Origin of the sequence: Dactylosporangium sp. CA-139066 (assembly GCF_050936175.1) — a bacterium.
Classification (GTDB): Bacteria; Actinomycetota; Actinomycetes; order Mycobacteriales; family Micromonosporaceae; genus Dactylosporangium.
The window spans coordinates 7,142,973-7,199,888 of the sequence record NZ_JBNJNH010000001.1 but is presented as its reverse complement, the minus strand read 5'-3'; the positions used below and the strand labels follow the sequence as shown (position 1 = coordinate 7,199,888).

The window sequence follows — 56,916 nt, the reverse complement described above, 5'->3', positions numbered from 1 at the left end:
GCGGCGAGCTGGCGGGCGGCGACCGAATACGCGACGCCGGTCTGCGCCGCGTGTGCGCGCACCGCGCGGCGCCTGGCCCGGTCGCGGGCGCTGCGGGATCGCTGCCGCGGCCTTCCCGCAGCTCCGGCCGGCGTGTCGCCGGCCGGGGGCGCCTCGGCGCCGGTCGTACCGGTTCCGGCATCGCAATCCGCCCGATCGGGCGCACCGCCGTCGAGGTCGGGGAGGTCGGCAGGGTCGGAAATGCGGCCACGGTCAGACAGGCCGGCCGGGTCGGGGAGATCGGCAGGGTCGGAAATGCGGCCAGGATCAGACAGGCCGGCTGGGTCGGGGAGATCGGCAGGGTCGCTGTGGCCGGCAGGGTCGGAAACGCCTCCACGGTCAGCGAGTGCGGCTGGGTCGGAGAGGCTGGCAGGGTCACTGAGGCCGGCCGGGTCGGAAACGCGGCCACGGTCAGCGAGATCGGCTGGGTCGGAGAGATCGGCCGAGTCGGGTGGGCCGGTCGGTGTGTCAGCGGACGGGCCGGCGACGGACGAGTCCGGCGGCGGGGGTGTGGGGTCCTGCGGTTCTTCGGCCATCATGAGTCCTCCGGCGTCGACCCACGCTCGCACCGATCGGACGGCGAATACCTCCGCCGGGCAGGATGGAACGCAGCCCGGTCCGGTGCGCTGAGTCGGAGCCTCTTGGCCTCAGGCCCGGTCGGCGTGGGCGGCCGGGTAAGGCTCGGGCAGGCGCACTGCCCACCAACAGAATACCGCCCCACCCGGCCCGCCGCCTGCCCCCAAACTTGCTCGATCAGAGCGCGACGAACGACCGCACCGCCAGGGCCGAGCCGACCAGGAGGACCAGCGCGGCCGTACCCGTCGGGGCGAAGCGGGTCAGGCGCGGCAGGCGCCAGCGGGTCGGCCAGCGGTCGCGCAGGCGGATGAGGAGCAGGCCCGCGGCGGTCAGGACGGCGGCCATCCCCGCGCCGTACGCGAGGACCAGCAGCACGCCGAACCAGGTGCGGCCCAGGCCGATCGCACCGAGGAGGACGACCAGCGCCGACGGGCTCGGGACGAGGCCGCCCGCCACGCCCATGCCGATCAGGGCCAGGCGACTCGGGCGCCCCTCACCATGCGAGTGCGCATGACCCTCCCCGCCGTGTGAGTGCGAATGACCCTCCCCGTGCGAATGCGAATGGCCGTGCCCACCAGCCGAAGCCGGAGCCGGAGCCGAAGCCGAAGCCGAAGCCGGAGCCGGAGCCGAAGCCGAAGCCGGAGCCGGAGCTGGAGCCGAGTGCGAGTGTGAGTGCGAATGGGTGGGGTGACGGCGGCGGAGCATGGCCACGCCCACGGCCGCCACCAGCAGGCCGCTCACCACGCCCAGCCAGCCCAGGACCGTCTCGCCCGCCAGGCCCGCGGCCGTGGTCAGGAGCAGGCCCAGGATCAGGACGCCGCCGGTGTGGGTCAGGGTCACCGTCGCGCCCACCGCCAGGGCGTCCCGCGGGCGGCCCTGGCGGCCGGCCAGGTACGCGGCCATCACCGTCTTGCCGTGGCCGGGCAGCGCGGCGTGGGCGCCGCCGAGGAGGGCGGCCAGGAGTACCGCCAAGAAGCCCACCCACGGCGTGAGCGATCGGTCGCCGACCCACCCGCGCAGCCGGGTTTCGGCCCGGGACAGGAAACCGGGGAGCGCCGAGGCGGGGGCGGCGGCGTCCGTGGGCCGGGTGGCGCCGCCGGGGGCCAGGGAAAGGTGGGCGGTGCGGACGTCCGGCGGGGAGCTCAGCAGGTCGTCGGGGTAGCGGCGCAGACCGTCCGTGCGGCTCGCGGTGGGCAGCGGGGAGGACTCCAGGTGTACGCCATCGGCCGTCGCCGTCAGCTCACGCCAGCCGACGCGGTCGTCGCGGTAGTGGTTGGCGACGTCGGCCGTGGTGGCCGTGAACGGGGCCGAGAGTGAGCAGCTCAGGCGGCTGGTGCGCAGGCCCGCGGCGCCGTCGGAGTACGTCAGGAAAGGCGACGACACCGTCCACGCGACCGGGGTGGCGCCGGCGCGCAGCGTGAACGCGGCGGCGAACACCGCGCACTCGCGGGCGGCGTCCAGGCCGGGCTGCTGCAGGGTGGGCAGCTCGGCGTAGTCGACGGTCGCCGTGACGTCGACGCGGGACGGGGTGAAGGACAGCTCGGCGAGCTGGTTGACGGAGAAGTTGCCGAGCGGGTGGGCGTGCGCGGTGCCCGGGACGAGGAAGACCGCGAGCAGCGGGAACAGCAGCAGCACGAGGATGCGGGGCATGTCAGGGCTCCAGCGTGGCCAGGGCGCGCTGGGCGGCCGGCGCGTCGATGGGGGAGAAGTGGGGGTTGAGCGACAGCGCGAGCTGCAGCTGCAGGCGCGCGGTGACGCGGTCGCCGCCGGCCAGGGCGATCATGCCGTGGTGGTACGCCACCGCCGGGTCCAGCTGGCCCAGGGCCTCGGCCTTCTGGATGTACGGCAGCGCCTCCGCGGGGCGTCCCGCGGCGTTGAGGCTCCACGCGACCATGTCGGCGACCTCGGCGAACTGGCGGCGGCCCCACTCGCGCTGCGCGAGGTCGGCGGCCTGCGCCGGGCGGCCCGCGGCCAGGGCGAGGGCCGCGGCGCCGAGGTCGTCGGTGCCGCCGTTGGCCGTGAACAGGTTGTGCGACGCCTCGGCGAGGCGCAGCGCCGGCGCGGGGTCGCGGCCCGCGGCAGTGAGCATCCGGGCCTGCTCGACGAGGGCGTCGACGGTCGGGGTGCGGGCCACGACCTTCTCGAGGTCGGCCAGCGCCGCGTCGAGACGGCCGTCGGCGGCGTCGAGGCGGGACCTGAGCTGCCACAGGCCGGCCGCGGCGTCGTCGGCGGCGAGGCCCAGCGCCACCTCGGCCGAGGCGGTGGCCAGGTCGCCGGCCATCCACGCCAGGGCGGCCAGGTGCTGGTGGCAGAACGCGACGTCGGCGGGCTCCGTCGCCGCCGCGAGGGCCTTGCGCATGAGGTCGATCGCCTCGGTACGCCGGCCGTGCTGCTCGAGGTCGTACGACGCCCGGGTGTACGAGGCGAGCCCGGGCCGCAGGTCGAGCATGTGCTGTACCGCATCCGTGGCCTCGGCGGCGTGTCCCAGCTGCGTCTCGGCGTCGGCGAGCACGCCGTAGGCGGTGTCGGAGTACGCGTCGGCGGCCAGGGCCTGCTGCGCGTAGCCCTTCGCGCCCGCGAAGTCGTGCCGGGCGTTGGCCAGGGCGCCGAGGCCGGCGAGGCCGAGCGCGTTGCCGGGGCGGACCTGCAGCGACTTCCGCAGCGCGCCCTCGGCCTTGGGGTAGTACGACGGGTCGGCGACGGCGCGGGCCTGCTCCACGTACGCCGCGCCGAGCGCCGCCCACGCGGTCCAGTCGCCCGGCACCCGGCGCAGGCGCTCCTGGTAGGCGGCGATCGCCGCGGGGAGCTTGGCGGCCGGCGGCGCCGTTGCGGCGCTTTCGGACCGAGCCGAAGCCGAGGATGTGGTACCGCTGGTGCGCCCGACGACCGCGCCGAGCGTGAAGAGCAGCGCGGCCGCCAGTACCACCGTCAGGATCATCCGAACTCGCACTGCTTCCTCCAGGGTGGGCCGGGGCGGGCGGGTCCGCCCGCCCCGGTGGGTCGGCCAGGGGTCAGGACAACGGCGTGCGGCGGCGGCGCCACCAGCCGACGAAGAGGGTCGCGCCGAGCCCGGCGGCGAGGGCCGAGGCTCCGACGGTGACGGCGGTCATGCCCGTGCCGGACTCGAACGCCGAGGGCTTGGTCTGCGGGTTCTGGGCGGCCGCGGCCGAGGGCGAGGGGCCCGCGGCGACGTCCTTGCCGGCCGCCGAGACGTTGGGCAGCGCGAGGTACGGGAACTCGCCCGAGAACGCGTTGTCGTTCGCGTCGACCTTGTCGCCGGCGGCGAGCGCGTCGACGAGCTTGCCGGTCTGCGCCGCGCCCTCGACGGCCTGCAGAGAGATGTCCACGACGTCGTCGGTGAGCCGGCGGCCGTTCGGGAAGCCCTGCAGGTCGCCGCCGAGCACGCCGAGCCGGCTCGGCTGCGCGGTCACCGGGACGCCGAGGTTCAGCCGCAGCATCTCGGACGGGCGGAAGCTCGCCGGGCTGGCGTCGGCGTTGTTGAGCTGCGAGTTCAGGTCCGCCTTGATCGGGCCGTCGCCCTTGGTGGTGATGCCGGTCAGGAAGATCTCGGTGAGGTCGTTGCGGGGCGCGGCCGGCGCGGGCACCTTGTAGATCCCCTCGATGAGCTTCGGCAGCTCGGGGTCGGTGACGCGCTGGACGACGGCGGGGATGCCGGCGTCCTGGTCCGGGCCGATGGCGTTGAACGCGTCCTTGAGGCCGGCCGGCACGACGACCTCGTTGACCAGCGGGTTGCCCAGGCGCGAGACCTGCACGCGCTCGGCGCTGCGGATGTCCGCCGAGCCGTTCGACGGGCCGGTCAGCCGGGTCTTCGCCCGCTCGGTCGTCGTCCAGACGCCGATGACCGGGTTGCGCTTCGGGTCGCCCTTGAGCGCCACGTCGGTGAACGGCACCTGCAGGGCGATGGTGTTGACGTTGTAGCCGGCGAGGGTGTCCCGGCCGACCTCGCTCAGGTCCCCGCCGTACAGCAGGTCGAACACCCGCAGGTCGAGGAAGAACGGGTCGTCGGCCTGGCCGGCGTACACGTTCCAGCCGCCCGGCAGGCGCTTGTTCGCGTCGGCGCGCAGCTTCGCGTAGTCGGGCATCGTCGCCGCGCCGACCCGCGACGGGGCGACCGGCGCGCCGGTGATCCGGGTCTTGAACGGCTCGCCGTGGAACGACGACTCGAGGGTGTACGTCTGGCGGAACAGCAGGTTCTCGTCGTCGAGCGAGGTGACCGGGCCGTTGGCGTAGAGGAACGTGTTGCCGCCGCGCTTGTCGACGTTGGTGAACGTCCAGCGGAACACCGCGTCCGGCTTCGCGTCGCCGTCGCTGTCGACGTTGATGGTGTACACGGCGTCGGTGGCGAACGGGTAGAAGTTCGGGCCGCCGTTGGGCTCCTCGAACGGCTGCCAGTTGGCGATGAACGTGACGTAGCCCGGGCGCTCCGGGCTGACGAACGCGTACAGGTCGGTGTTGTCGGCCGCCGGGTCGGCGGCGATGAGCGGCGCCTCCCGGTGGCTCGACGCGGCCGAGAGCGCCGGGCCGAGGCCGGTCAGCGCGACGCCGGCGGCCAGCACCGTGGCGGCGCCGGCCCGCAGGGCGGTTGCGAGTCGCATCAGCGTGGTCCTCCCACATCCGGGGCGGTCCGGGCTGTCGAACCGCCTGCGGGAGGACTTCGGAGCTGTCGGCGCCGATGCTGGGTCGCTGTGAGATTGCCGTCAGCGACCAATCCGGCCCGCGACCCGGGCCGAATCAAAGGGTTTCAGTGCTTGACGCCGGCTGCGCCGTACCCGTGCGAGACCTGGTCCTCGCCCGGGCCGGGCCGCCAGTCGCCGATCCACACCAGGCCCGGCTCCAGCAGTTCGTAGCCGTCGAACAGGCGCAGGATCGCATCGCGCGGGCGCGGGACGATGGGGGCGTTCGTCCTGCGGTACACCTGCTGCCCCTGCTGCACCGCAGCGGCGTCGACGCCGTCGAGGGTCAGGTGGGACACCACGAGATGGCTGCCCGGCGCCGTCGCGTCGCGCAGGCGGGCGATGAGGCCCCACGGGTCGGCCTCGTCGGGGATGAAGTGCAGGATCGACACGAGCAGGATCGCGACCGGCTCGGCGAGGTCCAGGTGCCCGGCCACGTGCGGGTCGGCCAGCAGCGCCTCGGGCTCGCGCAGGTCGGCCAGGGCCACCGACACCCGCTCGTCGTCCTCGACCAGCGTGCGCGCCTGCGCCACGGCGACTGGGTCGTTGTCGACGTACACCACCCGCCCGTCCGTGTGCTCGTGCACGTTGCCCTGGGTCGGCAGGCCGGCCCCGATGTCCAGGAACTGCCGGACGCCGGCCTCGCCCAGGTGGCGCACCACCCGCTGCATGAACCGCCGGTTGGTCCGGGCCGCCGCCGGCGTGTCGGGGAAGATGGCCAGGATCTTCTCGGCGGCCTCCCGGTCGGCGGCGAAGTTGTGGTAGCCACCGAGGTAGTAGTCGTACATCCGGGCGACGTTCGGGACCGTGGCATCGATCGTCATGGCGGTCACCCTATTGCCACGCAGGTGCGGATGGCGCCCCACGACTGTTGCTCTGCGACAAGTAGTTGTAAGGTGGGGAGCGTCCCACCCCGCACGGGTGATTGCTACCCCCTGTGCGGCCGGGCCCGTCCAGACAGCGGCGGCTCCCCGGAGCGTGGTGACGCCGGAGGTCTGCGCCGGCGCTCAAGACACGGGCGCCCATGGCGGTCTACGACCGGTTCCGACGCATTGCGCCCTGCCCAATCGCAGGGATTCCCCCACGGGCACCACCGAAACCCGGTGGATTCGTCGCGGCACCGGTCATGCGGTACCAAATGGAAAGGCTGAACCCTGCCATGAGTATGCAGAGCATCGAAAACACTCCGCAGCACGCCAGCACCTCGCAGCACGCCGCCACCACGCGTGGCACCCGCGAAAGCGACGCGCAGGCCAAGGCGCTGCTGTCACTTATGGCGGACCTTCCGGCCGGCACCGACCGCGATCGCGTCCGGGCGCGACTGATCGAGCTGTACATCCCGCTGGCCGAGTACCTCGCGCGCCGCTTCCGCAACCGCGGCGAGCAGCTCGAGGACCTGATCCAGGTCGCGAACCTGGGCCTCATCAAGTCCGTCGACGGGTTCGACCCGACCCGCGGCGCCGCGTTCACCAGCTACGCGATCCCGATGGTCGTGGGCGAGCTCAAGCGGCACTTCCGCGACAAGGGCTGGGACGTGCGCGTGCCCCGCCGGCTGCAGGAGCTGCGCCTGGAGATCAGCAAGGTCTCCGGCGACCTGGCCCAGGACCTGGGCCGCTCCCCGACGGTGGCCGACCTCGCCGCCCGCCTCGACGTCTCGGAGGAGGAGATCATCGAGGGCCTGGACTGCGGCCAGGCGTACCGCGCGCTGTCCCTCGACGCCCCCGTCGGCGACGGCGACGGGGGCGCCAACGGCCTCGGCGACCTGCTGGGCGACTACGACCCCGACATGCGCAACGTGGAGAACCGCGAGGCGCTGCGCCCGCTGCTGGCCAAGCTTCCGGACCGCGAGCAGAAGATCATCGCGATGCGCTTCCACGGCAACCTGACCCAGTCGCAGATCGCCGCCGAGCTGGGCATCTCCCAGATGCACGTGTCGCGACTGCTGGCCGGCGCCCTGCGCAACCTGCGCGAGCAGCTCACCCGCGAGGACTGACTCGCCCCGCGCGCCTTCCCCGCGAACCGGGGCTCCTTCCGTACCTTGATTCGCGGGGGTGGGCAAAATGGGCAAGTTGAGCAAATCACGCGAGTTGCGCTGGGTCCTGCGGCCGCTGCGCGGCGAGCTGGCCGAGCATGACGGCAAGGAGATCTACGCGTTCGGCGACACCGATCAGGCCGGGCGGGTGGAGGTCACACTGACGGACGGGACTCGGGTTCGGGTCCGCCGTACGGAACTGATGCCCTGCTGAGGTCCGCCGCTGTTTTTCGCTCCGCGATCACACGACGACGTCCGTTCTGTCGCGGCCGTCCGCCGTCGTGATCGCGGAGCGAAACCGTAGGCTGTGAGGGCGCGGCGACGGACGGTAATACGGGGCCGCGGAATTTGGTGGCCACTGATACGGTGGTGGAAACCGGAACGCCGCCGCCGCGAGTCTCGTCGTAGCTCGCCGGGCACGACGGCAGCCCCGGTCTCGGAGTGCCAACACGTCTTCCGCCCGGCCGATACGCCCACACGCGCGCGTGTGTGACCACGGCTCGGCTCCTGCCACGCCGCGCCACGGCCCGGCGCTGGTCAGCTCAGTCCGTTTCAGTTCAGGTCAGGTCAGTTCAGTTCAGCGATAGAAATTTGCCCTCAAACTCAGGGGACGGAAGCCTGCCCCGAAGCTCAGCGATGAAACACCTGCCGATACGTCGTGGGCGTCACGCTCGTCTGCCGTGCGAAGTGGATGCGCAGATTGGCCGGCGTCCCAAACCCCGTCCGATGCGCGATCCGCTCAATCGACTCGTCCGTCGTCTCCAGCAACTCCTGGGCCAGCCGCACGCGCTGCCCCACCAGCCACTGCAGCGGGCTCGTCCCGACGCTCTCCCGGAACCGCCGCGCGAACGTGCGCGGGCTGAGCCGGGCCTCGCGCGCCAGGTCGGCCACCGTCAGCGGCTGGTCGAGGCGGCGGCGGGCCCACTCCAGCGCGCCGCCGAGCGCGTCCGGGGTGCGCGGGCGCGGGGGAGGGGCGGCGAACTGCGACTGGCCGCCGTCGCGGTGCGGTGGCACCACCATCCGGCGGGCCACCTCGTTCGCGACCGCGGCGCCGTGGTCGAGGCGGACCAGGTGCAGGCACAGGTCGATCGCGGCGCCCGTGCCGGCCGACGTGAAGAGCGGGCCGTCCTCGGTGTACAGGACGTCGGGGTCGAAGGTCACGCGCGGGAAGCGCTGGGCGAAGTCGAAGGCGTTCATCCAGTGCGTCGTCGCGCGGCGGCCGTCGAGCAGGCCCGCGGCGGCCAGCACGTAGGCGCCGGTGCAGATCGCGACGATCCGCTTGCCGCGCTCGTGCGCCGCCCGGACCACCTCGACCAGCTCCGGCGGGGGATCGACCTGGCGGGCGCGGGAGAACGCCGGCAGGATCAGCGTGTCGGCCTCCACGAGCGACGGCCACGAGAACGGCGCGTCGACGCTCAGGCCGGCCCGGGCCGGGTGGCGGCCGGGGGTCGCGGCGGCGAAGCGCAGCTCGTACCACGGTGACGCCAGGTCCGAGCGGTCGATGCCGAAGACCTCGCACGGGACCGCCAGCTCGAAGACCGGCATGTCGTCGGTGACCGCCAGCCCCACCACATGACCCATGGCAGAAATCTAGCGCACAACGGCATTCCTGCCACTCGTCCGCGGGGCCGACCCCGGCGAGGATCAAGTGCGTGATGACCGTTTCGCAAGGGGCGGCGCTCTCCATCGGGGCCGTGCTCGGCACCGGGGTGATCGCGCTGCCCGCGCTCGCCGCGCAGACCGCCGGGCCCGCCTCGTTGATCGCCTGGGGGGCGCTCGTCGTCCTGTCCGTGCCGCTGGCCGCGACCTTCGCGGCGCTCGGGGCGCGTTATCCCGATTCGGGCGGAGTTGCCACCTATGTCCGCAACGCGTTCGGGCGGCGGGCCGCGGCCGTGGTCGGGTGGTCGTTCTACTTCGCGGTGCCCGTGGGGGCGCCGGCCGCGGCGCTGTTCGGCGGGGCGTACGTCTCGGCGGCCCTCGGCGGCGGGACCCGCACGACGCTGCTCACGGCGGGGGCGCTCATGCTGGCCGTCACCGGCGGCAACCTCGGGGGCGTGCGGGTCTCCGGCCGGCTGCAGCTCGGGCTCGCCGGGCTGCTCATCGCGCTGCTGCTGACGGCGACGATCACCGCGCTGCCGCACGCGCACACGGCGAACCTGCACCCGTTCGCGCCGCACGGGTGGTGGGCGATCGGGCCGGCCGCGGCGGTGCTCGTCTGGGGGTTCGCCGGGTGGGAGGCGGTCACGTCCCTGGCCGCCGACTTCCGGCGGCCGAAGCAGGACCTGCCCCGCGCCACCGGGATCGCGCTGGTCGTGGTCGCGGTGCTGTACCTCGGCATCGCCGCCGCCAGCGTCCTCGTCATCGGGCCGGCCATGCCGGGCACCGACGCGCCGCTGGCCGAGCTGCTCGCGATCGGCGTCGGGGGGCAGGTGCGCACCATCGCGGCCGGCGCGGCGCTGCTGCTCACGCTCGGCACCATGAACGCGTACTACGCCGGAGCGGCCAAGCTCGGGGCCGCGCTCGGGCGCGACGGGGCGCTGCCGGCCTGGTTCGGCCGCGGGGCCGCGCCCGGATCGGTGCCCCGCCGAAGCCTCGTCGTCGTCGCGCTGCTCGGCGCCGCCTCGCTCGCGGTGGTCGCCGCGACCGGGACCGGCACCCGCGCCCTTGTGCTGCTCACGAGCGGGTGTTTCGTCCTGGTGTACCTCATGGGCTCCGCCGCCGCGATCAAGCTCCTGCCCCGGCGCACCCTCGCCCGGTGGTGCGCGATCCTCGCGTTCGCCTCGTCGGTCGGGTTGATGGTCGTCACCGGCTGGTACGTCCTCGGCACCCTGGTCATCGCGGCCGGCGCGCTGCTCTACACGAGACGGGCGAGGGGCCCGGAAAAATCTCCAGAGATTTCCGGCCGGGCTGTCGATTCGGTCGCCGCCTGATTGACGTAGGAGTGGAAGTGACACCTACGCAGTCATGAGGAGCCCGCGATGGCCCAGTACCTGATCCTGATCTACGAGGACGAGACCGGCTACGAGAACCCGGACCCGGCCGTGTTCCAGCAGGCGATGGACGCCCACAACCGCTTCGCCGAGCAGGTCGCGGCGGCCGGCGGCACGATCCTGGGCGGCAACGCGCTGCAGCCCACGCCCACCGCGACGTCGATCCGCGGCGACGTGGTCACCGACGGGCCGTTCGTGGAGACCAAGGAGGTCCTCGGCGGCTACTACCTCGTCGAGGCCAAGGACCTCGACCAGGCCCTCGAGTTCGGCAAGCTGTGCCCGGCCCCGTTCGGCGGCGTCGAGGTCCGGCCCGTGATGGTCTTTGAGTAACGACAACGACGCCGTCCGGTCGGCAATCGCCGACGCGCACCGCCGCGAGTGGGCCCGCGTGCTCGCCGCGACGGTGCGCGTCGCGCGCGACCTGGACCTCGCCGAGGAGTGCGTGCAGGACGCGTACGTCTCGGCGATGGACGCCTGGCTGCGCCAGGGCGTGCCCGACAACCCCGGCGCCTGGCTGACCACGGCGGCCCAGCGGTGCGCCCTGAACGCCCACCGCCGCGCCGCGACGCTGCGTTCGAAGCTCCCGCTCCTGGTCATCCCCGAAGCGTCCGAGGAGTCGGACATCCCGGACGACCGCCTGCGGCTCGTCTTCACCTGCTGCCATCCGGCCCTGGCCCGCGAGGCCCAGTTGGCCCTGACGCTCAGGCTGGTCTGCGGCCTGACCACGGCCGAGATCGCCAAGGCGTTCCTGGTCAGCGAGCCCACGATGGCGGCGCGGGTGACGAGGGCGAAGAAGAAGATCGCCGCCGCCCGGATCCCGTACCGCGTGCCGGAGCACCGGGAGCTGCCGGAGCGCCTCGACGCCGTCCTGACCGTCGTCCACCTCGTCTTCACCACCGGCCACGCCGCCCCGACGGGCGACACCCTGCTGCGCCACGACCTCGTCGAGCGCGCCCTCGACCTGGCCGAAACCCTGTGCGCGCTGATGCCCGACGAGCGCGAGGCGCTCGGCCTGCGCGCCCTCCTGCTGCTGCACGACGCCAGGCGCGCGACCCGCGTCGACGCGACCGGCCGGCTTCTGCTGCTCGAGGAGCAGGACCGCACGCAATGGGACGCCGGACGCATCGCCGACGGCCTGCGCCTGGTGCGGGCCGCGCTGCGCGGCGGGCGGCCGGGCCGCTTCGCGCTGCAGGCGACGATCGCCGCGATCTACACGGAGGCCCCGTCCTACGCGCAGACCGACTGGAAGCAGCTGCGCGCGGTGTACGACCTGCTGCTGCGCGCCTGGCCGTCCCCGGTGGTGGCGCTGAACCGGGCCGTGGTGGTGGCGATGCTGGACGGCCCGGCCGCCGGCCTGGCCCTCATCGACGAGCTCGCCGCGGATGCGCGCCTGGCCGACTACCACTACCTGCCGGCCGCCCGCGCCGACCTGCTGCGCCGCCTCGGCCGGCCCGACGAGGCGCGGGCCGCCTACGACGCCGCGATCGCCCGGTGCGACAACGCGGTCGAGCGGGCGTTCCTGCAGCAGCGGCGCAACGCGGACGGGCCGGCACCCCACTCCCCGAGGTGACCGGCCCGCCCGCCGCGCCGAGCCGGCCCGTGGCAGTACCGGGTCGGCGCTGGTGAAACCGGCCTACTTCGCCGGTTCGATCTCGTGCCGGCCGGGCTTGATGAGCGACGCGAGGGCGCCGATCACGGCCATCGCGATCGCCATCCAGAACACGATGACAAGGCCGTCGTGGAACGGGCCGGACACCAGGTGCGGGAAGAACTCGCGTCCGGTGAGCGTGGCCGAGTTCCCCGGCGGGAGCTGGCTCAGCAGCTGGGGGCCCAGGAGCGATTGGATGGGGTTGTACCCCAGGAACGCCGCGAACAGCGTGCCCACCGGCGGCAGGCCGGCGATCTGGTTCGCGGCGGCCGGCGGCACGCCCTGCGTCGTGAGGCCGGTGCTGAGCGAGTCCGGCAGCGAGCTGGACAGGCCGGCGATCATGAGCGAGAAGAACACGCCGATGGACAGCACCATGCCGGCGTTCTGGAACGTGGCCCGCATGCCGGACGCCGCGCCGCGCAGGTGGGCCGGGACGCTCGACATGATCAAGGAGGTGTTCGGGGCGGCGAACAGGCCGCCGCCGAGGCCGTTGAAGAACACCAGCGCGGCGAACGCCCAGTAGGCGAAGTCGGTCGGCAGGATCAGCAGGCCCGCGAAGGACAGCGCCATGACGAGCAGGCCGACGGCGGCGAACAGCCGCGGGCCGTACTTGTCGGACAGGTGCCCGGCGATCGGGCCGGCGGCGAGGAAGCCGACGGTCAGCGGCAGCAGGTAGATGCCGGCCCACAGGGGCGTGGACTCGTACGAGTACCCGTGCAGGGGCAGCCAGATGCCCTGCAGCCAGATGATGAGCATGAACTGCAGGCCGCCGCGGGCGATCGAGGCGAGCAGGCCGGCGACGTTGCCCGAGGCGAACGCGCGGATCTTGAACAGGCCGAGCGGGAACATCGGCTCGCTGACGCGCCGCTCGATCCAGGCGAACACGGCGAGGATGACCACGCCGCCGATCAGGCCGGCGAGCACCCACGGGTTGGTCCAGCCCTGGCTGTGGCCGCCGTAGGGCTGGATGCCGTACGTGATGCCGGCCAGCAGCGCGGTGAGACCGGCCGCGAACGTGAGGTTGCCCCACCAGTCGATCCGGCCGGGCCGGCGCAGGCCGGTGTCGTGCAGGCTGCGGTACGCCCACAGCGTCCCGATGATGCCGATGGGCACGTTGACCCAGAAGATGGCGCGCCAGTTCCACTCGGCGAGCAGGCCGCCGAGCACCAGGCCGATGAACGAGCCCGCGATGCCGGCGACGATGTTCACGCCCAGGGCCATGCCGCGCTGGGCGGCCGGGAAGGCGTCGGTGAGGATCGCGGCGGAGTTGGCCATGAGCATGGCGCCGCCGACCGCCTGCAGCACCCGCCAGCCGATGAGCCACATCGCGCCCCCGCCGCCGTCGAACGGGTCCAGCGACAGGGCGATCGAGGTGACGGTGAACAGGGCGAAGCCGAGGTTGTAGATGCGCACCCGGCCGAACATGTCGCCCAGCCGCCCCAGGGTCACCACCAGCACGGCGCTGACCAGCATGTACCCCATGAGCATCCACAGCAGGTAGGACACGTTGCCGGGGCTGAGCGGGTTGAGGTGGATGCCGTTGAAGATGGCCGGCAGGGAGATCAGCACGATCGAGGAGTTGATCGTGGCGATGAGCATGCCGAGGGTGGTGTTCGACAGGGCCACCCACTTGTAGTGCGGGTGGTCGGAGCCGCCGGACAGCGCCCCCCGGAACCCGGACTTCTGGGATGCGTCGAGAGTGTGAGTCACTTGGCGAGCCTCTCCAGCGCCGGCAGCGCGGCCGCGATCAGCGCCTCGTCTTCTTCGGACAGGTCCGCGAGGAGGGTGGCGAGGTGCTCGGCGCGCACGGCTCGGCGCCGTTCGAGCAGCTCGATCCCGGCCTGGGTGACCTTGACCAGCACGACCCGGCCGTCGGTGGGATCGGCGGCCCGGTCGGCCAGCCCCTCCCGCTCCAGGCGCTGAACCAGCTGGGTCATCGCGGGCTGGGTGACGCCCTCCGCGGTGGCGAGCTCGGTGAGCCGCCGGGGTCCTTCACGCTCAAGTCGCCGCAGCGTCGAGGCGGCCGTGAGGCTGATGTCGTTCGGCGGGTTGCCCTGCCGCAGCAGGCTGAAGACCCGCTCGACGGCGACCGTCAGGCGCGCAGGGTCGAGTGCGGTATGGGCAGCGGGCATACTCCAATTTATATCACTGGCTTATAGAAGCCGCTTATGCACTGCGACCTAGTTCACCCGGCCTTGACAAAGATCGGCGCCGGTCGATGCGTCCCGCACGCATCGACCGACGCCGTGTTTCCGGGGCGGTATCTCAGAAACAGCCCGGCTGGTCGACGATGGTGAGGCCGTCGACGAGGTTGCCGTAGCCGTCATCGGTCGACGCGCTGTCCACCGCGGTGAGGGTGACCCGGGTCGAGGTCTGGCCGGGGCCGGTCTGGTACCAGCCGTAGAGCCGCTTCCAGTGCGCGTCGTCGGAGGAGTTGGCGTAGGCGAACGCCGAGCCGACCCCGTTGACCTGGCCGTCGTTCTTCGGGGTGCGCCCGAAGTGGATCTGCGTGGCGTCGACGTCCCTGCCCGCGGAGCTGTCCCGGGCCCGGATCCAGAACGACCAGTAGATCTTGCTGTTGGGCCTGGTCCTGATGTCCTGGTAGATCGAGTTGCCCTGGCCGGTCGCGTTGAGCTCGGCGAACTGCGTGCCGAAGCGGGCCGGGACGCCCATGTTCGAGCCCCAGATCTCGATCTTGCCCGCCGGGTCGTCGGTCTTCCAGCCCGGCACGTCCTGCTGGTCGAACTGCATGTAGTCGTCGTGCCGGCCGAGCTTCGGCGACTCGAAGCCGCCGTCGACCGTCATCTCCCGGCACCTCGGCGCCGCGCCGTGCCGGTTGTTCTTGGCCTTCTTGGCGCTCGGCGCGGCGAACGTGGCGTTGCCCCCGCCGCTGCCGTCGCCGGGCCGGTGGCCCGCCTCGGCGGCGTGCGCGGGCGCCCCGGCGAGCGTGGCCAGCATCGTCGCCGCGCCCGCGCCGTACATGAGCTTCGCCAGCACCCGGTTGTGCTTCAGCATGGTGATCCCCCGTTGTCCGCCACGGCAGCGCTGCCGTGGCACCTCCGAGGGGCAGCCAAACATGCGGGCCGACACGGTTCCCGACAGACGCGAGAAAATCCGCATTTCGGGCAAACTTCCTGGTCCGTTCGTCGGTCTACGCCGACTGGCGCGCCGCGCGCCGGCGGTTGACGAGCCGGGCGATCGGCTCGGCGGCCCGGGCCGCGACCGGCCCGGCGATCGCCAGGATCAGCACGTACGCGGCGGCGAGCGGGCCGAGCTTCTCGTTGGCGCCGGCGGCGACGGCGAGCCCGGCGATGACGATGTTGAACTCACCGCGCGGCAGCAGCGCCGCGCCGGCCCGGACCCGCCCGGTGAGCGCGACCCCGGCCCGGCGCGCGGCGATCCAGCCGGTGGCGAGCTTCGACACGACGCCGCACAGGGCCAGCAGCGCGGCGACGCCGAGCACCGGCGGCAGCGCCCGCGGGTCGGTCTGCAGGCCGAAGAAGACGAAGAACACGGCCGCGAACAGGTCCCGCAGCGGCGTGAGCAGCTGCCGCGCGGTGTGCGCGAGCGGGCCGGACAGCGCGATGCCGACGAGGAACGCGCCGACCGCGGCCGAGACCTGCAGCAGCTCGGCGGCGCCGGCCACCAGCACGGTCAGGCCGAGGACCTTGAGCAGCAGCACCTCGTCACTCTCGCTGGCCACGAACCGCTCGACGACGTTGCCGAAGCGCAGCGCGACCAGCAGCACGAAGCTGATCGTCGCGGCGCCCACGGCCAGGGTCGCGGTGCCGCCGAGCCAGCCCACGCCGGCCAGCAGCGCCGTCAGGATCGGCAGGTACAGCGCCATCATCAGGTCCTCGAAGACCAGCAGCGACAGCACGGCCGGCGTCTCGCGGTTGCCGAGCCAGCCGAGGTCGCCGAGCACCTTGGCGGTGATGCCGGAGGAGGTCACGTAGGTGACGCCGCCGAGCGCGACGGCGGCCACGACGCCCCAGTCGAGGATGAGCGCGGCGGCCACCCCGGGCGCGGCGTTGAGCACGAGGTCGGCGAGGCCGGCCGGGGCCGAGGAGCGCAGGGTGCCGACGAGCTCCGGCGCGGTGTACTCCAGCCCGAGCGTGAACAGCAGCAGGATGACGCCGATGCGGGCGCCCGCCGAGATGAACTCGGTGCTGGTGGTCAGCGGCAGCACGCCGCCGGCGCCGAAGGCGAGCCCGGCGACGAGGTACAGCGGGATGGGGGAGACCGAGAAGCGCAGGGACAACGCCCCGAGCAGCCCGAGGGCGAGGATGACGGCGCCGAGCTCGACGAGGATGGTGTCGTGGTGCACCGGCCCGCCTATCCGTCGCCGAGCAGGGCCGCGACGCCGCCGACGCCGGCCGCGGTGCCCACCACCACGATCAGGTCCCGCGCCCGCAGCCCGAAGCCGGGCCGCGGGCTCGCGACGACCTCGTTGCCCCGCACCACGGCGACGATCGAGGCGCCGGTGCGGGTCCGGGCGCGCGTCTCGCCGAGGGTCCGGCCGTCGTACGGCGACCCGGGCTCGATCACCAGCTGCTCGGTGACGAGGCCGGCGACCTGCCGCTGCATCTCGGCGAGCTGCTCGACGATGCGGGCAGTGCCGAGGTACTCGGCGATCGCGTTGGCCTCGTCGGCCGACAGCGCCACCGACACCACGCTGGTGTCGGGGTCCTCCGTGTCGTAGACGACGAGATCGCGCCGGCCGTTGCGGTGCGACACGATGCCGATGCGCCGCCCCCGGCCCGTGGTGACCACGTGACTGGTGCCGATCCCGGGCAGATCGATGCGCTCGACGTCCATGGCCCATGGTATCGAGTACTTGATCTAGGAGGTTCGCCAGTTTTACGAAGATTGTTCCGTCGGTTTACGTCAACACGACGGTGGACAGGTCCCGGGTGGCGCGCAGGACGCAGGCGGCGACGTCCTCGGCGTGGTCGTCGGTGAGCCGGGACAGCGGCACGCCGACGCTGATCGCGTCGGTCACCGGCCGCCCGCGCACCAGCACCGGGGCGGCGATGCAGCCCACGCCCGGCACGAGCTCGCCGCGCTCGTAGGCCCAGCCCCGCGCCCGGCAGTCGGCCAGGGCGGCGTAGATCTCGGTGCGGTCGACCGCGGACTCGATGGTGTGGGCCTGGATGCCCTGCTCGAGCAGCACGTCGACCTCGGCCCGGGTCCGCCAGGCGACGACGGCGCGGCCGCTGGCCGCCGACAGGGCGGGGAAGCGCCGGCCGATCATCGGCCCGGCCAGGTCGTGCGAGGCCTCGCGGCCGGCCAGGCACACGATCGAGGCGCCGTCGAGACGGACCAGGCGCACCGACTCGTCGAGCTGGTCACGCAGCCGGGACAGGATCGGCCCGGCCAGCCGCGCGGTGCGGTCGCCGGACAGGTAGGCGCTGCCGGGGCGCAGGGCGCCGACCCCGATCGTGTAGAAGCGCCCGTCGGCGTCGGCCTCCACCCAGCCGCGGGCGACGAGGTGGTCGAGCCGCCCGCGCAGCACGGCCTCGGGCAGCCCGATCTGGCGCACGAGGGCGTCGAGCGTCATCCGGTCCGGGGCGGCGGCGAGCCGCTCCAGCAGATCCAGCGTGGGGCTCTCATTGGCCATTCGGCATGCGTCTCCCGCTGGCCGCGGCATCAAACATCGGGCTCGGCCTTCGTGTCGCGTCGTGATCCATTGTCTGGGATCGTTCCACTCTAACCCCGCCGTGCCCGGATGGCGCCGCCCGGTTTCACGAGCGGGAAGGGCAGCGTCTCGCGGATCGTCCGGCCGGTCAGCAGCATCACGAGCCGGTCGACGCCGAGGCCGAGGCCGCCGCTGGGCGGCATCGCAAACTCGAACGCATCGAGGAAGTCCTCGTCGAGCTCCATCGCCTCCGGGTCGCCGGCCGCGGCCCGCAGCGACTGCGCGGTCAGCCGGGCCCGCAGCTCCACCGGGTCGACCAGCTCGGTGTACGCCGTGCCGAGCTCCATCCCGAACGCGACCAGGTCCCAGCGCTCGGCCAGCCGCGGGTCGCAGCGGTGGGCCCGGGTGAGCGGCGAGACGTCGACTGGGAAGTCGGTGTAGAACGTCGGCCGGACCGTGGCCCCCTCGACCAGGTGCTCGTAGAGCTCGAGGACGAGCTGGCCGTGCGTCCACGCCTCCAGCCACGGCACGTGCCGCTTGTCGGCGAGCTCGCGCAGCTCGGCGATGCTCGACGCCGGGGTGACCTCGGCGCCGGCGGCGTCGGAGACCGCCGTGTAGACGGGCACCACGGGCCACTCGTCGCGCAGGTCGACCACGTCGTCGCCGCGGCGCAGCACGGCGCCGTCCTCGCCGGCCGCGGCCAGGATCAGCTCCCGGGCCAGGGCGCGCATGGTGGTGTAATCGCCGTACGCCTCATAGGCCTCGAGCATCGTGAACTCGGGGTTGTGGGTGGCGTCGACGCCCTCGTTGCGGAAGTTGCGCCCGATCTCGAAGACCCGCTCGACGCCGCCCACGGCCAGGCGCTTGAGGTAAAGCTCCGGCGCGATGCGCAGGTAGAGCCGCATGTCGTAGGCGTTGCTGTGGGTGACGAACGGCCGGGCGTTGGCGCCGCCGTGCACCGGCTGCAGCACCGGGGTCTCCACCTCGACGTACCCGCGCCCGTGCAGCGCCCGGCGCAGCGCGAACGTCACCGCCGAGCGGGTGCGCACCATGTCGCGGGCCGGCTGGTTGACGATGAGGTCGACGTGGCGGCGGCGCACCAGGGCCTCCGGGTCGGCCAGGCCGCGGTGCTTGTCCGGCAGCGGCTGCAGGCACTTCGCGGTCAGCGTCCAGTCCTCGGCGAACACCGACAGCTCGCCGCGGCGGGTGGTGCCGACCTCGCCGGTGACGCCGACGTGGTCGCCCAGGTCGACGGTGGCCGCGAAGTCCGGCCGCCCGGCGATCACGACCTGCAGGTCGCCGGTCCAGTCCCGCAGCGTGGCGAAGCACAGGGCGCCGTGGTCGCGCAGGCGCACCACCCGGCCGGCGACCGACACCGTCTCGCCCGTGCGCGCATCGGCGGCCAGGCCCTCGTGGGCGGCCCGCACGGCGGCGAGGGCGTGGGTGCGGCCGAACCCGGGCGGGTAGGGCTCCACCCCGGCGGCCCGCAGCGCGTCGAGCTTGGCGATGCGCACCCGCACCTGCTCGGGGCGGCGCCGGGTGTCGGGGCCCGCGGCCGGCGCCGGCTCCTCGGTGACGATCAGCTCGCGGCGGTCCTCGGTGCGCGGCGGGGCGCCCCGGCGCAGCAGGGTGCGCAGCCGCGGTACCACCACGAAACCCTCGGCGGCGCCCGAGGCCAGCCCGACCTTGGGCAGGTCCCGCACGTCCTCGAAGCACAGGAACCGGGGCAGCCACTGCGGGTTGTACTTCACGTTCGAGCGGTACAGCGACTCGAGCTGGAACCAGCGCGACGCCACCAGCAGCAGCGCCCGCCACAGCCGCAGCACCGGCCCGGCGCCGATGCGGGCGCCCTCTTCGAACACGGCCCGGAACACGGCGAAGTTCAGCGACACCCGGTGCACGCCGATGCGCGGCGCCTCCCGCATGAGGGTCGCCACCATGTACTCGATCAGACCGTTGTCCGACTCCCGGTCGCGGCGCATGAGGTCCAGCGACAGCCCGCCCGTGCCCCACGGCGTGAACGACAGCAGCGCCACCGCCCGCCCGTCGCGGTCGTGGGCCTCGACGAGCACGCACCGGCCGTCGTTGGGGTCGCCGAGGCGGCCCAGCGCCATCGAGAAGCCGCGCTCGGTCTCCGTGTCGCGCCACCGGGTGGCCAGCTCGATGATCCGGGCCATCTCGTCGGCGCCGATCTCGGCGTGCCGGCGGATGCGCACCGTGTACCCGGCCCGCTCGACCCGGTGCACCGCCTGGCGCACCTGTCGCAGGTGGGGCGACTCGAGGTCGAAGTCGCGCACGTTGAGGATCGCCTCGTCGCCGAGCTCGATGACCCGCAGGCCGGCCCGCGCGAACGCCGTCGCGCCCTCCTCGCTGGCGCCCATGACGGCCGGCGTCCAGGCGTACTCCCGCGCCTCCCGCAGCCACGCCTCGATCGCCGGCGGCCAGGAGTCGGGGTCGCCGAGCGGGTCGCCGCTGGCCAGCGACACGCCGAACACCACGCGGTAGGTGACCGCCGCCCGGCCCGACGGCGACAGGATCACCTCCTTGTCGCGGCGGGTGGCGAAGTACCCCAGCGAGTCCCGCTCGCCGTGCTCGGCCAGCAGCCGGCGGACCGCCCGCTCCTGCTCCACGTCGAGCGCGGCGATCATCCGCTGGGAACGCAGCAGGACGAAGAGCGCGGAGAACAGCGCGATCGCGCCGAACGTGCCGAGCACGAGGTTGACCCAGCCCGGGGCCCGCCCGTGCCGGTCCACGTCGAACGCGAAGGCCCCGCCGAGCACGATCCGGCCGCTGTACTCCAGCCGCTGCAGCCCCGGCCCGATCGAGCCCGGGAACAGCTCGAGCAGGCCCCAGCCGATGAGGGTGAAGGAGATGATCAGCGCGCCGAGCGTGGCGACGGCCTTGGGCAGGCTGGCCCGCTGCACCCGGGCCCGGAACTCGCCGCGGGCGAGCCACAGCGCGCCGGCCAGCACCGCCGTCACCGCCAGGTTGATCGCCGCCGCGGCCACGCCGTGGAAGGGCAGGTGCAGGTCGTGCGCCTCGCGGCCGCGCTCGCCGAGGTCGGAGAGCACGAAGAGGTCGTACAGCCCCTGCGCCCCGAAGATGACCGCGAGCATCCAGAACGCGATGTGCTTGCGGTTGTGCACGCCGGCGGCGAGGGTCAGCAGGAACGCGGCGTAGCCGACGTTGGGCGGCGCCGGCACGATCAGCGCGTCGATGCTGGCCCGCATCGGGTGCACCCGCGCGCCGAGCGCCGCGCTGACCGCGGCGACGGCGCACAGCACCGCCACGACCAGGAGTCCGGCGGCGAACCAGTCCGGAATTCGCGCTCGCTTCACCGGGACATCATGCCCCGGCCGGTCAGCTGTTCTGCTGAATGTACCGCTGTGGGTCCTTGTCGCGGAATGTGAGACCCTGTCCGCTCGGGTGCTCGCCGTAGAACGTCAGCCACTGTTCCCCAAGGCTCATACGCAGTTCGGTGCCGGCATGCCTGCGGAAGTCGGGAAGCACCTCGTCCTCCTCCTCGGTCAGGTGCTCGCTGTTCTCCCGCCGCGCTTCCCAGACCGCCTTCCACCACTCGTCCGACCCGGCCTCGTGCCGCCGGGCGGCGTCGATCGCGTCGCGGATCTTGTTGTGGTCGCGGATCGCGTCGTCGGTCTCCTCCTCGGCCTCGTCGGTGTGCTGGCGCAGCAGGTGCGGGTACAGGATCCGCTCCTCCGCCTCGGCGTGGATCTCCAGGTGCAGCGCGAGGGCGTCCCACACGGCGGTGAGCTGCTCCTTGCCCTCGGCGTCGTCGAGCCGGGCGAACCCGCGCCGGAAGGCGGCGTGGTCGTCCAGGATGAGCGCGGTGATGTCGTCCATGCCGCTGAACATCACCCTTTTGCGGCGGCGTCAAACCCCAGCGCCGCCTCGACCGCCGCGCACACCGTCTCCACGACGACGACCCGCGCGGTCGGCTTGTCGTCGGCGGCGACGACGTGCCAGGGCGCGGCCGGGTGGTCGGTGCGGGCCAGCATCTCCTCGACCGCCCGCTTGTACTGCGGCCGCTTCTCCCGGTTGCGCCAGTCCTCGTCGGTGAGCTTCCACGAGCGCAGCGGATCCCCGGCCCGGTCGTTGAACCGCCGCAGCTGCTCCTTGCTGGAGATGTGCAGCCAGAACTTCACCAGGATCATGCCCTCGGCGGTGAGCGTGCGCTCGAACTCGACGATCTCGTCGTACGCCCGCGTCCACTGCTCGTCGGTGGCGAAGCCCTCGACGCGTTCGACGAGGACGCGGCCGTACCAGGACCGGTCCAGGACCGTCATCCCGCCCCAGCCGGGCAGCACGGGCCAGAACCGCCACAGGAAGTGGTGCCGCTTCTCGTCGTACGTCGGGGCGGCGAACTGCGACACCCGCACGTGCCGCGGATCGAGGTGGTCGACGAGCCGCTTGATCGACCCGCCCTTGCCCGAGGCGTCCCACCCTTCGAACACCACGCACAGCGGCGGCCCGAGCTGGTTGCCGCCTTTCTTCGTCTCCGGCGGTATCTGCCCGCCCAGCGTCAGCCGCAGCCGCAGCAGGCGCTCCTGGGCGGCGGTGAGCCGCTCGAGCGCTGCGTCCTTCGGCAGGGTGGCCTTCAGGTCGACATGTGACAGCCGCTTCATGTCGTCATCCTTCCCCAGTACCTCCCGCAGCGCGATTTTTCGCAGGCCGTGACGCTTCTTTCAGGGCGTGACGAGCGCAACTGAGACCAGGCTGAGCGTTGCGACCGATTCGCTACCAACGAGTGGGAATCTGATTTCGTGAGCTCCCGACGCAAGACGGTTCTGCGCGTCGCCGGTCTGCTCGTGGTGCTCGTCGTCGCCGCGGTCACGCTCGGCGACAAGCTGCCGTCCCCGTCCCAGACGTGGCAGACCCTGCAGTCGGCCCAGCCCTGGTGGCTGGCCCTGGCCGCCGCCGCCGAGATGACGTCCCTGCGCCACTTCGCCCTGCAGCAGCGCCGCCTGCTGGCCGGCTTCGGCGTGCGCATGTCGGTACCGCGGGCCATGGCGGTCACGTTCACCCGCTCGGCCATTTCCTTCAGCCTTCCGGCCGGCTCGGCCGTCTCCGCCGGTTTCGCGTTCCGCCAGTTCCGTACCGCGGGCGCCAGCCGCCGCACGGCCGGCGCGGTGGCGGTCCTGTCGGGCGCGCTCTCCGCGGTGGCGCTGGTCCTGATGTACGGCGCCGTCGTCCTGATCCCGCGCGGCGGCGCCACGGGCAACACCGACACGCTGGTCCTCGTGCTGTCGATGCTGGTCATCGGCGGCCTCGTCTTCGCCGTCGACTACTTCCTCGCCCCGCGCCGCCCCGGCCGCCCCGTCATCGACGAGGCCCCCGAGCCGCCCCCGGTCGAGGGCGGCTGGTGGACCCGCACGGTGGCCGCCACCCATCGCACCTGGTCCGACCTGCGCCGCCTCCCGCGCCGCTCCTGGGTCCTGTCGCTCATCCACGCCACCGTCAACTGGGGCCTGGACCTTGCCTGCCTGGCCGCCACAGCCGCGGCCTTCGGCATCGACGTCAGCCTGGTGCGCCTGGCCACGGTGTACCTGACCGTGCAGCTCGTCCGCCAGATCCCGCTGAGCCCCGGCGGCATCGGCGTGGTCGAGGTGGCCCTGCTGGCCGGCCTGGTCTCGGCCGGCGCCGCCCACGACCCGGCCGCGGCCGCGATGCTGGTCTACCGCCTGCTGTCCTGCTGGATGATCATCCCGCTCGGCCTGCTGGCGTATGCGGTGCTGCGCCGCGGCAAGACCCCCGACTCGACGGCACCGGTCAAGCCGCCCGCTCTGGCCACCCGCCGCTAGGCTTTTTGCGCGACAAGTCGGGCGCTGGCGCGCCACGACTTGTCGGATTTATACCTCGTCAGGCGATACATCGGACACCACCGCGCCGTGGGCGGTTTGCGCCTATGGTGCTGCTCTCAGTGCCATTTCCCGGGTGGCGGTATTGGACCCGGGCGAGATTGGTACTGGGGCGGCCATATGAACGGCCGGAGGCGACCGCGGCCGCCGTGCGCGCGGCGGTCGACGCCCTGGTCCGGACCCGGCCGATGCGGCGACGTCGCGCGGCTGCCGGCGCGCGCCGCCCCGGGCGGCCACCGTGGACCCGGCGTTGCGGACGGGAATCTCACAGAGATCTTTCAAAGCTCACAGCATCCTGTTAGATTCGCGGCGTGGTGGTACACGATCGGCTTGATCTGACGCTTCGGCTTGTCCGGGGGAGCGGGCGGCTCACGCTCGGCGAGCTGGCCGAGCGGCTCGGGGTGTCCGAGATGACCGTGCGGCGGGACCTCGACCAGTTGCAGGAGCAGGGGCTCGTGCGGCGGGTGCGCGGCGGGGCCGTGGCGCTCGACGTGCCGGCCGAGCGGGCCGGGTTCGACGTGCGGGACCGGTGGCTGGCCGGGGTCAAGAGCCGGATCGGGCGCGCCGCCGCGGGGCTGGTCGAGCCGGGGTCGACCGTGCTGCTCGACGCCGGGACCACCACCGCCGAGCTCGCCGGGCATCTCGTCGAGCGGGCGCCGCTCACCGTCGCGGTGCTCAGCCTGCAGGCGGCCGCGCGCCTGGCCGACCAGGACGGGATCCGGCTGCTCGTCATCGGCGGGCAGTCGCGGGCGGGGGAGCGCAGCCTCGTCGGGCCGCTCGCTCTCGCCGCGCTCGAGCAGCTGCGGTTCGACACGTTCGTGATGTCGATCGGGGCGGTACATCACGAACTCGGCTGGTCGGAGTTCGACCTCGACGACGCGGCGGTCAAGCGAGCCGGGCTCAAACGGGCCGGGCGCACCATCGTCGTCGCGGACTCGACCAAGCTCGGAGTGCAGGCCTTCGCCCGGGTCGGGCCGCTCGACGCCGTCGACACGCTCGTAACCGACACCGGGCCTGAAAGCGCCGGAACCGACAGTGCCGCGGCCGAGACGCTTGAAGCGTTGCGGCGAGCGGGCGTCCATATAGAAGGAGTAGCTGGATGATGATTCTCGTGGCCGGGCCGTACCGGTCGGGCACCGGCGACGACCCCGCGAAGCTGCGGGCCAACGTCGACGCCATGAACGACGCCGCCGTGGTGCTCTTCCGGGCCGGGCACCTGCCGGTGACCGGGGAGGCGCTCGCGCTGCCGCTGATCGAGCGGGCCGGGTCGGGCGCGGTCGGCGATCCGGTGTTCGACGAGATCTTCCACCCGATCTCGTCGCGGCTGCTCGAGCGGTGCGACGCGGTACTGCGCATCGGCGGGGCGTCCGCGGGGGCCGACGAGATGGTGGCGCAGGCGCGGGCCGGGGGCAAGGTGGTGTACACCGGCATCAACGAGATCCCGGCGGCGTGACCGGCATCGTGCCGGCCCGGCCGGAGGACGCGGACGCGGTCCGGGCGCTCGTCCGGGCCGCGTACGCCCACTACGTCCCCCGCATCGGCCGCGAGCCGGCGCCGATGACCGCCGACTACGCCGCGCTGATCGCCGCCGGGCACGTGTGGGTCACGGACGGGGCGCTCGTCGGCGTCATCGTGCTCATCCCGCAGGCCGGGCACCTGCAGGTCGACAACGTGGCCGTCGACCCGGCCGCGCGGGGGACCGGGGTCGGCGCCGCCCTCCTGGCGTTCGCCGAGGAGCGCGCCCGGGCGCTGGGCCGGCCGCAGCTGCGCCTGTACACCAACGCGGCCATGCACGAGAACCTGGCCTACTACCCCCGGCGCGGTTACACCGAGACCCACCGTGCGACCGAGTCGGGCTTCCACCGGGTGTACTTCCAAAAGCAGACGCCCCCGCGGTAGTACCGCGGGGGCGCCGACGAGGAACCCTCAGTGCATGACCACCGGGGCCGGCGCACCGGCCTCGGCGTCGTCGCCGAGGTGCGACTCCTCCCGCTTGCGCGGCAGGAACGCGATCGGGATGAACGTGGCCAGCACCAGGATGAAGCCCACCCAGTACGTGGCGGCGAACGAGTCCGCGAGGAAGCCCAGGCCGCGCTGGACCACGTCCGGCCTGGTGATCTGGGCCAGGAGGTCCGGGCCGAGCTTCTGCAGGAACAGGTCGCGGACCATGCCCGGGCGCGAGGCGTGCACGGCGTCGACGATGGTCACCGGCAGGTTGGGCAGCACGGTCGGGGCGTCGTCCTGCTTGCTGGTCAGGATGACCGACATGACCGCGCCGCCGATGGAGCCGCCGATCTGCTGCAGGATGTTCACCAGCGTCGAACCGCGGGCCACCTCGTGGTGGGTCAGTGTCTTGAGCGCCGAGGTCATGATCGGCATCATCGTGCCGCCCATGCCGAGGCCCATGACGAACAGCGAGCCGCACAGCAGCAGGTACGACGTGTCCGCGCCGACCTGGGTGAACGAGAAGAAGCCGATCGCGATGAGGGCCATCGCGAACGGCACCGTCCGCCCGACCGGGATCTTGTCGGCCAGCATGCCGGCGATCGGCATGGTGATCATGGCGCCGATGCCCTGCGGCGCCATGAGCAGGCCGGCGTGCAGCGTCGACTGGCCGCGCACGTCCAGGAAGTAGCTCGGGAACAGCAGGCCCGCGCCCATGAACGCGATGACGAACACGAACAGCGAGACCGTCGCGACCGTCAGGCGCCGGTTGCGGAACAGCCGCAGGTCCAGCAGCGGGTGCTTCGGCTTGAACGAGTAGAACACGAAGCTGATCACCAGCACGGCGCCGATCACCATCGGCAGCCACACCTTGGTGGCGGTGATCGTCTTGGCCTCGGGCAGCGACGACACGCCGAACAGGAACGAGGCCAGGCCCGGCGAGAGCATCAGCATGCCGAGGAAGTCGAACGTCTCCGACGGCTCGGTGTGGTCCTTCGGCAGCGCGAACGCCGCGTACACCAGCGCGATCGCGCCGATCGGCAGGTTGATCAGGAAGATCCAGTGCCAGCTCGCCACGTCGATGAGCCAGCCGCCCAGGATCGGGCCGCCGATCGGGCCGAGCAGCATCGGGATGCCCAGCACGGCCATGAGCCGGCCGATGCGCTGCGGTCCGGCCGCGCGCGTCATGATCGTCATGCCGAGCGGCATGAGCATGCCGCCGCCGAGGCCCTGCAGCACGCGGTACCCGATGAGCTGGTTGATCGAGTCCGCCGTCGCGCACAGGCCCGAGCCGACGGTGAACAGGAACAGCGCCATCATGTACAGCCGCTTGGTGCCGAAGCGGTCCGCCGCCCAGCCCGAGAGCGGGATGACGGTGGCCAGTGCCAGCGTGTAGCCGGTCATCGTCCACGCGACCTTGGCGTAGGTCGTGTCGAACTCGCGGATGAACGTCGGCAGGGCCACGCTCACGACGGTCACGTCGAGGATCGACATGATGGCGCCGAGGACGATCACGCCCGCGATCTTGAGTACCTGAGCGTCGAGCTTCGTCGACGCCCCGCCCCCGCCTGACGAGGCGACGGCAGCTTCCTGTTGGACCACGTGCTCCCCCCAACGAACAACGGTCACGTACAAGTGATCGGTTTCAGCCCCACAGCGTACGCGGGCCGTGTTGCCAGCTGCGAACGAGATAACGGCCCTTACTCCCGTATCGGTCACGGAGGTACCGGCGGCTGGGTTTCGGCAGCGTACGGTGCCTGCCTCGCCCAGCGTTATCCACTGGCGCCGCCCGCGACGAGGTGCTGCTGGTCATGCCGGCCATGGCCTCGGCCCGCCCACGCGGTGTTCCTGGCCGCCGGCACAATGCGCACGTCGCGAACCGCGCAACTCTCCGGGCCGCCGAGTGACTAAGGGCACGCTAAGCTTTTCGGATGAACGACGTGGAGGCCGGACCGGTTCGGCGCAATACGCGGCAGCGCGACGCCGTGATGACGCTGCTCGGTGAGGTCGACGGTTTCTTCAGCGCGCAGGAACTGCACGTCATGCTGCGCGAGCGCGGGGCCAACGTGGGGCTGACCACGGTGTACCGCACCCTGCAACTGCTCGCCGAGACCAACGAGATCGACGTCATGCAGGTGCCCGGCAGCGACACGCGCTACCGCCGGTGCAGCGACAGGCATCACCATCATCTCGTTTGCCGCGGCTGCGGGCGCACCGTCGAGGTCCTTGGCCCGGCCGTCGAGCGCTGGGCGGACCGCATCGGCGAGGAGCACGGCTTCACGGACGTGAGCCACACCCTGGAGATCTTCGGCACCTGCGGCAACTGCAAGTAGCCCGCCCGTAGCCACTGGTCCTTGGTGCGACAAGTCGGGCGCTCCGCGCCACGACTTGTCGGATTTATCTCCCGACAGGCGATAAATCCGGACGAAGTTGCGGTGCGCCGCGGCTCGTCGACAGATCCAGCCCAATGGCGCTGCCCGGGCCGCCTCACGTTTTCGCCCACGTCGCATTCGCGATCGGTGAACTCGTCGCCGGCGCGCCGGGGCCCGCCGGCGCAGAGGAGGCGCCGTGCGGAGGTCGGCGGGCGCAGGGGGCGCCGTGCGGAGGTCGGCGGGCGCGATTGACGTGCGGAGGCCGGGCGCGCGGGGAGGTGACGTGCGGAGGTCCGCGCGTGGGATGGTCGGCGCGTGGGGCAAGGGCAGCGCGGGAGGTGACGTGCGGAGGCCAGGCGCGCGGGGAGGCGGCGTGCGGAGGTCCGCGCGGGGGAGGGCGGCGCGCGGGGGAAGGGCGGAGGCCGACGGGCGTGGGGAGGCTGGTGCGGAGCGGCGGCGCGCCGAGCGGTGGCGGCGCGCCGAGCGGTGACGGCGCGCCGAGCGGTGACGGCGCGCCGAGCGGTGACGGCGCGCCGAGCGGTGGCGGCGCGCCGAGCGGTGGCGGCGCGCCGAGCGGTGACGGCGCGCCGCAACCGGCGCGGGGACTTACAGGAGCTCGCGCAGGGCCTCCACCAGCAGCCACACGCCGAAGACGACGAACAGCGTGGCGGCGCCCCACTTGATGGCCTTCTCCGGCAGGTGACGGCCCAGCTGGCGGCCGACGAGGATGGCCAGGGCGTCCGCGGCGACCATGCCGACCGTCGAGCCGATCCAGGTGCCCAGCCAGCCGTGCTGGGTCGCCAGGGTGATGGTCGCGAGCATCGTCTTGTCGCCGAGCTCGGCCAGGAAGAACGAGACGCCGACGGCGACGATCGCGGAGCGGGTGGTGCGCTCGGCCTTGCCGCGTTCCTCGTCGGTCAGGGTGTCGCCGCGCAGCGTCCAGGCGCCGAAGGCGAAGAAGGCGATCGCCGCGACGAGCGAGATCCAGCCGGTCGGCAGGGCGGCGCCGAGGCCGTAGCCGACGGCGACGGAGACCAGGTGCACGACGGCGGTGGCGATGGTGATGCCGATGAGGACCGGCATCATGCGGAACCGCGTGGCGAACGTCAGCGCCATCAGCTGCGACTTGTCGCCGAGCTCGGCGACGAAAATGACCCCGAAGCTGATGGCCAGGGCGGCGAGGAACGCGCTCAAGTGGAAACCCTTCCCGGGACAGGCCGGGAGGTGAGGGCTGGACGACCTCGACCCGGCCGTCCAGCTCAACGAACACAGCTGACAGCGAGGCCGAAAGTCTCGTCCGCTCCCCGGAGGAAGCCGCGCGGCCGGGCACCCGAAACGCAGGCGCCAGTATGTCGACCGGGCAGTTGAGGACTACTCCCCTTCGTGCGAGTACACCTTAACCGATCATCCCGGCGGCCACGACGTGAGCCGCGGCACGCCGGGAGACGAGCCGCGGGCTACTTGCGCTTCTCGGGCTTCGTGATGCGGTCGGTGCCGACCCGCTCGCGCAGCACCTCGGGGACGACGACCGAGCCGTCGGCCTGCTGGTACTGCTCGAGGATCGCCGGGAAGATGCGGCTGGTCGCGAGGGCCGAGCCGTTGAGCGTGTGCACGAACCTGTTGGTCTTCGACCCGGGCACGCGGTAGCGGATGCCGGCGCGGCGGGCCTGGTAGTCGCCGGCCCAGGAGACCGACGAGACCTCCTTGTACTTGCCGGTGCTGGGCATCCACACCTCGATGTCGATGGTCTTGCGCATCGAGGCGCTCGCGTCGCCGGCGGCCAGCAGCGAGCGGCGGAAGTGCAGGCCGAGCCCGTCGACGAGGCTCTCGGCGTAGTCGACCATCTCCTCGAGGGTCTTCTCGCCGTCCTCCTGGGTGGTGAACTGGAAGATCTCCACCTTGTTGAACTGGTGGCCGCGCACGGTGCCGCGCTCGTCGGAGTGCGAACCGGCCTTCTCGCTGCGGTAGCAGGGGGTGTACGCGTACGCCTTGTGCGGCAGGTCGGCCGGGTCGAAGATCTCGTTCTGGTAGGCGCCCAGGATCGCCGTCTCCGAGGTCGGCAGCAGGAAGCGGCCGCGCTCGTCCTCGTCCACGGCGATGTGGAACACGTCGTCGTAGAACTTCGGGAACTGCCCGGCGGCGTAGCCGGCCGAGTCGAGCAGCAGGTGCGGCGGCAGCATGAACTGGTAGCCGGCCGCGAAGTGCCGGTCGATGAACCAGTTGACGAGCGCCCACTCCAGGCGCGCGCCCCAGCCGGTGTAGATCCAGAAGCCGGAGCCGCCGAGCTTCACGCCGCGCTCGAAGTCGACCAGGCCGAGGTCGCTGGCGAGCTGCACGTGGTCGCGCACGGTCTCGATCTTCGGCGCCTCGCCGAAGACCTTGACGACCTGGTTGGCCTCCTTGCCGCCGGCCACGACGTCGTCGCTGGGCAGGTTGGGCAGCTCGCTCATCGCGGTGTCGAGCGCCTGCTGCGTCTCGTTGAGGCGGTCCTCGAGCTCCTGCAGCGCGGCCTTGGCGTCGCGGGTGGTCGGCTCGACGGCCTGGCCGGCCGCCTTGGCCGCGGCGAACGCGCGCGCCTCCTCCTTGCGCCGGGCCCGCTCGGCGTCGATCTCGCCGATGAGCTCGCGGCGGCGCCGGTCGAGGTCGGCGATCGCACTGAGCGCGCTGGACACCTCGGACGGGTCGAGCCTCTTGGACAGGGCGGCCTCCACGGAGGCCCGGTCCTTACGAATCAACTCGATGTCGAGCATGCTGCCGCGCACCTTCGCCTTGAGATTGGGGTGGAAACCCGGACTCTCAGGATGCTACCGGGCGGGTCGCGGCCATTTTCTCCACGGCGCCGATCACCAGGTCGATGCCGAAGTCGAAGTACCGGTCGGCGTCGGGCAGGGTGCGGTACGTGTCGGCGAGGCGGACCATCTGCGGGTAGCGCTCGGCCGGCAGGCTCTCGAGCTGGATGCGCTCCTTGCGCAGCCAGTCCTCGACCTGGTCGGGCGGGACCGTGGCCGGGCAGCCGGGCTGGGCGGCGACCAGGCCGATGGCGGCGTGCAGCAGGTAGGTGGCGACCCAGTAACCCTCCTCGAGGGTGAACCCGGCCCGCTCGAGCAGCCCGAGCGCGTCGTCGGTGGCCCGGGTGAAGCTTTCGACGCCCTTCTTGTCCACCGCGTGGAGCAGGTCGGGCAGGCAGGGGTGCCGGCGCATGGCCCGCACCAGGGCCACGACCATCGCGCGCAGCTGGCTGGGCCACGGGTCGTCCGCGGTGCGGTCGGCCCGCACCTCGGCCATCACGTGGTCGGTGAGGCCGAGCAGCAGCTCGTCCTTGTTCTTGAAGTGCCAGTACAGCGCCATCGGCGTCACGCCGAGGTCCTGCGCGAGGCGGCGGATGGTGATCGCCTCCAGGCCCTCCTCGTCACCGATGCGCAGGGCGCGCTCGGCGACGGCGGTCCGGGTGAGGCGATCGGCTGAGGTTTTCGGCGGCACTTGACAACTGTACAACGTATGGGTAGTCCTATACAACGTACATGTACGACGTACATGGACGCCGTATAGGGGGAGCTCCTGACATGAGAAATCGCTGGCTGGCCCTGGTCGCCGTGGCCCTGGGCACCTTCATGACCTACCTCGACAACAACGTCGTCAACGTGGCCCTGCCGTCGATCCAGCGCGAGCTGCACCTGAGCATCTCGGGGCTGGAGTGGATCGCGAGCGCGTACATCCTGGTCTTCGCCGGCCTGCTGCTCGTCGGCGGCCGCCTCGCCGACGTGGTCGGCATGCGCACGATGTTCTTCGCCGGCCTGGGCATCTTCACCGCCGCCTCGGTGGCCGCGGGCCTCGCCGGCAGCCAGGAGCTGCTCATCGGGGCCCGCGCGGTGCAGGGCATCGGCGCCGCGCTGCTCACCCCGACGGCCCTGGCGCTGCTCACCGAGCTGTTCCCGGACCCGAAGGAGCGCGGGGCGGCGGTGGGCATCTGGGGCGGCGTGGGCGCCCTCGCCCTGGCCATCGGCCCGCTGACCGGCGGGTACCTGAGCCAGCACGTCTCCTGGGGCTGGATCTTCCTCATCAACGCCCCGATCGGCCTGGCCACCGCGGTCCTCGGCGCGATCACGCTGCCCGCACGGCCAGACAGGCATACGCAGGGCAGCGCGAACCGCAGCCTCGACCTGCCGGGCCTGGCCACCAGCGCCGTGGCGCTCTTCGCGCTGACCTACGCGCTCATCGAGGGCGAGTCGCGCGGCTGGACCTCCGGCGTCATCCTCGGCTCGTTCGCGCTGGCGGCGCTGGCCGCGGCGGGGTTCGTGCTGGTCGAGACCCGCACCGAGCACCCGATGGTCGACCTGGCCTTCTTCCGGCTGCGGGTGTTCAGCGGCGGCCTGGCGACGATGGGACTGTGGGCGTTCGGCGTGTTCGGCATCTACTTCTTCACGGCGATCTTCCTGCAGAACGTGCTCGGCTTCTCCCCGACGGAGGCCGGCTCCGCGTTCGTGCCGATGGCCCTCGTCATGGCGGTCATGGCCACCCTTGCGCCGCGGCTGGAGGCCCGCTTCGGGGCCGGCCGCACGGTCGCGGCCGGCATGGCCCTGATGGGCGTCGCGGTCGGCCTGCTGGCCACCGTCGGTGAGGGCTCCGGCTACACCGACCTGCTGCCCTGGTTCGTGATGTTCGGCGTCGGCGGCGGCCTGCTCGTCCCGCTCAACAACGTGGTCCTGAGCGCCCTGCCGCAGGCCCGGGCCGGCATCGCCTCCGGCATGCTCAACGTCTCCCGCGAGGTGTTCGGCCTGCTCGGCATCACGATCCTCGGCGCGATCCTGTCCAACCGGCAGAACGCGGCGAGCGGCGAGCCGCTGCACCGCTTCCTGGCCGGCTACCAGTTCTCGCTGGTCGTCGCCGCGGGCCTGGTCGTGGTCGGGGTGCCGATCGCGCTGGTGGCGCTGCGGCGGATCACGGCCCCGCAGGAGCCGGCGGCCGAGACGACTGCGGCCGGGCAGCTGCAGCCGGCATAGGGCACGGCGGGGGAGCGTCCACGGCGCAGTGCGACAACGGACGCTCCTCCGCCTTCGCCGGCTTCGGATTCCTGATCGTCAGCGCCGCCAGGACGCCCGCGGCCGCGCACAGGGCGGCGCAGATGAGCACCGCGCGGTGGAAGCCGGCCGAGAGCAGAGCCGGGTTGTCGTACGCCGCCGTGGTGATCCCCGCCGCGGCCGGCAGCACGGCGACGGCGATGAGCCCGGCCGCCCGGGCCACGTCGTTGTTCACGGCCGAGGCCATCCCGGCGTGGCTGGCCGGGGCCGAGGACAGCGCGGTCGAGGTGAGCGGGGCGACGGTGACGCTCAGCCCGAGGCCGAGGACGACCACGGCCGGCAGCACCTGGGTCAGGTAGTCGCCGCCGGCGTCGATGCGGGTGTACAGCGCCATGCCCACCCCGGCGATGACCGGCCCGGCGCTCATCTGCAGCCGCGGCCCGATCCGCGCGGCGAGGGCCCCGGAGCGCGAGGACAGCAGCAGCATGATGACGGTGACGGGCAGCAGGGAGACGCCGGCCTGCAGCGGCGAGTACCGGGCGACCTGCTGCAGCTGGATCGGCAGCAGGAACAGCGCCCCGCCCAGCGCCCCGTAGATGATGAACGTGACGACGTTGGTGGCGCTGAACTGCGCCGAGCGGAACACGCCGAGCGGCAGCATCGGGTGCGCGATGCGGGTCTGGCGCCACAGGAACAGGGCGATGAGCGCGGCGCCGCCGACCAGGGCGGCGATGACCGCCGCGCTGCCCCAGCCCAGGGCCTGGCCCTCGATGAGGCCGTACGTGACGCCGACCAGCCCGGCCGTCACCAGCGCACCCGAGAACAGGTCGACCCGGCCGCCCGCCTCCTCGTCGCGGGACTCGGGGACGTGGCGCCAGGTGAGGTACACCACCGCCGCCGCGATCGGCACGTTGATGGCGAAGATGAGCCGCCACGACGAGGCGCCCAGCCCGACGAGCCACCCGCCGACGAACGGCCCCACGGCGGTGGCCACGCCGCCGAGCCCGGACCAGGCGCCGATGGCCTTGCTGCGGTCGTCCGGCCGGAACGAGGCCTGCAGGATGGCGAGGCTGCCCGGGGTGAGCAGCGCCGCCCCGACCCCCTGCAGGGCCCGGGCGACGACGAGGACCCCGGCGCTCGGCGCGATCCCGCACAACACCGAGGCGACGGCGAACCAGACCACGCCGATGCTGAACACGCGGCGCCGGCCGTAGCGGTCGCCGAGCGCGCCGGCGAGCAGCAGCAGCCCGGCCAGGCTCAGCGTGTAGGCCGTGACGACCCACTGCAGCACCTGCAGCCCGGTGTCGAACGAGCGGCCGATGGCCGGCAGGGCGATGTTGACGACCGTCGCGTCGATCGAGGCGATGCCCGAGCCGAGGATGGTGGCCGTGAGCACCCACCGCCCGGTGGCACTGGCATAGGAGAGCCGGTCCTCCGCGGTCGTCATTCGGTCAACCTATCCCTTCCGGCGCAGCCCCTTCACGCGCACCTTGAAGGCCATCGACGGGCCGGGGGTCGGCGCGGTCTTCGTCTTGAGCACGTAGCCGGGCGACTCCAGCTCCAGGTCGAGGCGGTGGAACAGCCGCGCCATCGACAGGGCCATCTGCGCGTCGGCGAAGCTCTTGCCGAGGCAGGTGTGCGGGCCGCGGCCGTAGGGCGAGTAGGCGCCGGGCTTGAGGTGCTCCGAGCGGGGCTTCTCGTAGCGGGTCAGGTCGAACTTCTCCGGCTCGGCGAAGTACTCCTCCATGAAATGCGGGACGCAGGTGCCGATGTACACCATCTCGCCCGCCCGGACCGTGTGCCCGGCGAACTCGAAGTCCTTGGCCGCGGTGCGGATCAGGGTCACCGCCACGGGGTACAGCCGCATGGTCTCCATCAGCGCGTAGCGCGTCGCCGGCAGCCTGCGCACGTCGTCCTCGGTGACGGGCGCGCCGCTGCCGAACAGCGCGTCGGCCTCGGCCCGGATCTGCGCGAGGACCTCGGGGTGCTTGAGCACGGCATAGACGAACGCGGCGGTGGTGTTGGCGACGGTGTCCAGGCCGGCGACGTAGGGCCCGGTGAGCGTCAGCGTGAGGTCCTCGGCCGGGATGACGCCGGGCCGCTCGAGGTGGGCGGCCATGATGTCCTCGACGAGGTTGCGCTCCTCCGGCGGGGTCTGCCCGGCGCGCGCCCGCAGGTCGGCCGCCATCCGGTCGCCGAGCTCGAAGACCCGGGCCTTGGCCTTCTTGTACTTCGGGTGCTGCAACAGGATCCGCGGCCGCTGGCGGGTGACGAGGACGTTGAGCACGTACAGGGTCAGCAGGCGGATGTCCGGCACGTACTCCCGCGGCGCCGTGCCCGTGAGCAGCTCGCCGAGCTGCTCGGTCACGAGGTACTGCATCCCCTGCACGACCGGCACCGCGGACCCCGGCCTCCAGTCCCGCTCCAGCACCCGGTCGGTGATCTCCAGCAGCTCCGGCACGCGGCCCTTGATCGCGTCGCGGGAGTAGCCGCGGCGCATCAGCTCGCGCAGCTCCTTGTGGCTCTCGCCGTCCTCGCCGGTCAGGGTGCGGGTGGAGCCGTACTCGTCGACCATGCCCTGCCAGAACTCCTTGGAGCGCAGGCATTCGCGGCCCTCGCGGGAGTTCATGAACTCGGCGGCGTCGGCGCCGGCGATGACGGTGTAGGTCCTGCCGAGCAGCTTCATCCGGAACACCGGGCCGTGCTCGCGGTAGGCGCGCACCAGGAACGCCGCCGGGTCCCTGCCCATCTCCAGCGCGCTGCCGAACAGCGGGATGCCGCGCACCGTGGGAGTGAGCTTGGCCGGCGCCGATTCCGTCACAGTCATGCGTCAGTCCCCTACCCGCGGTGCCCCCGCGATCACGCGAATGGATCTCGCGATGGAGGGTATCGAAAAAGATCGGTTCCGCCGACCCCCTGGGATCATCGCCGCGACTTTTGCTACGGTCGGGTCGCGGGTCGAGAGGCGCTGCGACGGATGCTCATCCGCCACGCTCGGGCCGTCCATCGAGTGGCAACGAAGGGCGCCTCCATCCGGAGGGCGAACGATGCGCGCGCAAGACCTCGCCGAGTTCGTGGCCGGCCTGCCGAAGGCCGAACTGCACGTTCATCACGTGGGCTCGGCGACGCCGGAGACCGTGGCCCGCCTGGCCGAGCGCCACGCCGGCAGCACGCCGGTCCCGGCCGACCCGCAGCGGCTGGCCGAGTACTTCACCTTCACCGACTTCGCGCACTTCATCGACGTGTACCTCACGGTCGTCGACCTGATCCGCGACGCCGAGGACGTGGCGACGCTGACGTACGACATCGGCGCCGGACTGGCCGCCCAGCAGGTCCGCTACGCCGAGCTGACCCTGACGCCGTACTCGTCGATCATCCGCGGCATCCCCGCCGAGGCCTACTGCGAGGCCGTCGAGGACGCCCGCGCCCGGGTCGCCCGAGACCACGGCACCGAGCTGCGCTGGTGCTTCGACATCCCGGGCGAGGCCGGCGTGACGTCGGCCGACGTCACCCTGGAGACGGCGCTGAAGCTGCGCCCCGAGGGCCTCGTCAGCTTCGGCCTCGGCGGCCCCGAGCAGGGCGTGCCGCGCCCGCAGTTCGCCCCGCACTTCGCCGCGGCCCGCGCCGCCGGCCTGCGCAGCGTCCCGCACGCCGGCGAGTCGACCGGCCCGGAGACGATCTGGGACTCGCTGCGCCACCTCGGCGCCGAGCGCATCGGGCACGGCATCGCCGCCGCCCGCGACCCGGAGCTGATGGCGTACCTGCGCGACAACGACATCGCGCTCGAGGTGTGCCCGACGTCCAACGCGTGCACCCGCTCGGTGCCGTCGCTGGCCGAGCACCCGCTGCCGGCCCTGGTCGCCGCCGGGGTGCCGGTGACGATCAACTCCGACGACCCGCCGATGTTCTCCACGACGCTCAACCAGGAGTACGTCGTCGCCGCCGGCCTGCTCGGCCTGGACCGCGCGGGCGTCGCGGACCTGGCCCGGCAGAGCGTGCGCTACTCGTTCCTCGACGAGGCCCGCAAGGCGCAGCTCGTGGCCGAGATCGACGCCTACCTGGACGCGGCGACGAAGTAGTTGCGCATGCCGGGGTCGCCGGCGGGCGCCTCCGCGGTGCCCCGGCCGGTCAGCCGGCCGTGGTTCGCCGCCGGCGATCCCGCCGGCTGCCGCCGTGGGAAGCGGGCCGCTGCGGCGGCGCCGGCGGCTTCGCCGGGCTGGCGCGCGTGGCCGGCTCACGGTGGGGCGTCCCGTGACGGCGTGCGCTCGAGCGTGCGCCTGGCCCGCCGTGGGAAGCGTGCCGCTGCGGCGGCGCCGGCGGCTTCGCCGGGCTGGAGCGCGTGGCCGGCTCACGGTGGGGGCGTCCCGTGACAGCGTGCGCCTGGCCCGCCGTGGGAAGCGCGCCCGAGGGCGCGCCGGATCGCCCCGGGCGTCGGCGCGCGGACGCAGGGTCGTTGCCTAGTTTCCTAGGACGCGAAACGCGAGGTGGCGCGTTTTTGACAATGGTTGTCATCACCAGAGAGACTGGCGGCATGCGTGGGAGAGTCGCGGCCGCACTGCTCGCCGGGGCGCTCGCCCTCGCCGGGTGCGCGGGGCCGGCCAAGCCGGACGACGGGAAGCTCCGGGTCGTCGCCGCGTTCTACCCGCTGCAGTTCGTCGCGGAGCAGGTCGGCGGGGACCGGGTCGCCGTGTCCAACCTGACGCGCGCCGGGGCCGAGCCGCACGACCTCGAGCTGACGCCGAGCCAGCTGGCCGGGCTCGAGGACGCGGACCTGGTGGTGTACCTGCGCGGCTTCCAGCCGGCCGTCGACGAGGCGATCGACCTGCAGCGGCGCGACAAGACGTTCGACGTGGCCGGGGTCGAGCGGCTGCGCGACGCCGACCCGCACGTGTGGCTCGACCCGGTGCGGCTGGCCACGATCGCCGAGAAGCTCGCCGAGCGGCTCGCCGCCGTCGAGCCCGCCGGCGCCGGGGCGGTCCGGCAGCGGGCCGATGCGCTGGTGGGGCAGCTGCGGGAGCTGGACGGGCAGTACCGCGCGGGGCTCGCCGACTGTGCGCGGCGCGAGGTCGTGACCAGTCATGAGGCGTTCGGGTACCTCGCGGCCCGCTACAACCTGCAGCAGGTCTCGGTGACGGGCCTCAACCCGGACGAGGAGCCCGGCCCCCAGCAGGTCCGCGACGTGGCGAAGCTGGCCCGCGAGCGCGGCGTCACCACCATCTTCTTCGAGTCGCTGGTGAGCCCGAAGCTGTCGCAGACGGTGGCCCGCGAGATCGGCGCGAAGGCCGCGGTCCTCGACCCGATCGAGGGTGTCGAGGGCGGCGAGACGTACTTCACGGTCATGCGCACCAACCTCGCGGCTCTGCGTGACGCGCTCGGCTGCCGCTAGTCTTGCTCCGATGCGTCTCCGGAAAGCCGTCGCCGCCGTTGCGGCCGTCGTCGTGCTCGCCGGGTGCACCGGGGCCAACCAGGACGCGCGGCCGCTGCGCACCCCGTCGCCCGGCGTCAGCGCGCCGGCGGTGGCCACCACCTTCGACGGCACGTCGGCGCCGGTCGCCGACCCCATCTACCCGGCCTACGGCAACCCGGCGCTGGATGTCCTGCACTACGGCCTGGACCTGTCGTGGAGCCCGCCGGACCGCGCGCTGACCGGCACGGCGACGATCCGCCTGCGCGCCGTGACCGCGGTGTCCCGGGTGCAGCTGGACTTCTCCCCGGCGTACACCATCGGAAATGTCACGGTCGACGGCGCCCCGGCCACCGGGCGCGTCGAGAACGGCGACCTCGTCGTGGACCGGGCGCTGGCCGCGGGCGCGACGGCGACGCTTGTCGTCGGGTACAAGGGCACTCCGGCCCCGGTCCCGATGCCGTCGCACCGCAACGACATGGAGCCGCTCGGCCTGACCGTCACCGCCGCCGGCGAGCTGTGGACGATGCAGGAGCCCTACGGCGCGAGCACCTGGTACCCGGCGAACGACCAGCCGTCGGACAAGGCGCTGTACGACATCGCGATCACGGTCCCGTCCGGCTGGGCCGGCATCGCCAGCGGCACCCCCGACGGCGTCGCGGGCAACACGTACCGCTACAAGTCGACGACCCCGGTCGCCAGCTACCTGACGACCCTCGCGGCCGGCCGGTACACGCGCACCGAGGTGAAGGGCCCGCGCGGCATGCCGGTGGTGCTGTGGACGCGCACGGGCGTCGACGACGCGAGCGTGGACGAGTTGCGCCATTCCCCGGACTATCTGGCGTGGCTGGAGCAGCGCTTCGGCCCGTACCCGTTCCCGAGCACCGGCGTCGTGGTCGTCCCGTCGGATTCGGCGATGGAGACGCAGCAGATGCTGACCATCGGCGGCGCGACGCTGGGCGACTCGGGCGCGGCCGCGTCGGTCCTGGTCCACGAGTTCGCCCACCAGTGGTTCGGCGACGCGGTCGGCCCGTCGACGTGGCAGGACGTGTGGCTCAACGAGGGCTGGGCCAGCTACGTCGAGCAGCTGTACCGCGCGCGCGGCGACGCGGGGGCGATCGACCGCTGGGAGCGCGCGGCCCGCTCCGCTGATGGCGACCTGCGCAACCGCCTGGGCCCACCGGGCCACCCGCACGCGGACGCCTTCGCCGAGAGCAACGTGTACGTGTGCCCCGCCCTGATGCTGCGCCAGCTGCACAAGGACCTGGGCGACGACCGCTTCTTCGCGCTGGGCCGCGCCTGGGCGGCGTCGAACATGGGCACGGCCCGCGACCGGGCGGCGTTCATCGCGTTCGTGAACAAGCAGACCGGGCACGACTACACGGCCCTGATCAACACCTGGCTGGACTCCCCGACGACGCCCTCCTGACCGCCGGCTGTTGCACCGACAAGTCGGGCGCTGGCGCGCCACGACTTGTCGGATTTATCGCTCGTCAGGCGATAAATCGGGCATGGGTGATTCAACGGCGCGGGCGGCCAAGGCGGTGGCCGGCGGCGGCCCGGCCTGCGGCGCCGCTGAGCGCCGCTGAGCGCCGCTGAGCGCCGCTGAGCGCCGCTGAGCGCCGCTGAGCGCCGCTGCGCGACACCCGCGTCACCGGTGCGCCCGGCGCTCGTGAGGTGGCTCCGTGCGCCGTTGGGGAGGTGGCCGCGCGCGGCGTTGCGGGAGGTGGCCGCGTGCGGCGTTGCGGGAGGTGGCCGCGTGCGGCGTTGCGGGAGGTGGCCGCGTGCGGCATCGGCCAGGTCACGGTGTTGGGCATTCGAGCTCCACGAACAGCGGCCCGCCCAGGCCGGACACGGCGGCGAGCACGCCCGAGTCGTCGTGCTCGCGAGGTGGCTGCGCTCGACGCCCACGGCATCGCGGCGCCCGGGGCCGGCGCAGGCCGCCGGCGTCCGCGTCGTCAGCCCGCCCGGCACTCTGAGGCCGCACCCACGAGGAGCAGTCGTCCGCGGCGCGCGAGCGGGCAATACCGGCTACTCGTGCAGGCCGCCGGCGCCCGCGGCATCCGCGTCGTCAGCCCGCCCGGCACTCTGAGGCCGCACCCACGAGGTGCAGTCGTCCACGGCGCGCGAGCGGGCAATACCGGCTACTCGTGCAGGCCGCCGGCCACGACGTGGATGAAGGCGGCCTGGACGTCGTCGACGCTGACGGCGTTGTCGACGTACGCGCCGAGGGGCTTCAGCGCGTCCTTGAGCTTGTCCGCCGCGTCCTTCTTGCTGAGCACGACGACGCTGATCGTGATCGGGCGCTCGGGGTCCTTCAGCGCCGTCAGCTTCTGCACCATGTCGTTGACGGCCGCGGTGTTGGCGCTGTCCTTGTTGGCGTCGTCGGTGAGGATGAAGATCTGGTTGAACATGTCGTCGTGCCAGTCGTCGCGGACCGACTGGTAGCCGGCGACGACCGTGTCGAGCAGGCCGGCGCCGGGCTTGTGCACGGCGAGGGAGTTGACCGAGCGGGTGAACGCGGCGCGCGAGGTGTCGTCGAGGCGGTCGCCCGGCAGCAGCTTGCGGTAGCCGCCGGTCTGGCCGGGGCTGATCTCCCACAGGCCCAGCTGCGACCCGACCGGCATGAGGTCGCCGACGACGCGGCAGCCGGCCTTGAGCACGTCGATGGGGGCCTGCTTGCCGCCCGCCGACGGGCTGGCGCCGGGCGAGGCGCCGCTGCCGGGCGAGCCGGAGGCGATGTCGACGATGATGAGCAGGTTGCTGCGGCGGTCCTCGGGGTCCCAGGTGGCGAAGACGTGCTGGATGTGGTGGGCGGCGAGCACGTCGAACGGCGGGGCGGTGGGCTCGGGCAGCTCGGAGGCGCCGTCGAAGGGCGGGCGGACCTGGCCGGGGCCGCGCAGGCCGGCGGCGTTGATGGCGCTGCGCACGTCGGTGGTGGAGAACGCGGCGAAGAGCCGCTTCAGGGCCGCGGCCCGCTTCGGGTCGCGGGTGGCGGAGGCCGAGGGCAGCCAGGTGTACCGCATGAGCGCCGTGTGGTCGGCGCCGGCGAGGTAGACGCGGTTGGTGGCGCCGAGGGTCATGATCGGCAGCAGGGCGTACTCGGGGACGAGGCCGACCTCGCCGTTCTCGTTCGGGGTGGCGGCGAGGTCGTGGTTGACGGTGCGGGTCACGGCCAGGGTGGTGTTGAGCGCCAGGGACGAGGCGTCCATGCCGCGGTCGAGCCAGACGGCCTCGCCGACGGCGCCGGCGGCGACGAGGCCGTCGCCGGACAGGGCGGGGTCGCGCACGACGAGGCGTACACCGGAGTTCTTGGTGTCCAGGAGGTTGGCCAGGGCCAGCCAGCCGTTGCCGGCGGCCTTGATCTTGTCGGCGGTACCGGGGTCCGTGACCATCAGGATGGGGCTGGTCGCGAGGGTGGTGCCGGCGGCCGTCTCGCGCTTCTCGGCGGTGTCCTTGTCGGTGGCGACGAGGAACCCGGGCGGGGCGAGGGTGGCCCAGGAGGCGTCGTCGGGGATCCAGGCGTCGGCGTTCATCTGGGAGAGCTGCCCGGCCGCGGGGCGGCCGTCGGCGCTGGTGGTGTCGACGAGGATGCAGTCGGCGCCGGAGCGCAGGCTGCGCCCGGCGGCGGAGACGACGTTGGCGAACGAGGAGGCGGTGAGCACGTGCAGGGTGGTGGGGCAGTCGGTGCCGTCCTCGGCGTTGCCGGCCTTGTCGCGCAGCACGTACCAGCTTGCGGCGCCGACGAGGCCGACGGCGAGGATGAGCGCCAGCGCGCGCATGGCGGCGCCGAGGCTGAGGGGACCCGCCTGATGCTTGCCCATTTCTGCGAACCGTCCGCGATGCGAGGGATGGGGGGTGTTTGACCGCGGGCAAGTATGACATCGAGCGGGGCGGATTCTGTCGGTCGTCCACCGGTCGGCGGAGATCACCGGCCGTTCGTCCGGCCCATTCCCCGCAGATCAGGCGCCTTGCTCGACGCTCGGTGACGCCGCCGGCACGCATCGGCCGTTGTCGTCAGATATCCGTCGCTCCCGGCCGGCCCGCCCACCATCTGTCCACTGTGGACGAAGTAAACGGCGTCTGAACAGGATGCGGACGGTCGATGGATTGCCTCGATGGTGCATCATCGGGGCCGTGAAGCGGACCGGTCCACTGATCGTCCTCGTTCTCGTCCTGGCCGTCGTCGGCGCGGTCGCCGGTAACATCCTCGGCCGCCGCTCCGGGTCCGACGGCGGCGGCAGGCCGGTGAAAGCGATCATCGGCTCGGAGAAGAAGCCGTTCTTCGACGACCCCGAGGTGCGCAGGGCCCTGTCCAGGCACGGCTTCTCCGTGCGGGCCGACCCGATCGGCTCCCGGCAGATGCCGAGCCGGCTCAAGGGCTACGACTTCGCGTTCCCGAGCAGCACCGCGGCCGCCGAGGAGGTCCGCCGCAACTCCACGCCGGCCGGCGACAACGTCGTCGTGTTCTCCTCGCCGCTCGCCGTGGCCACGTTCGTGCGGATCGTCGACCTGCTGCAGGTCGCGAAGCTCGCCGCCCGCGACTCCGGCGGCGTGTGGCGGCTGGACCTCAAGGCCCTCGCCGACGCGAACCGGCGCAACCTGCGCTGGACCGACATCCCGGGCAACACGTTCCACCAGGTCTCCCGCAACGTGCTGGTCGCCACGACGCGGCCCGACGACTCCAACTCGGCGGCCATGTTCGCCGTACTGCTGGACAAGGCCACCGGCGGCGACCTCGCCGCCACCGCGAAGCTCTTCACCGACCAGGGCGCCGTCGACTCCACCAGCGCGGAGCCGTTCGAGAGCTACCTGCGCAGCGGGCTCAACTACGCGCCGATGGTGCTCGTCTACGAGGCCCAGTTCGTCGACCACGCCGTGAACGCCGGGCTCACCGACGGGCAGACGCTGGTGTACCCCACGCCGACCCTCGTCTGCCGGCACACCATCGTGCCGTTGACGCAGACGGGCGTGGAGGTCGCGAAGCTGCTCGCCACCGACCGCGACCTGCAGCGCCTCGCCGCCAAGCACGGCTTCCGCACCGCCGACGCCACCCTCACCGCGCCCGTGTTCAGCCAGGTCCGCCCCGGCGACGCGCCGCTGCCGGCCTCGATCGAGGGCGCCGTGCCCGACCCCGACTACCCGGCCCAGCAGGCGCTGCTGGCGAAGCTCGAGGAGAAGATGTCATGAGGCGGTACGGCATGGCGTTGCTCGCGACGGCGGCGCTGATGCTCGGCGCCTGCACCGGCGGCGGGGGCAGGACCCCGCAGCCCGAGGCGACCGAGGGGCCGTTCCTCAAGGGCTCCGGCACCCTGCGGGTCCTGGCCGGCAGCGAGCTCGCCGACCTCACGCCCATCCTCGCCGAGGCCAGGGCCGCCACCGGCGTCGACGTGCAGCTCACCGCCACCGGCACCCTCGACGGCGTCGAGAACGTGGTCTCCGGCAACGCCGCCAAGTCCTACGACGCCATCTGGTTCGCCAGCAACCGGTACCTCCAGCTGCACCCCGGCGCCGGCGACAAGATCGGCACCGCGACGAAGGTCGCCACCTCCCCGGTCGTGCTCGGCCTGCGCCGCACGGTCGCGGCGAAGCTCGGCTGGGACCAGCACCGCCCCACCTGGAGCGAGATCGCCGTCGCCGCCGGCGAGCACCGGTTCACCTACGGCATGACCAACCCGGCCGGCTCCAACTCCGGCTTCTCGGCGCTCGTCGGCGTCGCCTCGGCCCTGGCCGGCACCGGCGCGGCGCTGTCCGCCGAGCAGATCGCGCCGCTCACCCCGCGGCTGCGGGCGTTCTTCGCCGGCCAGAACCTCACCGCCGGCTCGTCCGGCTGGCTCGCCGACGCCTTCGCCAGGAACGCGGCCGAGAAGAACGACCACGCCGTCGACGGCCTCGTCAACTACGAGTCGGTGATCCTGTCGCTCAACGCCGGCGGGAAGCTGCCGGAACCGCTGACGGTGGTGTACCCCGCCGACGGCGTCGTCACCGCGGACTACCCGCTGACGCTGCTGTCCGGCGTGCCCGAGCAGACGCAGACCAACTACGCGGCGATCGCCGACTACCTGCGCCGGCCCAGCGTGCAGCAGAAGATCATGGCGCAGACGTGGCGGCGCCCCGCCGTCGCCGGCGTGGAGCTCGCCGAGCAGTTCGGCCCCAAGGACGGCGCCCTGCCCGAGCTGCCGTTCCCCGGCAAGCTCGAGGCGGCCAACGCCCTCATCGGCGCGTTCGGCGACGACCTGCGCAAGCCCGCCCGCACCATCTACGTGCTGGACCTGTCCGGCTCGATGAAGGGCGCCCGCATCCAGGGCCTCAAGAGCGCCCTCACCGGCCTCACCGGCGCCGACACCAGCCTGTCCGGGCAGTTCGCCCGGTTCAACGGCCGCGAGCAGGTGGTGATGGTGCCGTTCAGCACCAAGCCCGGCCAGGTCCGCCGCTTCGACGTGCCCGAGGGCAGCTTCCAGCCGACCCTGGACCAGATCAAGGGGTACGTGGGCGGGCTGTCCGCCAACGGCGACACCGCGATCTACGACGCGCTGTTCGTCGCCTACGACCAGGCGGCCGCCCTGGCCAAGGAGGACCCGGACCGGTTCACGTCGATCGTGCTGCTCACCGACGGTGAGCTGACCGCCGGGGCGAAGCTGCCGGACTTCCAGGCCCGGCTGGCGCAGCTGCCGAAGGTGCCGGTCTTCACGATCCTGTTCGGCGAGGGCAACGTCGCCGAGATGCAGCAGATCGCCGACCTCACCGGGGGCCGGTCCTTCGACGCCCGCACCGGGTCGCTGCCCGCCGCCTTCAAGGAGATCCGGGGGTACCAGTGAAGGATCGAAATGATCTGTTCAAGCCCCGGCGGTGGTGATTCGCCGGGGCGTGGGGTACCACATGGGAATGACCGAACTCTCGCTCGACGACTACCTGGTCGAGGACGACGATGACGACGACCCCGTGCTGCTGCGCAAGGACGGGCAACCGGTCGACACGTGGCGGGAGGACTATCCCTACGACGAGCGGATGACGCGCGCCGAGTACGACCGCGTCAAGCGGCTGCTGCAGATCGAGCTGCTCAAGCTGCAGAACACGATCAAGGCCCGCGGCGACCGGCTGGTCATCCTCTTCGAGGGCCGCGACGCCGCCGGCAAGGGCGGCACGATCAAGCGGTTCATGGAGCACCTCAACCCCCGCGGCGCCCGGGTCGTCGCCCTGGAGAAGCCCAGCGAGCGCGAGTCGACGCAGTGGTACTTCCAGCGCTACGTCCAGTACCTCCCGGCCGCCGGCGAGATCGTCCTGTTCGACCGGTCCTGGTACAACCGGGCCGGCGTCGAGCGGGTCATGGGCTTCTGCAACCGTGCCGAGTACCTCGAGTTCATGCGCCAGGCCCCCGAGCTCGAGCGCATGCTGGTCCGCTCCGGCATCCGCCTGGTCAAGTTCTGGTTCTCGGTGTCGCGCAACGAGCAGCGCACCCGGTTCCTGATCCGCCAGGTCGACCCGGTCCGGCAGTGGAAGCTGTCGCCGATGGACCTCGCGTCCCTGGACAAGTGGGACGACTACACCGAGGCCAAGGAGGCGATGTTCTTCTACACCGACACCGCCGACGCGCCGTGGACCGTGGTGAAGAGCAACGACAAGAAGCGCGCCCGCCTCGAGGCCATGCGCCACGTCCTGGCCCGGTTCGACTACGAGAACAAGGACGCCTCCCTGGTCGGCACCCCGGACCCGCTCATCGTCGGCCCGGCCGCCCTGGCCGACGACGCCGCCGACGACGCGCCGCGGTTGTAGGTGAACGTAGGTCACGATTCGCCGATGGGTTGTCGTACTGTGTGCTGGTGCCGGAAGGGGAGATCAAGACGGGGTTGTTCGGCAAGCACGTCATGCTCGCCTACGGCGCCGACGACGAGCTCCGCGACCTCCTGACCGCCTTCGCTCATCGGGCCGTTTCCGCAGGTCACCGCGTTGTGATCTTCCTCGACAGCGACAGCGTCGACCTGGCCCGGACCCTGACCGCGGCCGCCGGCGGCGCCGTCGCCGGCCAGTTCACCGTCCTGCGGTACAGCACCGGTTATACCGGTCCCGGCACGTTCGGCGGCCCGATGTTCGGCGTGCCCGAGATCCTCGAGGCGCTGGCCAAGCTGCTCGGCGAGACGTTCGCCGCGGGCTGGCCGGCGGTGTCGGTCGCCGGCCAGATGCGCTGGGCGCTGCGGGCCGGGTTCACGCCGACGGACCTGCTGGCGTACGAGACCCAGGTCAACCGGCTCTTCGGCGACCCCCGCGTCACCGCCCTGTGCCTGTACGACCGCCGCCAGTTCGACAAGGAGCTGCTGACCCGCATCGGCGTCGTGCACCCCGGCCCGCTGCTGCGCTTCACCCTCGGCGGCTGGGGCGCGCACCTGCGCCTCTTCGGCGAGCTCGACGCGTCCAACGCGCAGTCGCTGCCGTCGATCCTGGACCTGGTCGCCGGGGCCGACGCCGTCGTCATGCTCGACGCCAGCGACCTGGCGTTCGTCGATGCCGCGAGCGCCGGCACGATCGTCGGCTTCGCCGCGTCCCGCCCGCACCGCCACACCGTCGTGCGCTGCACCCGGGGCGTACGCCAGGCGCTGCAGCTGGTCGGCGCCGAGTCCGTCCCCAGCCTGGTCCTGCGCGACCGCGTCGCCTGATCGGCTGCTCGCCTCTGCCCGGCTCCCGGGGTGCTCGGCGGCGTTCTCGCGTGTCCGCGTGGCGCGATACTGCGTCGGCTGATCGGTGCTTCGCGTTTGCGCCGGTGGGGTAAGACGGCAGGCGTGTCGTCAGCTGCTGATTCCGCTGTTCCTGACCCGGAACTGACCGCCGAGGCCGCCGCGCGCGGCGTCGCCACCTGGTACGAGACGGGCGGGCACCGCCGCGTCGACGTCGACCCGGCGGTGGTGCGGGCCGTGATGGCCCTGCTCGACCCCCGCCCCGCCGCGCCCGCCGCGCCGGCCGAGCCCGTCGCCCTGCCCGAGGTCCCGCGCACCTGGGGCTGGATGATCCAGCTGTACGGCGTGCGCTCCGCCTCCTCGTGGGGCGTCGGCGACTTCGCGGACCTGGCGGCGTTCACGCGCTGGGCGGCGTCCACGGGCGCGGGCCTGGTGCTGGTCAACCCGCTGCACGCGGTGGCGCCGGTCGACCCGATGCCGGCGTCGCCGTACTCGCCGTCGTCGCGCCGCTTCGTCAACCCGCTGTACCTGCGGGTGGAGGACCTGCCGGAGTACCGCTCGGCCCCCGCCTCGCTGCGCGCCGCCGTCGACGCCCTGCGCCCCGAGCCGTCCGACCCGACGGCGCTGATCGACTACGCCAGGGTCTGGCGCGCGAAGCGAGCCGCCCTGGAATTACTGTTTAACCTGATAAATCCGGACATGTCCGATGATCCGGCCCGGCGCGACTTCGCGACCTACATGGCCCTGGCCGAGGCGCACGGCGTCGACTGGCGCGAGTGGCCGCCGCCGTTGCGGACCCCGGGCCCGGCCGCGTACGAGGCCGCGGACCCGAACCGGGTCGCCTTCCATGCCTGGCTGCAGCGCCGCTGCACCGAGCAGCTGGAGGCCGCCAACGCCGCCGCGGCCGGCATGCCGATCGGCATCGTCCACGACCTGGCCGTCGGCATCGACCCCGGCGGCTCCGACGCCTGGACCCTCCAGGACGTGATCGCCCGCGACGCGCGGGTCGGCGCGCCCCCGGACGCCTTCAACCAGCAGGGCCAGGACTGGGGCCTGGCCACGTGGCGCCCGGACCGCCTGGCCGCCACGGGCTACGCGGCGTACCGCGACCTGCTGCGCGGCATCCTCGCCCACGCCGGCGGCCTGCGCGTCGACCACGTCGCGGGCCTGTGGCGGCTGTGGTGGATCCCGCCGGGCCACGGCGCCGCCGAGGGCACGTACGTCCACTACGACGCCGAGGCCATGCTCGGCATCCTGGTCGAGGAGGCGGCCCGGGCCGGCGCGGTCGTGGTCGGCGAGGACCTCGGCACCGTCGAGCCGATCGTCACCACGACGCTGCACGAGCGCAACATCCTGGGTTCGTCGGTCCTGTGGTTCACCCGCGACGACACTGGCGCGTTCATCCCGCCCGAGCGGTGGCCCGCCGCCGCGATGGCCAGCATCTCCACGCACGACCTGCCGACCGCGACGGGCTTCCTCACCGGCGAGCACGTCGACGCGCGCGCCGCGGCCGGCGTGCTGACCCGCAGCGTCGCCGAGGAGCGTCGCTCGGCGGAGGCGGACCGCGCCGCCCTGCTCGACCTCCTCGCCGCCGAGGGCCTGATCCCCGCCCCGGACCCGAGCGGCGGGAGCGGTGGCGTGCGTGTTGCCGCGATCGTCGAAGCCATGCACCGGCTGCTGGCGCGCAGTCCATGCCGGGTGTTGCTGGCCTCGCCCTACGACGTGCTGGGCGAGGCGCGGCAGCCGAATCTTCCGGGGACGTCAGAGCAGTACCCGAACTGGCGGATTCCGTTGCCACTGTTGCTCGAGGATCTCACCGGGGACCCGCGCATGCGCGCGGTCGCGGAGCTGTTCGAGCGGCGTTGAGACGGCGAGCACGGCAGTCCGGCGACGGAACGTTTGCGGAGTCCGACCGGGGTGGCGTGCCGCTTTATTGCACCCTACACAACGCCACCAAATGCACGCCGAATCCGCTCACCGGGCGTCACCGTAGCTTACCGTCGGCGATGTCAGCTGGCCACGCCCACCGTCTGGGCGACCGTTTCCGGGCGCGGGACGAGGGCGAGCATGTGGTGGGCGACGTCCGCCCGCGGGATCGAGAAGCCGCCGCGGACGTTGCGGCCCAGCGCCTCGCGGTACGTGCCGGTCAGGGGCTTGTCGGTGAACATCGGCGGGCGGGAGATCGACCAGTCCAGGCCGCTGGAGCGCACCGCGTCCTCCATGGCGGCGAGGTCGGCGTAGTGGGCGCGGAACTTCGTGCGGGCGAACGGGGCGCCGAGGTGGCGCATGAAGAAGCCGTCGCCGGGGTCGTGCTTCGGGGGGTTGGGGCGCTGCGGGGACGCGACCGTGCCGATGGGGGCGGCGCTGAGGACGACCAGGCGGCGTACGCCGGTGGCCTGCATCGCCTCGATCACCGCCTTCGTGCCGCGTTCGGCCACGCCCTCCTCGGCCGCATTGGTCGCGCCCAGCGCCGACAGGACCGCGTCGGCGCCGGCGATCGCCTCGCGCAGCGCGGCGCCGTCGGGGTGGGACAGGTCCGTGGCGACGACGCGGACCGCGGTGCCGTCGAGCTTGCGCGGGTTGCGCACGACGGCGGTGACGTCGTGGCCGGCGGCGAGCGCCTGGTCGAGGATGTGGCGGCCGGTGCCGCCCGACGCGGCGATGATGGTGAGCTTCACGAGCGAGAACTCCTCCGACTCCGATAACCTCTGTATCTCCGATAATACGAGATACAAAGTAGATCGGCCAGCCGACGACAACGGCGCCGCCCCCGGGGTGGGGGCGGCGCCGTGAAGGCCGGGTGGGTCAGGCGGCCTGGTACTGCATCGCGCGGGTCAGGTTGTCCGCGCCCTCCTTGTCCAGGGCCAGGTACGTCAGGCGCAGGCCCTGGCCGTCGCCGCCGATCGCGAGGGACACGCTGGCGGTGACGCCGCGCTTGTACTCCACGATCGTGAGCAGGTGGCGCGGGATCTCGCCGACGATCTTCGCCGTGGGGCGGGACGTCAGCCAGTGCGGCTCGAGGACGAGCAGGCGCTGGTTGGTCAGCACGATGAAGAACGCCTTCTTCTGCGTGCTCGCCATCATGGTGCCGCCCGACAGGATCGCCGTCGCGGCCATCATGGCCACCTTGCGGCCGATCTCGAGCTTGCCGATCTGGGCGCGGCCGGTGGCCTGGACGACCTCGCCCGGGCCCATGAGCGGCGCCGAGGTCGTGACCGCCATGGTGTGCAGCTTCTGCCTCACGTGGTTCTCCCCGTACGGGTGCCCGCATGTCGCGGGCGGTGAATGGATCACGCGCACCGTACGGCCGTCGATGGGCGTCAGCCAGTGGACGTTCAGCTGATCTGATCATCGTCCGGGCGGTGGGCGCCCGGGGGGATCTCCTGCAGCATCCACGTGTTGCCGTCGGGGTCGGCGAACGGCACGTACAGGATGCCGCCCATGTCCATCACCTCGCCGGCGTCGACGCCGCGCGACAGCAGGGCGGCGCGGGCCGACGTGACGTCGTCGACGACCAGGTGCAGGCCCCGCAGCGTGCCCGGTGGGAGGTCGAGGCCGGGCAGGTCGCGGTACAGCAGGATGGAGCAGGCGGAACCGGGCGGCGTCAGCTGCGTGACCCGCGGGCCGCCGCCCGGCTGGATGTCGTGGTCGAGCACGAAGCCGAGCCGGGTGTAGAACGCCAGGGCGGCGTCGACGTCCTTGACCGGCACGGGCACGAGCTCCAGGCGCATCGTGAAGGCCATCGGCGCGGCGAGGTAGGCGTCGAGGCCGGCGTAGGTGGCGTCCATGCCCTCGCGCATGCCGGACTGCAGCGCGGACTCGCGGGCGGCGGGGGAGGCGTACGCGATCAGGGTCGTGATCCGCGTCCGGCCGCCGAGGTCGTCGAACGTCAAGGTGTTGCGCGTCGCCGGCCAGCCGCCGCTCCACGCCTCCGTCGACACCAGCCGGTCGGGGCGTACGACCTCCTCGAACGTGCCGGCGATCGTCATCTCCTCGCCGTCCGCGGTGCGCCACACGTAGCGGAACGCGCCGCCGGGGCGCAGGTCGATCTCGCAGACCGGCATCGTCCAGCCGGGCGGGCCGACCATCCAGTGCGGCAGGTGCCGCGGGCTCGTGTGCACGTCGAAGACCAGGTCCTTCGGCGCGGCCACGACCCGGGTGATGCGCACCCCGGCCTCGCCGTCGAGGTCGAACCCGGTCACGCCCAGCTCATCGATCATCATCGGAAGAAGCCTCCATGTCGTCCTGTACGAACTGCAGGTACGCGTCGAGGCGCGCGTAGCTGGCATCCCAGAACTGCCGGTAGCGCTCGGCGAACGCGGCGACCTCGCGCAGCGGCGCGGCCTCGAGGCGGCACGGGCGCCACTGGGCCTCCCGGCCGCGGGAGATCAGCCCGGCCTGCTCGAGCACCCGCAGGTGCTTGGAGATCGCCGGGCCGCTCATCGCGAACGGCGCCGACAGCTCCTTGACCGTCGCCTCGCCCTCGCCCAGCCGGGCCAGGATCGCCCGCCGGGTGGGGTCGGCGAGGGCCGCGAAGACGACGCTCAGCCGATCCTCGGTCATGCGCCCTACCTAACCAAGCGGTTACCTAACCTCGTGGTTAATTAGGGCCCGCGGACGGTGGCGTTGTCAAGCCGGTCAGGGTCGCCTCCGTCGCGCGGGACCAGACCTGGGCGGCGGTGCCGGGGTCGCCGAGGATGCCGCGCAGCTCGAGCGAGGCCAGGCCGTGCACCATCGCGAACAGGTGCCGGCCGACGCTGAACTCGTCGCGGCCCGGGAACAGGCCCAGGTCCAGGCCGCGGCGGATGGTGTGCAGGACGCGCTCGAAGCTGGCGTACACCAGGCGGAACACCGGGTCGTCGGGGTCCGCGCCGGCGTGGACCATGCCCATGAACAGGTCGTACAGCTTGGGCCGCTCCAGGGCGGCGGCCCGGTATCCGGCCACGAGCAGCGGCAGCTCCGCCAGGGGGTCGTCGCAGACCGGGACGGCCTCGTGGTGGCGGCGCATCGTCTCGGCGACGTCGACCGACAGCTCGCGCAGCAGGCCCTCCTTGTCGCCGAACAGGCTGTAGACGGCCCGGGTGGTGGTGCCGACGGCGTCGGCGACCCGCCGCACCGACACCGCCGCCGGGCCCTCCGCGTGCACCAGCTCGCCGGCCGCGGCGAGCAGGGCCGCGCGCGTGTCCGCGCCGTGTTCGCGAGGTCGTCCCATGCTTGCCAGCATATCGTGACACTGTTACGTTACGTTGTATCAAAACCAGGGAGGCCAATATGGCGTACGACGTGATCGTGGTCGGCACCCGGGTCGCCGGATCGGCCACGGCGCTGCTGCTGGCCCGCCGCGGCCTGAAGGTCCTCGCGGTGGACCGGGCCCGGTTCCCCAGCGACACCCTGTCGACCCACCAGGTCCAGCCGCCCGGCGTCGCCCGCCTGCGCGCCTGGGGCCTCCTCGAGCCGCTGGTGGCCGCGGGCACCCCGATGGCCCGCACGGCCACGTTCGACACCGGCCCCACCGTCCTGCACGGCGCCTACCCGGGCCCCGACGGGGTGCTCAGCCCCCGTCGCACCCTGCTCGACGCGGCGCTGCTCGACGCGGCCCGGGAGGCCGGCGCCGAGGTGTGGGAGGGCTTCACGGTCGAAGAGGTCCGGCCCGGGGGCATCGCCGGCAGGTTCCACCGGACGCTGCGCACCGCCGAGGCCGAGGCGCCGTTCGTCGTCGGGGCCGACGGCAAGCACTCCACCGTCGCCAAGGCCGTGCGCGCCCGCGAGTACCGCGCCCGCCCGGGCACCGCGGCCGCCTGCTACGCCTACGTCGAGGGGCTCGAGCTCACCGGCGGCGAGGTCTACGCGCGCCCCGACCGCCTCGCCGGCGCCTGGCCGACCAACGACGGGCTCTGCGTGGTGTACCTCGGCGTGCCCCGCGAGCGGTTCGACGCGGTGCGGGCCGCGGGCTTCGTGCGCTCCCTGCCGCCGGAGCTGGGGGAGCGGGTCGCCGCCGGAAGAATCGCCGAACGGGTGCGGGCCACCACCGACCTGCCCAACGTGTTCCGCCGCCCGTACGGGCCCGGCTGGGCCCTGGCCGGGGACGCCGGGCTCGTCATGGACCCGATCACCGGCCAGGGCATCGGCAACGCCCTGCGCGACGCCGAGGCCCTGGCCGCCGCGCTCGCCGACGGCCTCGGCGGCGCCCGGCCGCTGCGCCCCGCCCTGCGGGCCTACCACCGCGGGCGGGACCGGGACCGCCGGGCGATGTACCGCATCACGACCGGCATGGCCGCGTTCCGCCGCGACCGGTTCGGCCCGGCGCTGTACCGCCGGATCGCCGGCAACCCCGCCGAGGTGACCCGGTTCCTCGGCGCGATCAGCGGCGCGATCCCGGCCCGCGACTACTTCGGGCCGCTCGGCCTGCTCGGCACCGTCACAGGATGGCGGCCGACTCCGCGGGCAGCGTGAGCAGGTCCGGCTGCAGCACCACCGACTCGTCGGTGGCGAACAGCACGCACTCGGCGCGCAGCGGCACGGTGCGCGGGTCGGCCGACAGGTTCGCCACCACGGTCTGCTCGCCGCGGCGGATGAGCAGGACGCCGTCGTCGTGCACGACGTGCACCCGGTCCAGCCGCGGGTCCGACAGGCCCGGCAGGGCCTTGCGCAGCGCGATCAGCCGCCGGTACACCTCCAGCAGGTCCTGGTCCTGGCCGGCCCAGTCGAGGTGGGAGCGCGAGAACGTCTCCGGGTCCTGCGGGTCCGGCACGTCGCCGGGCGGCCAGCCGTGCGCGGCGAACTCCTCCCGCCGGCCCTTGCCGACAGCGGCCGCGAGGGCCGGCTCCGGGTGGCTGGTGAAGAACTGCCACGGGGTGCGCGCCCCGAACTCCTCGCCCATGAACAGCATCGGCGTGAACGGCGACGTGAGCAGCAGCGTCGCCCCGACCCGCAGCAGCCCCGGCGACAGCGTCGCGGTGAGCCGGTCGCCGACGGCGCGGTTGCCGACCTGGTCGTGGTTCTGCAGGCAGACGACGAAGCGGTGGCCGGGGATGCGGGCCCGGTCGACGGGCCGGCCGTGGACCCGGCGGCGGAACGACGACCAGGTGCCGGCGTGGAAGAACGCCGACTCCCACACCTTCGCGAAGCACTCGGGGGAGCCGAAGTCGCCGTAGTACCCCTGCCGCTCCCCGGTCAGCATCGCGTGCAGGGCGTGGTGGACGTCGTCGTCCCACTGGGCCTGCAGGCCGTAGCCGCCGGCCTCGCGGGCCGTGACGAGCCTCGGGTCGTTGAGGTCGGACTCGGCGATGAGGCTCAGCGGCCGGCCCACCGCGGTGGACAGCGCGTCGACCTCGGCGGCGAGCTCCTCCAGGATATGGACGGCGCCGCGGTCGACGAGGGCGTGCACGGCGTCCAGGCGCAGCCCGTCGCAGTGGTAGTCGCGCAGCCACTGCAGGGCGCTGTCGATGATGAACCGGCGCACCTCGCCGCTGTCGGCCTCGTCGAGGTTGAGGGAGCGGCCCCACGTGTTCGCCCCGGACGACAGGTAGGGGCCGAACTGCGGCGCGTACGCCCCCGACGGGCCGAAGTGGTTGTAGACGGCGTCGATGATGACGCCGAGCCCCGCCCGGTGAGCGGCGTCCACGAACCGTTTCAGGCCGTCGGGGCCGCCGTAGGACTCCTGCACGGCGTACCAGCCGACGCCGTCATAGCCCCAGTTGTACTCGCCGTTGAACGCGTTGACCGGCAGCAGTTCGATGATATCGACGCCGAGCCCGGCGAGGTACGGCAGCCGCTCGATCGCCCCGTCGAACGTCCCGGACGGGGTGAACGTGCCGACGTGCAGCTCGTAGACGACGGCGCCCGGCAGCTGCCGGCCGGTCCACGCCTGGTCTCCCCAGACGAACCGGTCGTGGTCGTAGACGCGGCTGCGGCCGTGCACCCCGTCGGGCTGCCACCGCGAGCGCGGGTCGGGCAGCACGCGCTCGTCGTCGTCGAGCGCGAAACCGTAGTCGGTGCCATGCCCGCCGCCGGGGGCGTCCGCGGTCCACCACTGGCCGTCGGCGGTCATCGGGACGGCTTCGGTACCGCAGTGCAGCACAACCCGGCGCGCGGACGGCGCCCAGACGCGGAACTCCATGTCAGCCCCTCACCAGCAGCGCGACCGGGTACGTGGCCAGGATGTCGGCGAGCGCCGCCGACGCCGGGCGCCCGCTCAGCGCGTCGACCCAGTCCCCGGCGGGCAGCTTCAGCTCGGTGTCGCCCCACCCGCCCGACTCGGCCAGGCCGACCGGCAGCCGCGTCGCCACCGTGAGCGCCCCGCCGCGGTCGAACGCGACCACGTGCCGCTCCGCCGCGCCGACGGCCGGCACCGGCCGGTAGGCGCTGAACAGCTCGGGCCGGTCCCGGCGCAGCCGCAGCGCCCGGCTCACGACCAGCAGCTTCGCCGCGCCGGACACGTCGACCGGCGGGAGCGCGGCGGACGCGTCGAGCGCGGCGAGCAGGTCGAGGCGCTCGGCGAAGTCGACCGGCCGGCGGTTGTCGGGGTCGACGAGCGAGTTCTCCCACAGCTCCGTGCCCTGGTACACGTCCGGCACGCCGGGCATCGTCAGCTGCACCAGCTTCTGCCCCAGGGAGTTGCTCCAGCCGAACGGCGTGATCCGGGCGGCGAAGCCGGCGACCTCGTCGCGCAGGTCGCCGGCGCTGTAGAGCCGCGCGACGAGCGCGTGCACGGCGTCCTCGAACGCGGCGTCGGGCGCGTCCCACGACGTGGAGCGGTTCGCCTCCCGGGCCGCCTTCTCGAAGTACCGGTGCAGGCGCTCCTCCTCCAGCGGCCAGGCACCGACGACCGTCGGCCAGAACAGGTCCTCGAACGACGGGTCGGGCAGCGGGGCCTGCGCGCGCCAGCCGGCCTGCACCGCCGCCCACTCGGCCGGGATCTCGCTGAGCACGGCCAGGCGGGCCCGCACGTCCTCGCCCCGCTTCGTGTCGTGCGTCGACAGCGTCGTCATGCCATGCGGCCACTCGGCCAGCCGGCGGGCCGCCGCCTCATGGAACTCGTCGGGCTCGACGCCGAAGCGCGACGGGTCGCCGCCGACCTCGTTCAGGGCGACGAAGCGGTTCCAGCGGTACATCGCCGTGTCCTCGACACCCTTGGCCATGACGGCGCCGGTCAGCTGCTGGAACCGGGCACACAGCTCGTCGGCGGGGTCGGTGAGGCGGGGCATGAGCGCGTCGAGGGCCTCCGCGAGGTCCGGCCGCTGCTCCTGCGTGCGGCGGGCCGCCTCCGCGAGATGTTCGCGGCCGTACGGCAGGTACGTCCGGTAGACGCCGAAGTTGGCGGCCAGCTGCGACAGCACCGGCTCCGCGGACGGGCTGCCGGCGATGCGGGCCAGGCGGTGCAGCTCGGCGGGGAACAGGCGGCGCAGCACGTCCAGCTTCTGCTCGTGCGCCTCGGCGTCCCAGTCGGTCACGGACCGGTCGGGGGCGATGAACAGGCCGCACACCTCGGCGAGGGCGTCGTAGCCGGTGGTGCCGTCGACCGGCCACTGCGGCGGCAGCGGCTCGCCCCGCTCCAGGATCTTCTCCACGACCAGCCACGCCCCCGGCGCCCGCTCCCGCAGCCGCTCCAGGTAGCCGCCGGGGTCGCGCAGGCCGTCGGGGTGGTCGACGCGGATGCCGTCGGCGATGCCCTCGCCCACCCAGCGCAGGATCTCCGCGTGGGTGGCGGCGAACACCGCCGGGTCCTCCACGCGCACCCCGGCCAGCTCGGTGACGGCGAAGAAACGGCGGTAGTTGAGCCGCTCGTTGCCCTCCCGCCAGTACACCAGCCGGTAGTGCTGCCGGTCGTGGACCTCCTGCGGCGTGCCGGCGCCGGTGCCCTCGGCGATGGGGAAGCGGTGCTCGTAGTACCGCAGCTCGCCGTCCTCGACGCGCAGGTCGTCGAGGGACTCGGAGCCCAGGACGGGCACGATGAGCGGTCCGGCGTCCCAGTCGACGTCGAACCAGTCCGCGTACTCGCTCGCCCGGCCCTTCGC

General features: G+C 72.8%; 49 protein-coding genes (2 of these 49 running past the window's edge). 20 read left to right on the top strand and 29 right to left on the bottom strand.

From position 1 onward, the window contains the following. The 5 genes from ACQEVU_RS33080 to ACQEVU_RS33060 all read right to left on the bottom strand — a co-directional run. Positions 1-62, bottom strand: the start of a protein-coding gene (locus ACQEVU_RS33080) for a hypothetical protein (protein ID WP_433330513.1). It extends 817 nt beyond the left edge of the window; the window shows 62 of its 879 coding nt (coding positions 1-62); its start codon is at positions 60-62; the stop codon falls past the left edge of the window. Positions 63-792: 730 nt separating this feature from the next. After that, positions 793-2,265, bottom strand: a complete 1,473-nt coding sequence (locus ACQEVU_RS33075; protein ID WP_433330511.1) for a hypothetical protein — start codon at positions 2,263-2,265, stop codon at positions 793-795. Position 2,266: 1 nt separating this feature from the next. Further along, on the bottom strand, positions 2,267-3,553 hold the full coding sequence (locus ACQEVU_RS33070; protein WP_433330509.1) for a hypothetical protein: 1,287 nt from the start codon (positions 3,551-3,553) through the stop codon (positions 2,267-2,269). 73 nt (positions 3,554-3,626) lie between these two features. Continuing rightward, complete coding sequence (locus tag ACQEVU_RS33065) at positions 3,627-5,231, bottom strand: DUF4331 domain-containing protein (protein WP_433330507.1); 1,605 nt, start codon at positions 5,229-5,231, stop codon at positions 3,627-3,629. Positions 5,232-5,377: 146 nt separating this feature from the next. Then, positions 5,378-6,133, bottom strand: a complete 756-nt coding sequence (locus tag ACQEVU_RS33060) for an SAM-dependent methyltransferase (RefSeq protein WP_433330505.1) — start codon at positions 6,131-6,133, stop codon at positions 5,378-5,380. 341 nt (positions 6,134-6,474) lie between these two features. Between ACQEVU_RS33060 and ACQEVU_RS33055 the strand changes: the two genes are divergently transcribed. Next, entirely contained in the window at positions 6,475-7,302 is an 828-nt protein-coding gene (locus tag ACQEVU_RS33055; RefSeq protein WP_433330503.1) for an RNA polymerase sigma factor SigF, read from the top strand. Between the two features lie 67 nt (positions 7,303-7,369). Beyond that, complete coding sequence (locus tag ACQEVU_RS33050) at positions 7,370-7,555, top strand: hypothetical protein (protein WP_433330501.1); 186 nt, start codon at positions 7,370-7,372, stop codon at positions 7,553-7,555. A gap of 416 nt (positions 7,556-7,971) precedes the next feature. Here ACQEVU_RS33050 and ACQEVU_RS33045 read toward each other — a convergent pair whose 3' ends face one another. Next, positions 7,972-8,922: a GlxA family transcriptional regulator gene (locus ACQEVU_RS33045; protein WP_433330499.1), complete on the bottom strand. Its 951-nt coding sequence runs from the start codon at positions 8,920-8,922 to the stop codon at positions 7,972-7,974. A 74-nt stretch (positions 8,923-8,996) separates the two neighbouring features. Here ACQEVU_RS33045 and ACQEVU_RS33040 point away from each other — a divergent pair, with 74 nt between their 5' ends. Genes ACQEVU_RS33040 through ACQEVU_RS33030 form a run of 3 tightly spaced genes read left to right on the top strand, consistent with a single transcriptional unit; the run spans position 8,997 to position 11,901 of the window. Beyond that, positions 8,997-10,271 (top strand): APC family permease, encoded by a 1,275-nt coding sequence (locus ACQEVU_RS33040; protein ID WP_433330497.1) that lies wholly within the window; start codon positions 8,997-8,999, stop codon positions 10,269-10,271. A gap of 48 nt (positions 10,272-10,319) precedes the next feature. Continuing rightward, the gene (locus ACQEVU_RS33035) at positions 10,320-10,661 is read left to right on the top strand and encodes a YciI family protein (protein WP_433330495.1); all 342 of its coding nucleotides are present in this window, start codon (positions 10,320-10,322) and stop codon (positions 10,659-10,661) included. Between the two features lie 58 nt (positions 10,662-10,719). Next, complete coding sequence (locus ACQEVU_RS33030; protein WP_433335178.1) at positions 10,720-11,901, top strand: RNA polymerase sigma factor; 1,182 nt, start codon at positions 10,720-10,722, stop codon at positions 11,899-11,901. Between the two features lie 63 nt (positions 11,902-11,964). Here ACQEVU_RS33030 and ACQEVU_RS33025 read toward each other — a convergent pair whose 3' ends face one another. The 9 genes from ACQEVU_RS33025 to ACQEVU_RS32985 all read right to left on the bottom strand — a co-directional run bounded on the left by ACQEVU_RS33025 (position 11,965) and on the right by ACQEVU_RS32985 (position 22,260). After that, positions 11,965-13,689: an MFS transporter gene (locus ACQEVU_RS33025; RefSeq protein ID WP_433330493.1), complete on the bottom strand. Its 1,725-nt coding sequence runs from the start codon at positions 13,687-13,689 to the stop codon at positions 11,965-11,967. Then, positions 13,686-14,111: a MarR family winged helix-turn-helix transcriptional regulator gene (locus ACQEVU_RS33020; protein ID WP_433330491.1), complete on the bottom strand. Its 426-nt coding sequence runs from the start codon at positions 14,109-14,111 to the stop codon at positions 13,686-13,688. Before ACQEVU_RS33020 ends, ACQEVU_RS33025 begins: the two co-directional genes overlap by 4 nt. Before the next feature lie 133 nt (positions 14,112-14,244). After that, a complete protein-coding gene (locus tag ACQEVU_RS33015) occupies positions 14,245-14,994 on the bottom strand; it encodes a hypothetical protein (RefSeq protein ID WP_433330489.1) in 750 nt (249 codons plus the stop codon). Between the two features lie 136 nt (positions 14,995-15,130). Next, positions 15,131-16,306 (bottom strand): cation:proton antiporter, encoded by a 1,176-nt coding sequence (locus tag ACQEVU_RS33010; protein WP_433330487.1) that lies wholly within the window; start codon positions 16,304-16,306, stop codon positions 15,131-15,133. An 8-nt stretch (positions 16,307-16,314) separates the two neighbouring features. Further along, positions 16,315-16,797, bottom strand: coding sequence for a cation:proton antiporter regulatory subunit (locus tag ACQEVU_RS33005; RefSeq protein ID WP_433330485.1), 483 nt, complete (start codon positions 16,795-16,797; stop codon positions 16,315-16,317). Positions 16,798-16,861: 64 nt separating this feature from the next. Continuing rightward, a complete protein-coding gene (locus ACQEVU_RS33000; protein WP_433330483.1) occupies positions 16,862-17,599 on the bottom strand; it encodes an IclR family transcriptional regulator in 738 nt (245 codons plus the stop codon). 89 nt (positions 17,600-17,688) lie between these two features. Continuing rightward, positions 17,689-20,955: a bifunctional lysylphosphatidylglycerol synthetase/lysine--tRNA ligase LysX gene (lysX, locus tag ACQEVU_RS32995; RefSeq protein ID WP_433330481.1), complete on the bottom strand. Its 3,267-nt coding sequence runs from the start codon at positions 20,953-20,955 to the stop codon at positions 17,689-17,691. Between the two features lie 22 nt (positions 20,956-20,977). Next, a complete protein-coding gene (locus ACQEVU_RS32990; RefSeq protein ID WP_433330478.1) occupies positions 20,978-21,478 on the bottom strand; it encodes a hemerythrin domain-containing protein in 501 nt (166 codons plus the stop codon). Between the two features lie 11 nt (positions 21,479-21,489). Further along, positions 21,490-22,260, bottom strand: coding sequence for a polyphosphate kinase 2 family protein (locus ACQEVU_RS32985; RefSeq protein WP_433330476.1), 771 nt, complete (start codon positions 22,258-22,260; stop codon positions 21,490-21,492). A 138-nt stretch (positions 22,261-22,398) separates the two neighbouring features. Here ACQEVU_RS32985 and ACQEVU_RS32980 point away from each other — a divergent pair, with 138 nt between their 5' ends. The 4 genes from ACQEVU_RS32980 (at position 22,399) to ACQEVU_RS32965 (ending at position 25,392) form a co-directional block, all read left to right on the top strand. Continuing rightward, a complete protein-coding gene (locus ACQEVU_RS32980; protein WP_433330474.1) occupies positions 22,399-23,436 on the top strand; it encodes a lysylphosphatidylglycerol synthase transmembrane domain-containing protein in 1,038 nt (345 codons plus the stop codon). 368 nt (positions 23,437-23,804) lie between these two features. Further along, positions 23,805-24,596 (top strand): DeoR/GlpR family DNA-binding transcription regulator, encoded by a 792-nt coding sequence (locus tag ACQEVU_RS32975; RefSeq protein WP_433330472.1) that lies wholly within the window; start codon positions 23,805-23,807, stop codon positions 24,594-24,596. After that, on the top strand, positions 24,593-24,946 hold the full coding sequence (locus ACQEVU_RS32970) for a DUF4406 domain-containing protein (protein ID WP_433330470.1): 354 nt from the start codon (positions 24,593-24,595) through the stop codon (positions 24,944-24,946). Before ACQEVU_RS32975 ends, ACQEVU_RS32970 begins: the two co-directional genes overlap by 4 nt. Beyond that, complete coding sequence (locus ACQEVU_RS32965) at positions 24,943-25,392, top strand: GNAT family N-acetyltransferase (RefSeq protein ID WP_433330468.1); 450 nt, start codon at positions 24,943-24,945, stop codon at positions 25,390-25,392. Before ACQEVU_RS32970 ends, ACQEVU_RS32965 begins: the two co-directional genes overlap by 4 nt. 27 nt (positions 25,393-25,419) lie before the next feature. On the opposite strand, the gene ACQEVU_RS32960 is transcribed toward ACQEVU_RS32965, so the two are convergent. Then, positions 25,420-27,039, bottom strand: a complete 1,620-nt coding sequence (locus tag ACQEVU_RS32960) for a DHA2 family efflux MFS transporter permease subunit (protein ID WP_433335176.1) — start codon at positions 27,037-27,039, stop codon at positions 25,420-25,422. A gap of 329 nt (positions 27,040-27,368) precedes the next feature. Between ACQEVU_RS32960 and ACQEVU_RS32955 the strand changes: the two genes are divergently transcribed. Further along, positions 27,369-27,770 (top strand): Fur family transcriptional regulator, encoded by a 402-nt coding sequence (locus tag ACQEVU_RS32955; protein ID WP_433330466.1) that lies wholly within the window; start codon positions 27,369-27,371, stop codon positions 27,768-27,770. 645 nt (positions 27,771-28,415) lie between these two features. Here ACQEVU_RS32955 and ACQEVU_RS32950 read toward each other — a convergent pair. The 3 genes from ACQEVU_RS32950 to ACQEVU_RS32940 all read right to left on the bottom strand — a co-directional run bounded on the left by ACQEVU_RS32950 (position 28,416) and on the right by ACQEVU_RS32940 (position 31,289). Beyond that, on the bottom strand, positions 28,416-29,003 hold the full coding sequence (locus tag ACQEVU_RS32950; RefSeq protein ID WP_433330464.1) for a TMEM165/GDT1 family protein: 588 nt from the start codon (positions 29,001-29,003) through the stop codon (positions 28,416-28,418). Between the two features lie 263 nt (positions 29,004-29,266). After that, a complete protein-coding gene (gene serS, locus ACQEVU_RS32945; protein ID WP_433330462.1) occupies positions 29,267-30,559 on the bottom strand; it encodes a serine--tRNA ligase in 1,293 nt (430 codons plus the stop codon). Between the two features lie 46 nt (positions 30,560-30,605). Beyond that, entirely contained in the window at positions 30,606-31,289 is a 684-nt protein-coding gene (locus tag ACQEVU_RS32940) for a TetR family transcriptional regulator (RefSeq protein ID WP_433330460.1), read from the bottom strand. Between the two features lie 83 nt (positions 31,290-31,372). On the opposite strand from ACQEVU_RS32940, the gene ACQEVU_RS32935 reads away from it, so the two are divergent. Further along, complete coding sequence (locus tag ACQEVU_RS32935; protein ID WP_433330458.1) at positions 31,373-32,809, top strand: MFS transporter; 1,437 nt, start codon at positions 31,373-31,375, stop codon at positions 32,807-32,809. Here ACQEVU_RS32935 and ACQEVU_RS32930 read toward each other — a convergent pair. After that, a complete protein-coding gene (locus tag ACQEVU_RS32930; protein ID WP_433330456.1) occupies positions 32,748-34,274 on the bottom strand; it encodes a DHA2 family efflux MFS transporter permease subunit in 1,527 nt (508 codons plus the stop codon). The genes ACQEVU_RS32935 and ACQEVU_RS32930 overlap by 62 nt on opposite strands. Positions 34,275-34,283: 9 nt before the next feature. Then, the gene (locus ACQEVU_RS32925; RefSeq protein WP_433330454.1) at positions 34,284-35,654 is read right to left on the bottom strand and encodes a cytochrome P450; all 1,371 of its coding nucleotides are present in this window, start codon (positions 35,652-35,654) and stop codon (positions 34,284-34,286) included. 220 nt (positions 35,655-35,874) lie between these two features. Between ACQEVU_RS32925 and ACQEVU_RS32920 the strand changes: the two genes are divergently transcribed. From ACQEVU_RS32920 to ACQEVU_RS32910, 3 genes are all read left to right on the top strand, one after another. After that, positions 35,875-36,906 carry an adenosine deaminase gene (locus ACQEVU_RS32920; protein WP_433330452.1) on the top strand — a complete coding sequence of 344 codons (1,032 nt, stop codon included), beginning with the start codon at positions 35,875-35,877 and terminating at the stop codon, positions 36,904-36,906. A 452-nt stretch (positions 36,907-37,358) separates the two neighbouring features. Further along, positions 37,359-38,213, top strand: coding sequence for a metal ABC transporter substrate-binding protein (locus tag ACQEVU_RS32915; RefSeq protein WP_433330450.1), 855 nt, complete (start codon positions 37,359-37,361; stop codon positions 38,211-38,213). Positions 38,214-38,223: 10 nt separating this feature from the next. Then, positions 38,224-39,660 (top strand): M1 family metallopeptidase, encoded by a 1,437-nt coding sequence (locus tag ACQEVU_RS32910; RefSeq protein ID WP_433330448.1) that lies wholly within the window; start codon positions 38,224-38,226, stop codon positions 39,658-39,660. A 715-nt stretch (positions 39,661-40,375) separates the two neighbouring features. On the opposite strand, the gene ACQEVU_RS32905 is transcribed toward ACQEVU_RS32910, so the two are convergent. Then, entirely contained in the window at positions 40,376-42,055 is a 1,680-nt protein-coding gene (locus ACQEVU_RS32905) for a hypothetical protein (RefSeq protein WP_433330446.1), read from the bottom strand. A gap of 313 nt (positions 42,056-42,368) precedes the next feature. Between ACQEVU_RS32905 and ACQEVU_RS32900 the strand changes: the two genes are divergently transcribed. The 5 genes from ACQEVU_RS32900 to malQ all read left to right on the top strand — a co-directional run bounded on the left by ACQEVU_RS32900 (position 42,369) and on the right by malQ (position 48,766). Next, a complete protein-coding gene (locus ACQEVU_RS32900) occupies positions 42,369-43,421 on the top strand; it encodes a hypothetical protein (RefSeq protein ID WP_433330444.1) in 1,053 nt (350 codons plus the stop codon). Beyond that, positions 43,418-45,049: a VWA domain-containing protein gene (locus ACQEVU_RS32895; protein ID WP_433330442.1), complete on the top strand. Its 1,632-nt coding sequence runs from the start codon at positions 43,418-43,420 to the stop codon at positions 45,047-45,049. The genes ACQEVU_RS32900 and ACQEVU_RS32895 overlap by 4 nt, the downstream gene beginning before the upstream one ends. Positions 45,050-45,116: 67 nt before the next feature. Next, positions 45,117-46,004, top strand: coding sequence for a polyphosphate kinase 2 (gene ppk2 / locus ACQEVU_RS32890; RefSeq protein WP_433330440.1), 888 nt, complete (start codon positions 45,117-45,119; stop codon positions 46,002-46,004). Between the two features lie 47 nt (positions 46,005-46,051). Continuing rightward, positions 46,052-46,882, top strand: coding sequence for an MEDS domain-containing protein (locus ACQEVU_RS32885; protein ID WP_433330438.1), 831 nt, complete (start codon positions 46,052-46,054; stop codon positions 46,880-46,882). Between the two features lie 123 nt (positions 46,883-47,005). Next, on the top strand, positions 47,006-48,766 hold the full coding sequence (malQ, locus tag ACQEVU_RS32880; protein WP_433330436.1) for a 4-alpha-glucanotransferase: 1,761 nt from the start codon (positions 47,006-47,008) through the stop codon (positions 48,764-48,766). 143 nt (positions 48,767-48,909) lie between these two features. On the opposite strand, the gene ACQEVU_RS32875 is transcribed toward malQ, so the two are convergent. From ACQEVU_RS32875 to ACQEVU_RS32855, 5 genes are all read right to left on the bottom strand, one after another. After that, positions 48,910-49,578, bottom strand: a complete 669-nt coding sequence (locus ACQEVU_RS32875; RefSeq protein WP_433330434.1) for an NAD(P)-dependent oxidoreductase — start codon at positions 49,576-49,578, stop codon at positions 48,910-48,912. Between the two features lie 127 nt (positions 49,579-49,705). Further along, positions 49,706-50,143: a hypothetical protein gene (locus ACQEVU_RS32870; RefSeq protein WP_433330432.1), complete on the bottom strand. Its 438-nt coding sequence runs from the start codon at positions 50,141-50,143 to the stop codon at positions 49,706-49,708. 92 nt (positions 50,144-50,235) lie between these two features. Continuing rightward, positions 50,236-51,123, bottom strand: a complete 888-nt coding sequence (locus tag ACQEVU_RS32865; protein WP_433330430.1) for an SRPBCC domain-containing protein — start codon at positions 51,121-51,123, stop codon at positions 50,236-50,238. Continuing rightward, a complete protein-coding gene (locus tag ACQEVU_RS32860) occupies positions 51,110-51,463 on the bottom strand; it encodes an ArsR/SmtB family transcription factor (RefSeq protein ID WP_433330428.1) in 354 nt (117 codons plus the stop codon). Before ACQEVU_RS32860 ends, ACQEVU_RS32865 begins: the two co-directional genes overlap by 14 nt. Positions 51,464-51,500: 37 nt before the next feature. Continuing rightward, positions 51,501-52,112: a TetR/AcrR family transcriptional regulator gene (locus ACQEVU_RS32855; RefSeq protein WP_433330426.1), complete on the bottom strand. Its 612-nt coding sequence runs from the start codon at positions 52,110-52,112 to the stop codon at positions 51,501-51,503. 59 nt (positions 52,113-52,171) lie between these two features. On the opposite strand from ACQEVU_RS32855, the gene ACQEVU_RS32850 reads away from it, so the two are divergent. Beyond that, on the top strand, positions 52,172-53,353 hold the full coding sequence (locus ACQEVU_RS32850; protein ID WP_433330424.1) for an NAD(P)/FAD-dependent oxidoreductase: 1,182 nt from the start codon (positions 52,172-52,174) through the stop codon (positions 53,351-53,353). Here the strand turns inward: ACQEVU_RS32850 and treZ are convergent. Both treZ and treY read right to left on the bottom strand, forming a co-directional pair. Continuing rightward, entirely contained in the window at positions 53,319-55,019 is a 1,701-nt protein-coding gene (treZ, locus tag ACQEVU_RS32845; protein WP_433330422.1) for a malto-oligosyltrehalose trehalohydrolase, read from the bottom strand. The two genes, ACQEVU_RS32850 and treZ, sit on opposite strands and share 35 nt — an antisense overlap. Before the next feature lies 1 nt (position 55,020). After that, a protein-coding gene (gene treY, locus ACQEVU_RS32840; RefSeq protein WP_433330420.1) for a malto-oligosyltrehalose synthase crosses the window boundary here: on the bottom strand, positions 55,021-56,916 show its 3' portion. Its footprint extends 324 nt past the window's final position; the window shows 1,896 of its 2,220 coding nt (coding positions 325-2,220); its start codon lies beyond the right edge, outside the window — the gene reads right to left on this strand; its stop codon occupies positions 55,021-55,023.

What these genes read in the sequence shown, in the direction of transcription:
- ACQEVU_RS32860 (WP_433330428.1), bottom strand. Translation starts at nt 51,463, where the DNA reads ATGACCGAGGATCGGCTGAGCGTCGTCTTCGCGGCCCTCGCCGACCCC.
- ACQEVU_RS33060 (WP_433330505.1), bottom strand. Translation starts at nt 6,133, where the DNA reads ATGACGATCGATGCCACGGTCCCGAACGTCGCCCGGATGTACGACTAC.
- ACQEVU_RS32935 (WP_433330458.1), top strand. Translation starts at nt 31,373, where the DNA reads ATGAGAAATCGCTGGCTGGCCCTGGTCGCCGTGGCCCTGGGCACCTTC.
- ACQEVU_RS33035 (WP_433330495.1), top strand. Translation starts at nt 10,320, where the DNA reads ATGGCCCAGTACCTGATCCTGATCTACGAGGACGAGACCGGCTACGAG.
- ACQEVU_RS32990 (WP_433330478.1), bottom strand. Translation starts at nt 21,478, where the DNA reads ATGGACGACATCACCGCGCTCATCCTGGACGACCACGCCGCCTTCCGG.
- ACQEVU_RS32930 (WP_433330456.1), bottom strand. Translation starts at nt 34,274, where the DNA reads ATGACGACCGCGGAGGACCGGCTCTCCTATGCCAGTGCCACCGGGCGG.
- ACQEVU_RS33015 (WP_433330489.1), bottom strand. Translation starts at nt 14,994, where the DNA reads ATGCTGAAGCACAACCGGGTGCTGGCGAAGCTCATGTACGGCGCGGGC.
- ACQEVU_RS33050 (WP_433330501.1), top strand. Translation starts at nt 7,370, where the DNA reads ATGGGCAAGTTGAGCAAATCACGCGAGTTGCGCTGGGTCCTGCGGCCG.
- ACQEVU_RS32920 (WP_433330452.1), top strand. Translation starts at nt 35,875, where the DNA reads ATGCGCGCGCAAGACCTCGCCGAGTTCGTGGCCGGCCTGCCGAAGGCC.
- treZ (WP_433330422.1), bottom strand. Translation starts at nt 55,019, where the DNA reads ATGGAGTTCCGCGTCTGGGCGCCGTCCGCGCGCCGGGTTGTGCTGCAC.
- ACQEVU_RS33055 (WP_433330503.1), top strand. Translation starts at nt 6,475, where the DNA reads ATGCAGAGCATCGAAAACACTCCGCAGCACGCCAGCACCTCGCAGCAC.
- ACQEVU_RS33005 (WP_433330485.1), bottom strand. Translation starts at nt 16,797, where the DNA reads ATGGACGTCGAGCGCATCGATCTGCCCGGGATCGGCACCAGTCACGTG.
- ACQEVU_RS32850 (WP_433330424.1), top strand. Translation starts at nt 52,172, where the DNA reads ATGGCGTACGACGTGATCGTGGTCGGCACCCGGGTCGCCGGATCGGCC.
- ACQEVU_RS32865 (WP_433330430.1), bottom strand. Translation starts at nt 51,123, where the DNA reads ATGATGATCGATGAGCTGGGCGTGACCGGGTTCGACCTCGACGGCGAG.
- ACQEVU_RS32985 (WP_433330476.1), bottom strand. Translation starts at nt 22,260, where the DNA reads ATGAAGCGGCTGTCACATGTCGACCTGAAGGCCACCCTGCCGAAGGAC.
- ACQEVU_RS32970 (WP_433330470.1), top strand. Translation starts at nt 24,593, where the DNA reads ATGATGATTCTCGTGGCCGGGCCGTACCGGTCGGGCACCGGCGACGAC.
- ppk2 (WP_433330440.1), top strand. Translation starts at nt 45,117, where the DNA reads ATGACCGAACTCTCGCTCGACGACTACCTGGTCGAGGACGACGATGAC.
- ACQEVU_RS33040 (WP_433330497.1), top strand. Translation starts at nt 8,997, where the DNA reads ATGACCGTTTCGCAAGGGGCGGCGCTCTCCATCGGGGCCGTGCTCGGC.
- ACQEVU_RS33020 (WP_433330491.1), bottom strand. Translation starts at nt 14,111, where the DNA reads ATGCCCGCTGCCCATACCGCACTCGACCCTGCGCGCCTGACGGTCGCC.
- serS (WP_433330462.1), bottom strand. Translation starts at nt 30,559, where the DNA reads ATGCTCGACATCGAGTTGATTCGTAAGGACCGGGCCTCCGTGGAGGCC.
- ACQEVU_RS33075 (WP_433330511.1), bottom strand. Translation starts at nt 2,265, where the DNA reads ATGCCCCGCATCCTCGTGCTGCTGCTGTTCCCGCTGCTCGCGGTCTTC.
- ACQEVU_RS33070 (WP_433330509.1), bottom strand. Translation starts at nt 3,553, where the DNA reads ATGATCCTGACGGTGGTACTGGCGGCCGCGCTGCTCTTCACGCTCGGC.
- ACQEVU_RS33065 (WP_433330507.1), bottom strand. Translation starts at nt 5,231, where the DNA reads ATGCGACTCGCAACCGCCCTGCGGGCCGGCGCCGCCACGGTGCTGGCC.
- ACQEVU_RS32955 (WP_433330466.1), top strand. Translation starts at nt 27,369, where the DNA reads ATGAACGACGTGGAGGCCGGACCGGTTCGGCGCAATACGCGGCAGCGC.
- ACQEVU_RS32910 (WP_433330448.1), top strand. Translation starts at nt 38,224, where the DNA reads ATGCGTCTCCGGAAAGCCGTCGCCGCCGTTGCGGCCGTCGTCGTGCTC.
- ACQEVU_RS32855 (WP_433330426.1), bottom strand. Translation starts at nt 52,112, where the DNA reads ATGGGACGACCTCGCGAACACGGCGCGGACACGCGCGCGGCCCTGCTC.
- ACQEVU_RS32905 (WP_433330446.1), bottom strand. Translation starts at nt 42,055, where the DNA reads ATGGGCAAGCATCAGGCGGGTCCCCTCAGCCTCGGCGCCGCCATGCGC.
- ACQEVU_RS32895 (WP_433330442.1), top strand. Translation starts at nt 43,418, where the DNA reads ATGAGGCGGTACGGCATGGCGTTGCTCGCGACGGCGGCGCTGATGCTC.
- ACQEVU_RS33000 (WP_433330483.1), bottom strand. Translation starts at nt 17,599, where the DNA reads ATGGCCAATGAGAGCCCCACGCTGGATCTGCTGGAGCGGCTCGCCGCC.
- ACQEVU_RS32915 (WP_433330450.1), top strand. Translation starts at nt 37,359, where the DNA reads ATGCGTGGGAGAGTCGCGGCCGCACTGCTCGCCGGGGCGCTCGCCCTC.
- ACQEVU_RS32925 (WP_433330454.1), bottom strand. Translation starts at nt 35,654, where the DNA reads ATGACTGTGACGGAATCGGCGCCGGCCAAGCTCACTCCCACGGTGCGC.
- ACQEVU_RS33045 (WP_433330499.1), bottom strand. Translation starts at nt 8,922, where the DNA reads ATGGGTCATGTGGTGGGGCTGGCGGTCACCGACGACATGCCGGTCTTC.